Raw genomic sequence first — 57671 nt, 5'->3', positions numbered from 1 at the left:
TCGTGTTGTGTGCCGCCTATCTGGAGGCCAGGCGATTGCGAGTTGAGGAAGTTCATCGCGCTTTCCTCTTGTTCGCTTATGTCGCGCTAGCAGTTAGTGCAATTAACGGGATGGTGCAGCTCTTCGGTGGTTCACTGGAGCCCGTATATTCCGGTGAGAAGACTCGCGGGCTCGGAGAACTGGTCCGGATTACTGGCACTCTGTACAATCCTAACTTATTTGCCTGGGTCGTCTTGCAGGTTTCAATGATTGTACTCGCGTTTGAGCGTCGTAGAGTTGTTAAGTTTGCAGCGCTGGCGATAGGCGTTGTACTCGTCGTTCTTGCCGGGTCGAGGACGGTACTGGTCGCCTTTCCTTTTGCTCTGGCCTTGACGACACTCCTGCTCGATGTGAGAATTGGTCGTTCCGTCACATCCCGGCGGCTATGGAAATCTGTAGTCTTGATCGGGAGTTCTGGACTCTTCTTCCTGGCCATTATCAAGCTCTTCGGCCATCGGCTTCCGTATTTGAATCAACTCTTAACCATTATTGAAACCGGAGACCTTACGAGCGTAAATTCGTTCGCGGCCCGCGTGGCGAACTGGGGTGGTGCTATTGAGCGGCTGAACGCGCGGCCCCTCCATTGGTACTTCGGGTTCGGTCCAGGTTCGGCCGATGTCTTAGACAACGATCTACTTTATGCCATTTCGAATTTTGGACTGCTCGGTGCAGTTGCGAGCCTGGTTCTATTCAGTGCCATACTTGTTGTCTTGTTTCGTTCCCCAATTGCGAGTCTCCGGGCTGTAGGAGTTCAGTATGTTGTCATGTCCGCCGGTCTAGGCCTGCTGTTTGAGACTCTTAACGGTTGGAACTTTCCTATCCTGTTGATGGTACTTACTGGCGCGGCTCTCGTACATCGCCAAGACCAGGGGGTGGGCGGAAGTCGAGCGCACTCAGACAGTGAGTTTCAGGAGGTAACAGATCGGAATTGGACCTCGTCTAAATGGTTCATGGCAGTTACCGCGGGTCGGCCCGCGCGCAGACGCGAGCAGAAGATTCCGGTCGCTTAAGGCCTCGTGCGTCGAGGCCAGGCGCGTGATAGTCCGCAGCCGGGCATAGACGGCGTACACCGCATCGCAGTCGTATATGGCCGTCCAGACTTGCCGGGATGGCGCTTCTCCTTATGCGCCGCAGCGCACTGCTCGGTGCCGACGCCGGCATGGCGCGGGCGTGCCCAGCCCCGGGGCCAGCGGATCCCATTGCAGCCGGTTCCAGAAGGCTCTTCCGTCCCGACGAGCCATCCGCTACAGTTTCCATAAGCTCAGTTTCGAACGAGAGTTGAATCCGAGCAGCTCAGTGGCCCAGAGAGATTCTCTGTCCCTTATATCAGCCCACTTTGACTGATGGTCGGCCAGCCCCACGATTAGGGCTTGTCTGCAGAATCGTGTCACGCCCAGAACCCCGCAAAGGCTGTACAACTTGATGGGCGCCATCGCGCCGAGTTGCGAGCACAAGGACGGCCGAAAGTACGAACCAGCCGGATGGGATAGCGAGCATCGGTTCTGTAACAGAGCAAACCAGCAGGCCCGGAAGCAGAACGGCCGCCGCGACCGAGTCGCGGGACTTGAGGCCCTTCGTCCGCCACACGGCGTAAGCGACGGCTGTCAGGGCGAGAACGATCCCGATCAAGCCGACTTGCGGGAGCAGGTCGACAAGGGAATTGTGGCCGTGGGTACGGGGACTGCCTGAGATGGTCTCGATCTCGTCCTTGACGGGGTTGGGCGGTGCTTGTAGCCACGTATAGAACCACACTGTGCCGAACCCGTGACCGCCTATGAGTGCGGTTGAGCTCGCCTCGATTGTCGCCTCCCAGATCGGCAATCGGCCGCTCAACGTCGAGTTCCGTCCCAACCAGGTGAGGAGGTCGTCGAACTTTATCGGGACGAGCGCACCCATTGTCAGAGCACTCAGCGCCGTGGCACGGTGCAGCCGCACGCGGCCGTATGTGCCGAGACGACGGTGCAGGACGACCCAGGCCGCTGTTATGAGGATCGCTGCTAGCGCGATAATCCCGGTGCTCGAGCCGGTAGTGAGAATGATGGCTGTGAACAAGCCCACGCCCAACCACGTCAGCAAGCGGAAGGGCGCGAAGATGGCGTAGACCAGGGTTCCAGCCAGCGTCAGTGTAAAAGTGTACGAGACGATGTTCCGGTTGCCGTGGACGCCCTCAAAGGCTGCACCCAAGCCCTCGGTCGCCCAGACCGGCACCTGCATCCACAGGGTTGTTGCGGCGAGGAGTAGACCAGCCCACGTGATTCCGCGTGCGAGCGCGAGCGTGGTGCCGTTGCTGACGACCAGGCAGGCGACCGCGCTGATGATCCCGTAGAAGGAGACAGCCTTCCAGGTCATGGAGGGATTCTGTGACCACAGCGACGAGGCTGCGCAGAACAGTAGAAAACCGGCTAGCGGCCATGGCACTAAGGGAAGTCGAAGTCTTCGCATATCCACAAGGGCAACCACTGCAACGGCAAGAATGAGCCAACCGAGCGTCGTGGTCATAGACGGCAGCCACGACGAAGGGTTTGAGACGATTACGAATGCGAAACAGGTGAGCCCCGACCAAAGAAGACCGCGCCATCTGCCGACAGGCAGATCATGTCTACGTCCACGGCTCGCGTCGATAGCTTTTGGGGGTCGAGCATGACGAGGAGTCGAGAACGACACCAGCGTTCGCGGCCAGCTGCCCGTGGCGTGGCGTGGCGGGCGTACCTTGTCGGATTTCATTCGCCGTGTGACGGAATAAGTGCTGGTCAGCGGCATTTCACGGGCTCTGGAGATCAGACGGGGTGAGATTGCCTTCAGCGAGCCGCTGAAAGAAGTCGCGCGCGTCGTCGGCGAGGAGCACGGTGGAGCCGACACCGCCCGGTCGGTAGTTGAAGTCCGCGATCGGCGGGGTGCCAACGATTCCCTCCGGGCCGGTGGCATTACGGAAGGCCAGCGCCATCCGTGACAGGTCCAGCATCCCGGTCTCGGTGTCCGTCACAAGGGCGTCAGTGGCCGCCTCCACCAGCTGCGCGTGGTTTACCGGATTGAGCAGGGTTCCGGGCGTGGCCACTTCGCTCACGACGGCGCTGACCACCTGACGCTGGCGATCCGTCCGGCCGATGTCACCAGTGGGGTCCGCGTAACGCATCCGGGCGAAGGCTAGCGCGGTCTGCCCGTCAACCTCGTGGCAGCCCGCCTTCCACTGCAGGCCGCTGAGATCGTCGCTGACGTCGCGGTCGAGGCACAACTCCACTCCGCCCACGGCGTCGACCACGCCCTGCACCCCGCCCATGCCGATCTGCACATAGTGGTCGACGGTCAGGCCGGTCAGGTTCTCGACGGTCTCCACCAGCAGCGGTGCTCCACCAGCGGAGAACGCAGCGTTCAGCTTGTTCGGACCGTGGCCAGGGATCTCGACAAAGGTGTCGCGCGGAAGGGAGATCAGTGCCGACCGCCCGGACTCGGGGACGTGCATGACCATGATCGTGTCCGACCGCTGTCCTTCGGTGGGATCTGTGACTGCCCCGTCGGCGCGGGAGTCGGAGCCGGCAAGCAGGTAGGTCGTGCCGGGCGTTCCGGTCGCGCCGGAGAGCGCCTCGGTGTGCTGGATCTTGCCGTTTGCCCAAATCGTCAGCCCCACGGGCCAGGCGACGACGAGTACTAGGAGGACGGCGAGGATCCACAGGACTGGGCGATGCCGACGACGCCGTCGTCGAGACGGTCGGGTCGAGGTAGGCGAGGGGCGCGTTTGATGCCGGATGCTGTCAGCGGGGGTGCGATTGCCCGAGTCGTGCGCCCCTGGCGGTGTGCCGACGCTACGTCGTGATGCAGGCGCGAACGACGGTAGTTGTGTGGTGTCGTCCCCGTCGGTCCGGATCGTACGGCGGACCACAGGCTGATCTGCCGTTCGCCGGGCCTGCTCGGAGGCAAGCGCATCCTGAGCCGGACGGGCCATACGGCGAGGGCGGGCCGGGCGGTTGGCATCCGGGCCGACCGGCCGGGCGCCGCGCGCGTCGGGGCGCCGTCCGGTCACGCCGGGACGAAAGGTCGGAGGGAGCGGCTCGCGCTCGTCGTTGCTCATCCCTCGCACCTTTCCTCTGCGGTCCCGACTGACCTTACGACGGTCGACGCGCTGGCCAGCGTAGGCCACGGGGCGGAGCCACGGAGAAGGGCGCGCCCTACTTCGTGCACACCGGGATCGTGGGCTCGGGTGAGGCTGAGACGACGCCGTCGTCTGGGGCATCGTCCTCGACGACGGGCGGTTCGGTTGGGGTGACCTCGCCGGCATCCGGTGTGCCGGTACTGGTGGGTTCGGTCGTGGATTTGTTGGTGGGGGGCTCGCCGGTGCCGGTCAGGGTTGCCTGGATCGGCTCATCCGCGCCCAATGCCGCCCAGAGCGCGTCGGCATCGGGGGACGGACGGACCCTGGGTCCGGCCCAGTCGAACGGCATGGTCACGAAGCTGATGCTCTCGGCGTCGAGGCCACGCAGCGAGTTCGCCAGGCCGGCCATGGTGGTGAGGCCGCCAATGTAGGGACCCGTGGTCAGCGTCGAGGTGCTGGCGTCCAAGAACTGGTACAGCGCTGGCGCGTCTGTGAGGAGGTTCTTGCTCAACGCCTCGCGGGCGATGGCAGCGACCAACTCCTGCTGCCGGCCGATGCGAGAGATGTCGGACCCGTCCCCGAGGGACTTACGGGCACGGGCGAAACCCAGGGCGTCGGTACCGTCGAGCACCTGACAACCCTGTTCGAGGTGAAGGTTGGCGAACGAGTCGTTCACGGCCTCTGGGACATACATCGGCACTCCGCCGAGGGCGTCGACCATATTTGTGAAGCCCGCGAAGTCGACGACGACGAAGTCGTCGATGTAGACGTCCGTGAGTTGCTCGACGGTACGGATGGTGCACGCCGCCGCCGCACCGACGTCACCGGTCTGACCTCCCGTCTGGAAGGCCGAGTTGAACATGGCGTCGTACTGCGGGGCCGTCTCCCTGCCGTCCGGGAGCCGGCAGGAGGGGATGTCGACCAGCGTGTCGCGCGGGATCGAGACGATCTCGACCCTGGACCGGTTCGCCGAGATATGGGCGATCATCGTTGTGTCCGAGCGCATGCCGGCGACGAGGCCCGCCGCGCCCGCCCCGTCGACGTCGCTCTCACCCTCACGCACGTCGGAACCCATGACGAGGATGTTGATCGGCTGCCCGGACTTGGAGTCGATCGGGGGCGGGGGGGAGGTCCCATCCCCTACGTCGGGTCGCGAGCCGAGGAGGTCGTTGATGTCGTGGCGGGTGACGTTGCCCTGAATCTCGGAATAGGCGAAGGCCGCGCCTGAGCCGACGAACATCACGAGCGCTAGGGCTGCCATCCCCAGACGGCGGACGATCGTATGGCCGTTCCGGAAGAGGGCGTGCCGAGGCGGCGTCGAGACTTGTCTGTCCGACGCGGCTGAGCGGCCCCGGGGGGCGGCATGTCGCGGCACGATGTCTGATCCTACGTGGCGTGCGTCGTGCGGTGTGCCTGCTCGGAAGCCTCGGTACCGTGGTGAGGTCTTAGGCCAGCGTGATCCTAGGCACGGCTTGTCCAATGACCACGGATGCTCCGATACCCTGCACGGTGTTCCGGTATCGATCGCATTCCCTCATCCGACCCCATGTGGAGGACAGCCGCGTGATCTACAGCCCCACCGCCCGGCGTGCCGGACTGGCCGCCTGGGACGTGATGTGCTGGGTGGTGGGGGCGATTTTTGTTATTGGCGCAAGGTATGACTTCCGTCTTAGCGACGTGCAGTGGAACTCGATAGTCGCTTATGTCACGGTCGGCGCTGCCCTCCTTGTACTGGCCGGGTTCCTGACGAAGTTCTACCGCGGGCGTCACCGCGTCGGGTCCTTCGACGAGGCAGCTACCCTCGGTGCCCTGTACGCCGGCGTCGGCGTGATTGCATATGTGATCTTCATCGTGCTGATCCCCGGTCTGCCCCGCGGGATTGCGCTACTGGTGCCTCCTGTCGCCGTCCTCGGCTCCGCGGCCGGACGGTGGCTATACCGGCTCCTGCGGACGCGGGCTGTCGGGGACCGTGAGACTCCGACGAAGAACATTGTGATCTACGGTGCCGGCGATGCCGGTTACCAACTACTCCGCCTGATCGCCACCGACCGTAAGTCTGAGTACCGCGTGGTCGGGTTCATCGACGACAACCCAGGCAAGCGCAACCTGCGACTCCTCGGGGTTCGAGTGATCGGCGACCGCGCAAGCCTGCCGGACGCCGTCATCGACGCCGGCGCCCAGACGGTGGTGCTGGCGATCACGTCCGCACACGGCGACTTCATCGGAGATGTCCAGGACGTCATCGAGGGAGCGGGCCTGGAGTTCCTAACACTTCCGCCGGTGACCGAGATGATCGGCGGGCGCGTGAAGATCGGCGATATCCGGCCCGTCGACATCGCCGACATCCTCGGCCGTCGGCAGGTCAAGACCGACCTCGGCGCGATCGCTGACTACCTGGGCGGCAAGCGGGTGCTCATCACCGGTGCCGGTGGCTCGATCGGTTCCGAGCTTGCCCGCCAGGTCCACCGGTTCGGTCCGGAAGAGCTCATCCTTCTGGACCGGGACGAGTCCGCGCTGCACGCCGTTCAGCTGTCGATCTACGGCAAGGGTCTGCTGGACACCCCGGACATGGCTCTGTCGGACATCCGCGACGCCGATGCGCTCCGTCGCATCTTCGAGCAGCACAGGCCCGAGATAGTCTTCCATGCCGCCGCGCTGAAGCACCTGCCGATGCTGGAGATGTACCCCGAGGAGGGGTGGAAGACCAACGTCCTGGGCTCTCTCAACGTGCTCACCCTTGCCGCCGAGTTCGACGTCCAGGTCTTCGTCAACGTCTCCACCGACAAGGCGGCCGACCCGACGAGCGTGCTCGGACGCACGAAGCGCCTGGCCGAGCAGCTCACCGCATGGCAAGCGGAGCACGCCAACGGGCGGTACATGTCCGTCCGTTTCGGCAACGTCCTTGGCTCGCGCGGCTCGATGCTGCAGACGTTCAATTCCCAGATCGACGCCGGCGGACCGGTGACTGTGACGCACCCGGACATCACCCGGTACTTCATGACGATCCCAGAGGCGTGCGAGCTGGTCATGCAGGCCGGGGCGATCGGCGGCCCAGGCGAGGTGCTCGTCCTCGACATGGGCACGCCGGTCAAGATCCTGGATGTGGCGCAGCGCCTCATCGCTCGGTCCGGCAAGAACATCGAGATCGTGTTTACCGGCCTGCGCCACGGCGAGAAGATGCACGAGGACCTGTTCGGCGAGGCCGAGTCGGGAAAGAGGTCGTCACACCCGCTGATCTCGCACGTGACCGCCCCAGCACTCGCTCCCGAGGAGCTCAACGCAATGCACACCTCGAGGACCGGGCGATGAGCGAACGGATCTACCTGTCCTCGCCGGACATCACCCAGGCCGAGGAGGACGGTGTCGTCGCTGCGATCCGGTCGGGATGGGTTGCTCCTCTCGGTCCCGAGGTCGACGCCTTCGAGCAGGAACTCGCCTCCTACACCCGTCGCAAGCACGCCGTAGCCCTGTCGTCCGGTAGCGCCGCGCTGCATCTCGCGCTGCTCGGCGTTGGCGCCCGTCCGGGCACGGTCGTCGTGACGTCCACGATGACATTCGCCGCCACCGCCAACAGCGTGACCTACACCGGCGCTGAGCCGGTCTTCATCGACGCCGACGATTCGGGGAACATGGACCCCGACCTCCTCGCCCACGCCGTCAGCGACCTGCAGGGCAAGGGTGTTGAGGTAGCCGCCGTGCTTCCCGTAGATCTGCTGGGCAAGATCGCGGATTACAACCGCATCGAACAGGTTCTCGCGAAGACCGGGATCCCTCTGGTCGCTGACGCCGCCGAGTCGCTCGGCGCGGTCAGGGACGGACAGGCCGCGGGCGCTTCCGGCATCGCCTCCGCGGTTTCCTTCAACGGCAACAAGATCATGACGACGTCGGGCGGCGGGATGCTCCTGACCGACGATGCGGCCACGGCCGACCGTGCCCGCTACCTTGCCACCCAGGCTCGCCAGCCCGTCGTGCACTATGAGCACGAGGACATCGGCTACAACTACCGACTTTCCAACCTGTTGGCCGGGTTGGGGCGCGCGCAGCTCCGCCGGCTGCCCGCCATGATCGAACGTCGCCGTGGGTGGCGCCTTCGGTACAGGGAGCTCTTCGGCCGGTTCGAAGGCACGTCGATCTTCGGGGGCGCGGACGGAGCTGACGGCGGGGTTGACCACGACAACTTCTGGCTGACCTCCGTGCTGGTCGACGAGTCAGTGTCCGGCTGGTCTGCGACCGGACTGCGCGAGCACCTCGCGGCTGCGAACATCGAGGCCCGGCCGTTGTGGAAGCCCATGCACCTCCAGCCGGTGTTCCGCGAGTCGACGAGCTATCTCAACGGGACGAGCGAGCGGTTCTTCGCCCAAGGCATCTCCCTGCCCAGCGGTTCCGCACTTCGCGACGACCAGTTCGATGTCATCTGCAGAACAATCGCCGACTACGTCGAGGGCGCCCGAGCATGAGGCGTCGGCCGCCCTACGACGTAGTCAAGCGTGCGATCGACGTCGTCGTGGGCGGCGCGGCCCTGGTCGTCTCCGCACCAGTGCAAGGCGTCATCGCGGCCCTGGTCGCCCGCAACCTCGGGCGGCCCGTCCTCTTTCGCCAGCAGCGTCCCGGGCTCGACGGCAAGCTGTTCGGCCTCGTGAAGTTCCGCACGATGCGGGACGTCGACCAGGCGAGCGGCCTCGTCACCGACGCGGACCGTCTCACCCCGTTCGGAACCGCGCTCCGCCGGACCAGCCTCGACGAGCTGCCAACGCTCTGGAACGTGGTGAAGGGGGATATGAGTCTGGTGGGACCGCGGCCCCTCTTGTCCGCGTACCTGCCTCTCTACACCTCGGAGCAGGCGCGCCGTCACGAGGTCCGACCTGGGGTCACCGGCTATGCACAGACCTCGGGACGCAACTCACTGTCCTGGGAGGAGAGGTTCCGACTCGATGTCGAGTACGTCGACCGCCGCTCGCTCGTGATGGACGTGCGCATCGCAATCGCGACGGTCCGGACCGTCCTGCGCCGGGAAGGCATCTCGGCCGCCGGGCACGTGACGATGGCTCCCTTCACGGGCACAGCGGACACGACCGGTAGGGACGACCGGTGACCTCGACGCCGCTAGTGATCGTGGGAATCGGTGGCTTCGGCCGTGAGGTCATCGACGTGGTCGATGCGATGAACGCCAGCGCTACTCGGTTCGAGCTTCTCGGAATGCTCGACGACGCCCCGGCGGAGCAGCACGCCGAACGGCTGAGCGTCCGGGGCGTGCCCTATCTCGGCACCGTGGACCAGTGGCTTGCCAAGGGTGTGACCGCGAGCTACGTCATCGGTATCGCCAACGCCCGGGTGCGGAGGATCATCGACACGAAGTTCACCGCTGCCGGACACGAGCCAGTCGCACTCGTCCATCCCGCAGCGTCGACAGGTTCCAGGGTTGCCCTCGGACCCGGTGCCGTCGTCTGTGCAGGTGCCCGGCTGACGACGAACATCACGATCGGGCGGCACACGCACGTCCACGTCAACGCCACGGTTGGGCACGACACGGTGCTGGAGCCGTTCTCGTCGGCCTACCCGTTGAGTGCGATCTCCGGCGAATGCCACCTTGGTGAGGGCTCCACGGTTGGTGCGCATGCGACAGTGCTGCAGGGCCGACGACTCGGCGCCGATGCCTTCGTCGGTGCCGGTGCAGTGGTCACGCGCGACGTCGCACCGGGAGTGACGGTCACGGGCGTCCCCGCCCGTCCGACTGCCGACGCTGCTCCCGGGACGTCACATGACTGACCCGGTGCAGCGAGTGCGGGTCGTGACCGTGGCGTTCAACCCCGGATATGAGCTCGAGCATTTCGCCCAGAGCCTGGAGACCGCAACCACTGCGGACGTGACGCTGGTGGTCGTGGACAACGGGACTGACCGTGCCGTGGTCGACGACGTCGCCGGGCGGCACGGCGCCGAGGTGGTGCGGCCGGGGAAGAACCTCGGCTACGGCGCAGCAGCCAACCTCGGTGCCACGGCCGGTGACGAGCCGTGGGTCGTCGTCGCCAACCCTGACATCGTCTGGCGGCCCGGGTCGCTCGACGAGCTGCTCGCCGCCGGTCGGCGCAACCGGTCGGCGGGGGTCCTCGGGCCCAAGATCCTCAACACCGACGGCACGGTGTACCCCTCGGCACGCGCCGTCCCGTCGCTGACCCAGGGCGCCGGCCACGCGCTGTTCGTCCGGTTCTGGCCCGGCAACCCGTGGACGCGGGCGTACCAGCGGCGCCAGAAGCAGACGCTGCTCACCGAGCACCCCGTCGGGTGGCTGTCCGGGGCCTGCCTGCTGCTGCGCCGGCAGGCCCTCGAGACCGTCGGCGGCTTCGACGAGCGGTACTTCATGTTCTTCGAGGACGTCGACCTGGGGGAGCGGCTGGGCAAGGCCGGCTGGTCGAACGTCTACGTGCCGACCGCCGAGGTCGTGCACGACCAGGGCGCCAGCTGGCGCGAGCGGCCCGCACCGATGATCCGGGCCCACCACCGCAGCGCCGAGCAGTACCTGCACCGGCGCTACGGCGCCTGGTACCACGCCCCGGTGCGGCTGGCGATCTCCCTCGGGCTGCGCGTACGGGCGGCGTGGGAGACGCGCGGCCGCAGCTGACGATCGAGCCGGCCGGGCCGGGGCGAGCCCCGACCTGGCTCAGCGGATGATGCGTCGGACGCCGAGGGTGTCCTCTCGGTTGCCGTCCCAGTCGCCGACGATGATGTCGTCGTCCGGGCGGCCGTACACGAGGGTCTTGTCCGCGACGCCGGTGGTCATGTCGTTCTTGCGCAGGTACTGGGCGCCGCGGCGGACCGTGAACGTGTCGGTGCCGTTGCCGTCCCAGTCGCCGACGATGACGACGTCGTTCGGCTTGCCGTACGCCACCGTGAGCTCGGCCGGGCCGGAGCGCAGGCTGTTCGCGATGAGGTAGAACTGGCCGCGGCGCACAGCCAGGCTGTCGCCACCGCGGCCGTCCCAGTTGCCCACGAGGACGACGTCGTCCGGCTTGCCGTACGCCAGCAGCCGGTCCGCCGGGCCGGTGCTGATCGTGTCCCGCAGGTGGTACACCTGCCCGCGCCGCACGGCGAGGGTGTCGGTGCCGTTGCCGTCCCAGTCACCCACGAGCACGACGTCGCCGGGCCTGCCGTAGGTGACCACCAGGTCGGGCGTGCTGCTGTTGGGCGTGTTCGAGAAGTAGAAGGTGCTGCCGCGGCGCACGGCGAGGGTGTCGTCGCCGTCGCCGTCCCAGTCGCCGGCGTAGATCTGGTCGCCCTTCTGGCCGAACTCGAACGTGCGGTTCGCGGTGACCGTCCAGCCGTCGTTGAGGTAGAACCAGGACTCCCCGGGGTTCGGGCGCACCGGCGGGGGGCTCGGTGCGACGGGCACGGGCTTGGTCGGCACGGGGTTCGGCGTCGGCTCCTGGTACTCGCCGCCGGTCTCGGTCAGCCCGCGCGGGTAGACGCCGAAGTTCTGCGTGGCGAAAACACAGCCGCGGTCGTTGATCGCCACGCCCACGCCGTGGTGGGTGAAGGACGTGTTGAGCAGGTTGTTGCGGTGGACCGTGGACTTGATCCACAGGTCCATGAACTCGGTGGCCTCGGTGTCGGCGCCCCAGGCGTAGGCCAGGATCTCGCTGGTCCAGGAGAACCCCTCGGGCATGCGCGTGGCGCCGAGCTTCGGCGAGTGGTGCATGCCGTTGACGGCCGCCTGCGTGCGGCTCCACTCACGGGCGACCGCGTCGATGTCGGCGTTGCGGGCGAGCGGGGCCCGACCGTGCTCCACCCGCAGGGCGTTCGTCTGCGTGGCGATTTCGTCCTCGATCTGGCGCAGGCCGTCCGCGTCGATCCGCTGCGCGCCGTTCGCCGGGGCGTTGCAGCCGCCGAGGTAGCTGGTCACCCGGGCGCTCGTGGTCGCGGTCGCGTCGGCCGTGTCCGCGCTCGCGGCAGGGCCCGTGAGGGCGACGCCGGTAGCGGTGAGGATGCCGAGCATGAGTGCCAGGGGACGTCGTCTCCAGACGGGTCGCACCTGGCCGGTCTGGGACGAGCGCAAGGCCGGGTCTCCTTCAGGGTGGTGGGGCTGAAGTGACCATAGTGATTCGGGACGCCACGCGTCCATGGTTTGTGAGGAGCATCGCGTCGGGCGTTCAGGCGGTGGGTGCACGGAGAAGCGACGGCCGGCACGGTGCTGTCACCGTGCCGGCCGTCTCGTCTCGCCAGAGGGTGTTACTGCCCCTGGGCAGCGTACTTCGCCTCGACCTCGGCCTTCTGCGGACGCCACCAGTCCTGGTTCTCCTGGTACCAGCGGATGGTGTCGGCCAGGCCCGTGCGGAAGTCCTCGAACTGCGGCTCCCAGCCGAGCTCCTCACGCAGGCGGGTGTTGTCGATGGCGTAGCGCAGGTCGTGGCCGGGACGGTCGGCCACGTGCTCGTAGTCCTCGGGGTCGTGGCCCATCAGCTCGAGGACGAGCTCGACGACCTCCTTGTTGTTCTTCTCCCCGTCCGCACCGATGAGGTAGGTCTCGCCGATGCGCCCGGCGTCGATGATCTTCCACACGGCTGTGTTGTGGTCGCGGACGTGGATCCAGTCCCGCACGTTCTGCCCGGCGCCGTAGAGCTTGGGCCGCACGCCGTCGATCAGGTTGGTGATCTGGCGCGGGATGAACTTCTCGATGTGCTGGTAGGGCCCGTAGTTGTTCGAGCAGTTCGAGATCGTCGCCTCGATGCCGAACGAGCGCACCCACGCCCGGACCAGCAGGTCGGAGCCCGCCTTCGTCGACGAGTAGGGCGAGGACGGGTTGTACGGGGTGTGCTCGGTGAACCTTTCCGGGTCGTTGAGCTCGAGGTCGCCGTACACCTCGTCGGTCGAGATGTGGTGGTAGCGGACCTGGTGCCGGCGCACCGCCTCGAGCAGCGTGAAGGTGCCGACGAGGTTGGTGGTCACGAACGGGGACGGGTCGTTCAGGGAGTTGTCGTTGTGCGACTCGGCCGCGAAGTGGACCACCAGGTCGGCGTCCTTGACCAGGGCGTCGACGAGCTCCGGGTCGGCGATGTCACCCTCCACCAGGGTCACCCGCTCGTCGAGACCCGCCAACGACGCCGGGTTGCCGGCGTACGTCAACTTGTCCAGCACCGTGACCGAGGCGTCGGGACGGTCTGCGAGGGTCTGGTGGACGAAGTTGGCGCCGATGAAGCCGGCACCTCCGGTGATGAGCGCGCGCACGACGGCCTCCTTCAGGTCGGATCAGCAGCAGCCAGTATGGGGGATCGGGCGCCGGACCCGAGGATCAGGGCCGGCCGATGCCCGTGTAGGTCCAGCCGGCCTCGCGCCAGGTGGCGGGGTCGAGCGCGTTGCGGCCGTCGATGATCCAGGCGTTGGCGACGGCGTCCTTGAGCCGGGCCGGGTCGAGCTCCTTGAACTGCTTCCACTCGGTGAGCAGCAGCACGACGTCGGCGTCCGCCGAGGCGGCGTAGGCGTCCTCGGCGATCGTCATGTCGGGACGCTGTCGGGCGAGGATCCGGCCCGCGGCGGGGTCGGTGATGGTGACCTCGGCGCCGGCACCGGCGATCGTGTTGGCGATGTCCAGGGCGGGGGAGTTGCGCATGTCGTCGCTGTCCGGCTTGAACGCCGCACCGAGAACGGCGACGCGCTTGCCGGTGAGGTTGCCCCCGACGGCGGTCCGCGCGAGGTGCACGGTGTGTTCGCGGCGGCGGTCGTTGATGGAGTCGACCTCGCGCAGGAACGTCAGGGCCTGGTCGACGCCGAGCTCGCCGGCGCGGGCCATGAAGGCGCGGATGTCCTTGGGCAGGCACCCGCCGCCGAACCCGATGCCGGCGCGCAGGAACTTGCTTCCGATGCGGTCGTCGTGGCCGATGGCCTCGGCGAGCTGGGTGACGTCGGCGCCGGTCGCCTCGCACAGCTCGGCCATGGCGTTGATGAAGGAGATCTTGGTGGCCAGGAACGAGTTCGCCGCGACCTTCACCAGCTCTGCGGTGGCGTAGTCCGTGGTCAGCCGGGGGATCGACTGCTCGTGGATCAGGTGCGTGTACACCTCGTCCAGGACCGTGCGCGACTCCTCGGCCGCGGCGGGGTCCCCGGGCAGGCCGTAGACGATCCGGTCGGGGGAGACGGTGTCCTGCACGGCGAAGCCCTCGCGCAGGAACTCGGGGTTCCAGACCAGGTGCGCACCGGTCGGGGTGACCTTCTCGGCGAGCCTGGCGGCGGTGCCGACCGGCACGGTGGACTTGCCCACCACCAGCACGGGTCCGTCCGGGTGAGGGCCCAGGTGCGGCACGAGGGAGTCGATGGCGGCGTCGACGTAGGTCAGGTCCGCGGCGTAGCCGTTCTCGACCTGCGGGGTGCCGACGCCGATGAAGTGCACCTGGGCGTCGGCGAGGTCGGCGAAGTCGGTCGAGAACCGCAGCCGGCCGGCGTCCACGTTCCGCTCGAGCACCTCGTCGAAGCCCGGCTCGTGGAACGGCGCCACGCCGCGCGAGAGCGAGGCCACCTTCCCGGCGTCGATGTCGATGCCGACCACGTCGTGGCCGAGCTCGGCCATGCACGCCGCGTGAACGGCGCCCAAATACCCGCAACCAATAACAGAGATTCGCATGTGCGCACGGTACCGTCGAGGAGCTGGCACGTGCTGGGCCTTCCGGTCACACGTGCTTCTTCCCACAGTCTGAGTCTCGAGGTTTCCATGCTGGTCCGACGCACGACCGCCACAGCAGCCGTGACAGGCCTCATCCTCGCCACCGTGGCAGCGCTGCCCGCGCAGGCCGAGACGGGCGCGTCCGAGGCGCCGCCCGAGCCCGTCACCGTCATCCCGCTCACGGACGGCGCCGGCACGCGCACCGAGGTCGCGGTCGAGGGCATCGACCGCCTGGGCGACGCAGCGACGCACACCGCTGACGGGTCGGTCGAGGCGGCCGGCCTCCGCGTGATCGGTGGCGGCGCCGGCATCGCCACGGTGCGCGGCATGATGCCGGCGACGGGCGCGCAGGCGGCCGACCTGGACAAGATCGCCGTCCTGACCGAACCGATCGCCACCGCGGAGTTCATGGTCGCCGGGCTGACCTGGGAGAACGGCGAGCACCTGCCGATGGGCTCGCGGGTCTTCCTGCGGGTGCTCGAGGACGGGGGCTGGTCCGACTGGCTCGAGACCGAGACAGAGGCCGGCGCCGACGCCGAGGTCGGAGGAGACGCGGCCCGCGTGGGCACCGACCCCTTCGTGACCGGCGGGGCCGAGGCCGTGCAGATCCAGGTGACCGGCGACGCTGCGGAGCTGCCTGCGAGCCTGGAGGTCAGCCTGATCCCGGCGAACCCGGACGTCTCGGAGCGGGTCGTCGACTCGCCGAGCCAGCCGCGCGAGCTGCCCGAGAGCGAGGCCACCGCCACCACCGAGCCCGCCGCCTTCACCTCGCTCGGGACCTCGAGCCGGCAGGTCGTCACCGTGGGCTACACCACCGCGAGCACGGTCCCGACGGCGACCACGGTAGCGACCAAGGCGAACACGGTCGCGACGGCGAACACGCTCGCGCTGGCACCCACCTCGCTCGCCCGCCGCCCCGCCATCACCAGCCGGAGCGGGTGGGGCGCCGACGAGTCGATCATGACCTGGCCGCGCCAGAACGCCCCGCTGAAGGCGACGGTCGTGCACCACACGGCCGGGACCAACAACTACGGCCCGGCGGAGTCGGCGTCGATCGTGCGCGGGATCTACCGCTACCACACGGTCAGCCGGCAGTGGGGCGACATCGGCTACAACTTCCTCATCGACAAGTGGGGCAACATCTTCGAGGGCCGGTCCGGCTCGCTGGCCGCCCCGGCGGGACAGATGGTCGTCGCGGGCCACGCGCGGCCGTTCAACACCTCGACCATGGGCGTGTCCGTCATGGGCAACTTCGCCCCCGGCAACGGCAACGTCCCCCCGGCGAGGCAGGCGCCGCTGTACGCGATGTCGGAGGTCATCGCCTGGCAGTACAGCCGCGCCGGGATCGACATGGACTCCCCGAGCGGGCTGATCTCGAACGGCACCCCCACACGGCCCGCCGGGCAGAACCTGCCGCGCATCTTCGGCCACAAGGAGGTCTCCGCGACGTCGTGCCCCGGCCTGTTCCAGGGAGACCTGTCCGCCCTGAGCGCCACGGTGGACGCGAAGCTGCCGCAGCTGTTCTACCTCAACAACTCGTTCAGCCCGACCGCCGACGTCTCGTTCCGCTACGGCCCGAAGGGCACCGAGGTGTTCGTGGGCGACTGGGACGGCGACGGCATCGACACGATCGCCGTGCGCAGCGGCACGGTGTTCTCGGTCAATAACTCCAACGCCTTCACCGACACCGCCGACGTGGTCTTCGCCTACGGCAAGCCCGGCGACGTCATCCTCGTCGGTGACTGGGACGGCGACGGCAAGGACACGCTCGCCGTGCGGCGCGGCCGTGAGTACCACGTCCGCAACTCGGTGACCTCCGGCCCGGCCGACAAGATCGTCGCCTACGGCAAACCGGAGGACCAGGTCCTCGTCGGTGACTGGGACGGCGAGGGGCAGGACACGTTCGCCGTCCGGCGCGGCGCGCAGTACTTCGTCAAGAACTCGATCGCCCCGGGCGAGGCCGACCAGACGGTGGTCTACGGGAAGTCGGGCGACACGGTCATGGTCGGCGACTGGAACGGCAACGGGCTCGACACCCTGGCCGTGCGCCGCGGCGCCGAGTACCACATCAAGAACTCGATCGCCCCGGGCAGGGCCGACATCCAGGTCGTCTACGGCCGTCCCGCCGACCTCGTCGTCGTCGGCGACTGGAACGGGGACGACAAGGACACCCTGGGCGTGCGCCGCCCGTAGGCCACCGCCGGCGGCGCGGTCCGGTCCGCCGGTGCCGCGCGGCTCGCGGTGCGCCACGGCCCCGGCCGTGTGCGCCGTTCCACAGGCGTGGGCGCTCTCGCGGCAGGGAGACCCGCACCAGGGTGCCGTAACCTGTCCCGAGCGGTGGGCACGACTGTCCCGGACGCCAGAGGAACGAGGAAGGCCCAGATCTTGTCGATCGTGCAGGACCTGAGGGGCTCGCGCGAGCTCCTGCTCAACCTCACACGCCGTGAGATCAAGGGCAAGTACAAGCGGACCGCGCTCGGTCAGCTGTGGTCCCTGGCGAACCCGCTCGCCGCGATGGCCATCTACACGGTCGTCTTCGCCTTCATCATCCGCGTCCAGCCGGAGCCGGGTGACCCGAGCGGGCTCGACATCTTCGCCCTGTGGCTGCTGTGCGCGCTGCTCCCGTGGAGCTTCTTCACCAACGTCGTCAACGGCGGCATGGGCGCCCTGGTGGGGAACGAGAACCTCATCAAGAAGGTGCACTTCCCCCGGATCGCCCTGCTCGTCGCGAACTCCTTCTCCTGGATGTTCAGCTGGTCCATCGAGATGGTGGTCCTGCTCGTCGCGCTGGTGATCGTCGGCGCGAACGCGCTGCCCTGGGTGCCGCTGGTGCTCGTCTTCATGGCGCTGATGTCCCTGCTCGCCACCGGCGTCGCGCTGATGCTCTCGGTGGCCAACGTCTACTTCCGCGACACGCAGCACTTCGTGGGCATCTTCTTCCAGGTGTGGTTCTACCTCACCCCGATCCTGTACCCGGTCTCGATGGTCGCCGGCGTCTCCGAGGACATCGGGCCGCTGTTCGGCTCCGTCACCGTGCTCGACCTGTACCTGCTCAACCCCATCGGGGAGTTCGCCGAGGCGTTCCGCAACCTGCTGTACGACAACCGGTGGCCCGACCTGGCCACGTCGCTGACCTGCGCGGCCTGGAGCCTGGCGGCCTTCTTCCTCGGCTACTGGATCTTCAAGCGTCACGAGAAGGGGCTGGCTGAGGCACTGTGAGCAACGTGGCCGTCGAGGTGGCGGACGTCTCCAAGAAGTTCCGCGTCTACCACGAGCGCAACCAGACCCTGAAGAGCGCGATCATGCGCCGTCGCCGGTCGGTGTACGAGGACTTCTGGGCGCTCAAGGACGTCTCGTTCGAGATCCCGGAGGCCTCCACCTTCGCCCTGGTCGGGGACAACGGCTCGGGCAAGTCGACGCTGCTCAAGTGCATGGCGCAGATCCTCTACCCGAACTCGGGCACGATCACCGCGCACGGCAAGCTGGCGGCGCTGCTCGAGGTGGGCTCCGGCTTCCACCCCGAGCTCTCCGGGCGCGAGAACGTCTACCTCAACGGCTCGATCCTCGGCATGAGCCGCCCCGAGATCGACCGCAAGTTCGACGAGATCGTCGACTTCTCCGGTGTCGAGGAGTTCATCGACCAGCCGGTGAAGAACTACTCCTCCGGCATGTACGTGCGCCTGGGCTTCTCCGTGGCGATCAACGTGGACCCGGAGATCCTGCTGGTCGACGAGGTGCTCGCCGTCGGCGACTCCGCGTTCCAGGAGAAGTGCGCGGAGAAGTTCGCCCAGTTCCGCCGCGAGGGCCGCACGGTGGTGCTGGTCTCGCACTCGATGCCGCAGCTGCGGGCGATGGCGGACCAGGCCGCCTGGCTCCAGCACGGCGTCCTGCAGGAGGTCGGGCCGGCCAACGGCGTGCTCGAGCGCTACCTCGACTCCACCCGTGACAGCACCCGGGTGGACGAGAGCGGACGCTCGCACTGGGGCACCGGCGAGATGGTGGTCGGTGACGTCGAGGTCCTGGGCCCGGGCGGCGACGGGACGATCCGCACCGGCGACGACGTGACCATCCGCGTCCACTACCGCGCCGAGGAGCCGGTCACCGACCCGGTCATCGGCGTGGGGATCGAGAGCACCGACGGCACCTACCTGTGGGCGTCGAACACCTTCGACGACGGGCCGCGCCTCGGCACCGTGCGCGGCTCCGGCTACGTCGACTGCCACGCACCCGCGGTGGCCTTCGCCCCTGGCGGGTACGTCGTCATCACCTCGCTCACCGACTCGACCACCCAGCACGTGTACGACCAGGTGCGCGACAGCGCCCGGTTCAGCGTCGACAGCGGCGACCAGCGCTGGTGGGGCGGCTACATCCACACCGAGTCCGGCTGGCAGGCGCCCGCCGGCCACGGGCAGGACGCCTGATGGCGCGGATCCTCGTCGTCACGCTCGACACGCTGGCCGAGCGGATGGCGGGCCCGGCGATCCGGGCCTGGGAGATCGCCTCGGCGCTCGCCGTCGAGCACCAGGTGCGCCTGGTGACGTTCGGCTCCTGCGACCGCCCGGGCCAGGGCTTCACCACCCGGCACATCACGGTGGCCGACTTCCGCGAGGAGGTCGACGGCGCCGACGTCGTCATCATTCAGGGCTTCGTGCTGCAGACGTTCCCGTGGCTGCAGACGGCCGAGCCGGTCATCGTGCTCGACCTGTACGACCCGTTCCATCTCGAGTCGCTCGAGGTGGAGAAGTACAAGCCGACCGACGAGCGCCACGCCGCCCTCGCCAACGCGCTGCGCGAGCTCGGCGCGCAGTCCGCCCGCGGCGACCTGTTCCTGTGCGCCTCGGAGAAGCAGCGTGACCTGTGGCTGGGGCAGCTGGCCGCCGCCGGCCGGGTCAACCCCGAGACCTACGACGCCGACCCCTCGCTGCGCAACCTGCTCACCGTGGTGCCCTTCGGGACCTCGCCGACCCCGCCGGCCCGGACCGCCCCGGCCATCAAGGGCGTGGTGCCCGGCATCGGCGAGCAGGACAAGGTCGTGCTGTGGGGCGGCGGCGTCTACAACTGGTTCGACCCCGTCACGGTGGTGCGTGCCGTGGACCGGGTGCGCCAGGACGTCCCCGAGGTCCGGCTGTACTTCCTCGGCATGAAGCACCCCAACCCGGACGTCCCCGAGATGGCGATGGCGACCCGGACCCGTGAGCTCTCCGACGAGCTCGGCCTGACCGGCACGCACGTCTTCTTCAACGAGGACTGGGTGCCCTACGCCCGGCGGGCGGACTACCTGCTGGACGCCGACGTCGGGGTGAGCGCCCACTTCGACCACATCGAGACCGCGTTCAGCTTCCGCACGCGGATCCTGGACTACCTCTGGGCCGACCTGCCGATCGTGACCAGCGCCGGCGACACGTTCGGCGACCTGGTCGCCGCGGAGGACCTCGGCGCCGCCGTCCCCACCGAGGACGTCGACGCGATGGCGCAGGCCCTGACCCGGCTGCTCACCGACGAGGCGGAGCGGGACCGCGTCCGGGCGAACGTGGCCCGGGTGGCCGAGCGATACACCTGGCCGGTGGCCCTGGCCCCGCTCCTGGAGTTCTGCCGCCGGCCCAGCCGGGCGGCCGACGCGCGCCGGATCGGCACGGAGTTCGCCGGGCTGCCGCTGGCGACGCGGGTCCGGCTCGACGTCACGGCCGCCTGGCGCCTCGTGCGGACCTCCGGTCCCCGGCCGGTCGTCGACAAGGTGCGGTGGCGGCTGGCCCGGCGGCGCCGCCGCGGCTGACCCGTATCTGCGCCCGGCCGTTCCGGTCGCCCGAGGTCCGTAGGATGTCGCGGTGCCCTCCGCCTCCCCTGACCTGCCACGCCGTCGCAGCGCCTCGCTGCGGTGGGCGCTGACGGCTCTCGCGGCCGCGCTCGTCACCGTCCTGACGCTCGCCGGCCCGGCCGCCGCCCGCGGCGGCGAGGTGGGCGGCACCGGGACGGCGTACCTGCTGTCCGACACCTTCTCCACCGAGGCGTCCACCTCGTTCGTGTACGGCCGCCGCACGGACCAGATCTACGTCGGCGACTGGGACGGTGACGGCACCGAGACCCTCGCCGTGCGCCGCGGTGCCACGTTCTACCTGCGCAACGCCAACGCGGGCGGCGCCGCCGACCACGTCCAGACCTACGGCCGCCCGGGCGACGTCGTCGTCGTGGGGGACTGGGACGGTGACGGCCGGGACACCTTCGCCGTGCGCAGGGGCGCGCAGTACCACGTCAAGAACTCCCTGTCCGGCGGCCCGGCGGACGCCGTCGTCGTCTACGGCCAGGCCGGGGACGTCGTCGTGGTCGGGGACTGGGACGGCGACGGGCGCGACACCCTGGGTGTGCGGCGCGGCGCGCAGTACCACCTCAAGGACGTGATCGCGCCGGGGCCCGCGGACCGGGTGGTGGTCTACGGCCGGGCGGCCGACGCCACGCTGGTGGGCGACTGGGACGGCGACGGGCGCGACACCCTGGGGGTGCGGCGCGGTGCGCAGTACCACCTCAAGGACGTGATCGCGCCGGGGCCGGCGGACCGGGTGGTGGTCTACGGCCGGGCGGGCGACACCACGCTGGTGGGCGACTGGGACGGCGACGGCGTGGACACGCTCGGTGTGCGGCGCGACCCGGTGCCGCTCGCCGTCGAGGGGCTCCGGGGGAGCGGCGGGCTGACCAGCACCGAGATCCCGACCGCCGCGAGCGGGCGGCTCACGACCGTCGCCGGCGCGGTCCCGGCGCCGCGGAGCGCCGCGCGCGAGGTGACGGTGCGCGTCCAGGTCGAGGCCGGGCTCCCGGTCGACGGCGCCACCTTCGCCGACGTCGCCATGGACACGCTCAACGACCGGCGCGGTTGGGGAGCGGACGGCTCGGTTAGCTTCGCCCGCGGCACCACCGGGCAGATGACGCTCGTCCTGGCCTCACCGGCCACGGTCGACCGGCTCTGCGCCCCGCTGCGGACCAACGGCTACACCTCCTGCCGCACGGGCTCGCAGGTGATCATCAACGCCGCACGCTGGGCCGGCGGGGCCACCGCCTTCAACGCCGCCGGCGGCGACATCGCCGCCTACCGGCAGTACGTGGTCAACCACGAGACGGGCCACTTCCTCGGGCACGGCCACGTGGGCTGCCCGGGCGCCGGTCGGCTCGCCCCGGTCATGCAGCAGCAGACCCTGAGCATGGGCGGCTGCCGGCCCAACGGGTGGCCGCACCCGTAGCCGTCCCCGCCGAGGGAGCCGGCGGCGGGATCAGACGCCGCGGACGTTGACGTACGGGTCCAGGTGCTTGCGGTGGTCCCACCACGCCAGCGCCGCCCGCTCGTCGTCCTCGATCCGCGCCACCCGGCTGCTGGACTCGAAGTGGTGCAGCCGCGCGAACGGGGTGCACACCACCGTCCGCCCCGTCGCGCCGACCTTGAGGCAGAAGTCGACGTCGTTGTAGTTCAGCGGGAGTGACTCGGTGAAGCCGCCGACCTCGGTGAAGACCGCCCGCGGCACGAGCAGGCACGCCCCGGTGATCGCGAGGAAGTCCAGGTCGACGACGGTGGAGCCGAAGTGGCCGGGCCCGTCCTCCTCGAAGATGTGCACGTGGGTCGCCTCGCCGTCGTGGTCGAAGGTGATCCCGGTGTGCTGGATCCGCTCGTCGTCGAAGAGCAGCTTCGCGCCCACGACGCCGACGCCGTCCTCCGAGGCGACGGCGACCATGCGCTCGAGCCACCGGGGCTCGATCACCTCGGTGTCGTCGTTCAGCAGGAGGACCAGCTCGCCGCGGGCGGCCCCGACGCCGGTGTTGACCGAGCGGGAGAAGTTGAACGGGCCGGCCACGGGCGCGAGCCGGAGGCGGTCTCCGAGGATCTCCGCGCACTCCGCCAGGACCTCGGCCGCGGTGTGCTCGCTCGGCACGAGCACCACCTCCCAGGCGGGGTACGTCGTCCGTGCGGCCAGCGAGCGCAGCGCGTTGGTCACCAGCACCGTCTCCGTGCCGCGCACCGCACGGCTGCCGCCCGCGGTGGGGACGACCACCGAGACCAGCGGAGGGTCCTCGACCTGGCGCCAGACGCGGACGAAGCCGGGGGCCTGCCCGTCGTCGTCGCCGGTGAGCTCGACGACCGCCGGGATGCCGAGGCGCTCGTACCGGGCGGCGACCGCACGCCGACCGGCCTCCGCCGCGACCGGGTCGGCGGCCGGCGCATGGGTGCGTGCCACGCCGAGGACCGGCACGTGGGCGACCGCCACGTCGAGCTCGGTGACCCGCAGCGCGAGGTCCCACTCCCGGGCCGGGGCGAAGTCCTCCCGGAACCCGCCGGCCCGCTCGACCAGCTCGGGCCGGACGAAGCACATCCGTCCCAGGTACGGGTAGCCCTCGAGGTAGCGCGGCACCCAGCGGGGCTTGGCGAAGATCCCGGCGGCGCCGTCGGCCGGCCACTGCTCGTCGGTGTAGAGCACGTCCGGCTCCGCGCCGCGCCCGGCCAGGTCGTCGAGCACCCCCCGGACCGCGGCGAGGGCACCGGGCTCGAGCCGGTCGCCGGCCTCGACGACCGCCGCGAACCGGCCCCGCGCGCGGCGCAGGGCGGCATTGAGCCGGTCCGAGACCGGCCCCGCGCCGGTGGTGGTGAGCAGCTCCCAGGGACCCTCGCCCTGCGCGCGGAAGGACTCCTCGGTGGCCCCGGCGGCGTCGTCGTCCACCGCCTGCACGGACCTGGCCACGACGAGCGTCAGGAGGACCGTCATGCGGGCCTACGGAGCCCGGGGACGGCGGAGCGGCCGCGGCGTCCGGCGCGCCCGAGCAGGTCGAACGCGCGCCACCGCTTCGACCGGACGACGCGCAGGTAGTCCGCCTGGGCCTCGGCGAGAGCCTGGTCACGTTCCTCGAGCGCCGCCGACTGCGCGGTCAGCAGGTCTTGGCGGACGTCGATCGCCGCCCGGGCCTGCGTCAGGGCCGCCGCCAGGTCCGCGCAGCGGGCCCGCAGCCCCTCGACCTCCAGCAGCAGCGCACGGTCGGACTCCGCCGCGTGCGCACGGCGGTCCTCGGTGGCCAGCGCGCGCCAGTAGGCGTCGAAGTCGGAGACCGTCGTCGGGTCAGGAGTCATGGCCATACCGTAGGGGACACCGGACGCGGCGGTCCTCGGCGGCCAACTAGCATGCTGGGATGCGCGTCGCCCAGGTCTCGGCACACTTCCCCCCGAACTTCGTCAGCGGCGGCACGCTCGTCCCGCAGCGGATCGCGCAGGCCGTCGCGGCGGCCGGCCACGAGAGCCTGGTCTACGCCGGCTACCTCGACGAGGCACGGACGCCGCTCGAGACATGGACCGACGCCGACGGCGACGTCACCGTGCGGTGGGTCGTGATCACCCCCTGGACCGCGTGGGACGACCCGAGGAACACCCTCAACCCCGACGTCGAGGCCGACTTCCGGCAGTGGCTCGCCGAGGCCCGCCCGGACGTCGTCCACATCCACTCGCTGCAGACGCTCGGCGCCTCGCTGGTGCGTGCGGCCAAGGAGTCGGGGGCACGCGTCGTGGTGACGATGCACGACTTCTGGTGGTTCTGCGCGCGGCAGTTCCTCTCCTCGACGCAGCTGCGTCCGTGCTCGGTCGTCGTCAGCTGTGGGGAGTGCCCCTGCCAGGTGGACCATTCCTGGCTGGAGGAGCGCAACGCCCGCATCGCCCCCTTCCTTGCGGACGCAGACCTCGTGCTTGCGCCGTCGGCGAGCGCCGCGCGGGTGCTCGTCGCCAACGGCGTGCCGCCGGAGAAGGTGGAGGTGGACGAGAACGGGCTGCCCGCGGACACCCTCGCCGACGCCCGGCAGGTGGCCGCGGCCCGCACGGCGGACGGCCGCGCGCTCCTGCGGTTCATGTACGCCGGCGGGCCGGACCCCATGAAGGGCTTCGACGTCCTCCAGGACGCGCTGGCCGCCCTGCCGGACCTGCCCGGCTGGTCCGTCGACCTGTACGGCGCCGAGGGCAGGGCCCGCGACGACCTGCCCCGCGCCGCCCGCCCCAGGCCGGCGTTCCCGCCCCAGGACCTCACGCGGGTGCTGGCCGAGCACGACGTCCTCGTGCTGCCCTCCGTCGTGCGCGAGTCCCACTCGATCCTCACCCGCGAGGCGCTCGCCGCCGGGCTGGCCGTCGTCTGCACCGACACCCTCGGCCCGGAGGAGGCGGTCGCCCACGGCGAGAACGGCCTGGTGGTGCCGGCGTCCGACGCCGCCTCCCTCACGGCGGCGCTGCGCTCCCTCATCGAGGACCCGGACCTGGCCCGCGGCCTCCTCGGGCAGGGCTCGGCCTCGCCGATCCGCTCCTTCGACGACCAGGTGCGCGGCCTCGTCGAGCGCTACGGCGACCTTCGCGCGGCCGACCGGCCGGAGGACGACGGCTCCCTGGTGCGCGGCGCCGAGGAGCAGCTCATGCGGCGGGTGCTGTTCGTCGTCGGCATTCAGGGCGCCCCGCTGCGGTACCGGGCGCACCTGCCCGCGGAGGCGCTGGGCCTCGTCGGCGTCGAGACCGTCGTACGGCACTACCGCAGCCCGGACCTGCCCCGGCTGGTGCGCGAGGTCGACGCCGTCGTGCTGTACCGGGTCCCGGCCACCGTCCAGGTCCGCGACCTCGTCGACGCCGTGCGGGCGCGCACGCGCCCCGTGCCGGTCCTCTTCGACGTCGACGACCTCATCTTCGACCCTGACCTCAAGGACCAGGTCCACGGGCTCGCCGCCCTCTCGGAGGAGGAGGTGGCGCTGTGGTGGCGCGGCATCGCGAGGTACCGCACCACCATGGAGATGGCCGACATGTACATCGGCAGCACCGAGGAGCTGTGCCGCCACGCGGCCGCGGTCACCGGGCTGCCCGCCCGGCGCTTCGCCAACGGCGTCGGCACGCTCCTGGCGCGGGCGAGCGACCGGGCGCTCGTGCGGCCCCGCGCGGACGGGCCGCTGCGGATCGGCTACTTCTCCGGCACGACGACGCACGACGCCGACTGGGCCTACGTCGAGCCGGCCGTCGTCGAGATCATGCACACGCATCCCGACGTCGAGCTCTGGCTCGGTGGCCACCTGCGCACCACCCCGGCGCTCGACGGGCTCGCGCACCGGGTCCGCCGCCTGCCCTTCGTGCCGTGGTACGAGCTCCCGGGCACGCTCCGGGACGTCGACGTCTGCCTCGCCCCGCTGACGGAGGCCAGCCAGTTCAACGAGGCCAAGTCCGCCATCAAGTGGCTGGAGGCCGCCCTGGTCGAGACACCGGTGGTCGCCTCCTCGACCCAGCCCTTCCGCGAGGCGGTCGACGAGGGACGCACCGGGTTCCTCGCCACGACGCCCCAGGAGTGGTCGGCGGCCGTCACCGCGCTGATCGAGGACGCGGCCCTGCGCCGCCGGGTCGGCTCGCAGGCGCGCCGGGAGGCCCTCCTGCGCTGGTCGCCGCACCTCCAGGGCCGGGTCTACCTGGACAACCTGCTCGCCGCCGCCGCGCACGTCAGGTCCCACGGGCCGCGCCGCCCCACGGACTGGTCGCCCGTGCTCGACGACGAGCCCCTCTCGGGCGCCGAGGCGTACGTCGAGGACTACGCGGTGCCGGCGCCCGGCGCCCGGCAGCTGCCGGCGGCGCTGCGGCACGGGCGCATCGGCACCAAGCTCGCGGCCGCCCGCCGGGTCTTCCGGTCCGACGGCGCCCGCGGCGTGGCGGCACGGCTGGTCCGCAAGGCGGGGGAGCGGTCCGCCCGATGAGCCGGCCCCCCGCCCGGGCCAGGCACGCCGTCGGCCGGCGCCGGCCGGCCCTCGGCCAGGTCGTGGCCTGGCTCGCCCCGGTACTCCTCGTGCTGGTCATGCTCGGTCCGTCGCTGCTCGGGGCCAGGCTCTTCGCCGCGGGGAACCTGATCGACTACCAGGGGCCGTGGGAGGAGTCCTCCACGGCCGAGCACGTGACGAACACGTGCGTCTCGGACACCGTGGACGGTGCGCTGCCGACCGCGCTGGTGTACCGCGACCGGATCGCGGCCGGGGACGTGCCGGCCCTGTGGGACAACACCGCCGCCGCCGGCGTGATGCTCGCGTCCGCCCCGCCCGGCGGCGTGAACTCACCGATCTTCATCGCCTCCCTGCCGTTCGGCGACGTCGCGTTCCCGGCGTGGATCAAGCTCTTCGAGATCGGCGTCGCCGTCGCGGGCACCGTGCTGTGGGCCCGAAGGCTCGGGCTGTCCACGCCGGCCGGGCTGGTAGGCGGGCTGCTCTACGTCACCGGCTCGTTCATGGTGCTGTGGACCAACTGGCCGCAGACCCGCACCGCCGCCTTCTTCCCCCTGGTCTTCTGGGCCGTGGAGCGGCTCGTCCAGGACCGCACCGTCCGCTCCGCGCTCCCGCTGCCGCTCGTCGTCGCCGCCATGATCCTGGGCGGGTTCCCGGCGATCGCGGTGCACACCCTCTACTTCGCCGCGGCCTACGCGGTGGTGCGCCTGGTCGTGCTCAACCGGCGCCCGGCCGACGGGGCCGTCGCGGGCGGGCGGGCCGGCCGCTGGCGGCGGTGGGGCCGCGCGCCGGTGCTCGCCGTCGGGGCCGGGGCGGTGACGGTGCTGCTCCTGGCCTTCCAGCTGCTGCCGTGGCTGGACCAGCTGCGGGGCACCGACCTGAGCTACCGCGACGACATCTGGGCCGACACGGTGGGGCTGCGCGAGGCGCTCACCATGGCCTACCCGCAGGCCCTGGGCACGTGCCAGTCCGGCGACGCGCGCTGGGGGAGCATGATCCCGATCGAGGGCGTCTCGTTCGTCGGTGCGGGGGCCCTCGTGCTGTGCCTCGCGGCGCTGGTGAGCAGCCACGGCCCCCGGCTCGGCGGTGTGCGGGCGTTCCTCGTCGTCGGCAGCGGCGTCGTGCTCGCCGCGACCTTCCTGGGCGGGCCGGTCAGCTACGTGCTCCACCTGCTGCCGCTGATGGACAACTCGAGCCTGTACCGGATGCGCGGGGTCGGGTCGCTGCTGCTGGCCATGCTGGCCGCCGTCGGGTTCGAGGCGCTGCGGCGCACGGCCCGTGAGCGGGGCGCGCCGCGCCGGGTGGCGTGGGCTGGCGTCGTCGCCGCGCCGGTGCTGCTCGTGCTGGCCGCGGTGGCCGTGTGGTTCGTCGCCCCGGACGCGGCCGCCTGGGCGCAGGTGCGGGGCTCGGTGCTGCTCGGCCTGGTGTGCGGGCTCCTCGTCGCTGCGGTGTGGGCGGCCGCCCTGGCCGGTCTCGGTGCCCGGCGCACCCTCGTCGCGCTGCTGCCGCTCGTCCTGCTCGTCGAGGGCCTGGCCTTCACTCACGCGTTCTGGCCGCGCACGGACCCCGACCAGCTGTACCGGCCCACGAGCACCGACGCGTACCTGCAGGCCCGGCTGGGCCACGAGCGGATCGTCGGCGTCCAGGGCGCGTACTGGACCGGCGCCAACAAGGTGGCGGGCATCAGGTCGCTGTCCGGGCACGTCTTCGTGCCGCCGGAGTGGCGCGACCTGCTGCTCCAGGCCGACGCGGACATGTTCGTCACGGACACCTACCACACGCTGAGCAGCCTGGGGCCGCTCAGCAGCCCGGTGCTCGACCGGTTCGGCGTGCGGTACGGGGTCGCGGACACCGACGTGGTCCCGCTGGGCTCGTTCCACGGCGACGGCGGGCAGGACCGCACCCGCGACGTCGTCCTGCAGCAGGCCCCCGGGAGCCGGGCGGTGCCGGCCGGCACGGCGCTGCGCGGCGCGGTCGTCGAGCTGGCGAGGCCGGTCGGCGACGTCCGCGAGGCCGACGACCCCGCGCACGTGGTCGTCGAGGCCGTCGGGGCGGACGGCGAGGTCCTCGCGAGCGGGGCCCGCCGCGTGCGGGACCGCGCCGAGGGAACCTTCACCGTTCCGGTCGCCGGCGAGCACCTCGCCGACGCGGGGCCGTACACGGTGGAGGTGCGCGCCGAGGGCGGCGAGCCGGTCTCCGTGCTGCCGGCGACCGGCCAGGACGGGGCGTGGGTCGGGGTGATGACGGCCGAGGACGACGGGCTGGACCTGGTCGAGACCGCCGAGGCGCAGGTCTACGAGCGCCCGGGCGCGCTGCCGCGCTTCCGGTGGGCGGACGATGCCGCGGCCTGCACGTCGGCGGCCTCGTGCGCGGACCTCATGGGAGAGGTGGACGGCTCGACCGTCCTGCTGACGCCGGAGGACCACGCCCGCGTGCGGCTCGAACCCGGCGCGGCAGAGGTCGACGTCGAGGTGGACACCGGGGACCTCCAGCGGGTGCGAGTGGACGCGGAGGCCCCCGGCGTCCTGGTGGTGGCCGACGGCTTCCACGACGACTGGGAGGCGACCGTGGACGGCGAGACGGTCCCGCTCCTGCGGGCCGACCACGCGATGCGCGGCGTCGAGGTGCCCGCCGGCGAGCACGTCGTCGAGCTCGCCTACCGGCCGGTCGGCTGGGGCGTGCTCCCGTGGGTGTCCCTGACGACCGTGCTCGCCCTGGCCGGCACCTGGGCGGTCCTGGCCCGGCGGGAGCGCGGACCGCTCAGAAGATCCCCGCGAAGCTGAGCGCCATCGCGAGGTACCCGACCACGGCGACGGCCGCCGCCGCCACGCGGAACCCCTTCTCGTGGGCGACCAGCACGAGCGCGGCGATCGTGAGGGGGACCAGGGTGACGCCGTACCGGCTGGAGACGTGCGGGAAGTAGCCGCCGCCGAGCAGCTCGTTGCCCTGGACGAGCAGCGGGACGGCCGCCGCACCGACCAGCGCCGCCCAGCCGACCCAGCGCTCGGGCCGCAGCCGGTCGAAGGCCACGAGCGCCATGAACGGCGCGGCCGTGAACAGCACCCCGAGGATGCCGATCCAGCCGACGACGGCCGTGCTGGTCAGCGTGCCCTGGAGGAAGTAGTCCTCGACCAGCCCGAACACGGTGGCCAGCGTCGGGGCCCACTCGTCGAACGGCGCCCCGATGATCGGCACGGTGTTCACACCGGTGATCGGGCTGCTCCAGCCGGGCTCCGCACGGCCGGCCTGGAAGAGCGACCAGGCGACGGCGCTCGCCCCGATCGCCACGACCGGCACCACCGCCACCCCGAGGCGGCGCAGCACCTCGCGCCGGTCGCCGCGCCGCCACGCACCCACCGCCGACAGCGCCACCAGGCCGAGCACGGTCAGCACGGCCACGGTGCTCATGAGCTTCGTCGACGCCGCGAGCAGCGCCACCACCGTGGGGGCGACGAGCCCGAGGCGGCCCTGGAGGAAGACACGGGTCAGGAGCCACAGCGCCCCGACGCCGATCAGGGCGGCCGGCGCGTCGTTCGTCACCGTGGAGGAGGCATGGGCCAGCGACGGGACGCCGAGCATCGTCGCCGCGGCCGCCGCGGACAGCCAGCGCGGCAGCCGCCACATCCGCACCACCGCGTACATCCCCACCAGCGCCGCCACGAGCCACAGCCCACCGGTGAGCCGCGCGGCGGTGGTGAAGGTCAGGCCGAGGGGGAGCGCGGTGGCGAGCTCGGCGAGGACCGCCGTCACCGCGTAGTAGCCCGGCGGGTGCCAGTAGTTGTAGTTCTCGCCCTCCGCCGGGTAGTCGGCGGCGTCGGCGTCGTCCGCCTGCGCGCACTCCGGCAGCGCGTCGGGGATGTTCTCCTGCCCGCGGCAGGACCACTCCTCCAGGGTGAGGTCGGACAGCTCCGAGCCGGCGCGGGGCAGCTCACCCTGCGCGACCTTCCACGCGTAGTCCAGGTGCGTGTGCTCGTCCAGGGCGGACAGGCCGGGCCCGTTCACCACCCCCAGCGTCGCCAGGCCCATGCCGAGGACCGCCAGCAGCAGGCACCACAGCACGTCCGCGCGGCGGCCGGCGCGGTCCGGCGCGCGCCGGGTGGGCGGCGCCGGGTCAGCGACCTCTGTCATGTCTCTCCTCGTGTGCGACGCGGGCGCGCACGCCGCTGCGAGGCCGACGCGCACGCCGGTGCCGAGGCCGAGCCGGCGAGGTGCGGCAGCCGCGGCACCGTGCGGGTGTGAGTGATGCCACCAGCCCCGGACGGGGCACTCGGCTACGCTACATTGTCAGCGCGTGCGTCCATTGCGCTGAGTGCTGCGGGCCATGCCGACGGTCGCAGCGACACGCCCGCCCTCACGCCGACCGAGGAAATCATGAAGTTGTTCGTCCAGGTTCCCTGCCTCAACGAGGAGGAGACGCTCCCGCTCGTGCTGGCGAGCATCCCGCGGGAGATCCCGGGCATCGACGAGATCACCATCCTCGTCGTCGACGACGGCTCCACCGACCGGACGGTCGAGGTCGCCCGCGAGCACGGCGTGCGCCACTTCGTGCGGCACGCCCGCAACATGGGGCTGGCCAGGTCCTTCCGGGACGGCGTCGACTACGCCCTCGCGCACGGGGCAGACATCGTCGTCAACACCGACGGCGACAACCAGTACCCGCAGGACCGCATCGGCGACCTCGTCCAGCCGCTGGTCCGCGGCGAGGCCGACGTCGTGATCGCCGACCGCCAGACCGCGACGATCGAGCACTTCTCCCCGTTCAAGAAGGCGATGCAGAAGGTCGGCTCGGAGGTCGTCAACAGGGCTGCCGGCACGGACCTGCCCGACGCGGCCAGCGGCTTCCGCGCCTACTCCAAGGCCGCGCTCATCCGCCTCAACGTCGTCACGCAGTTCTCCTACTGCATGGAGACGATCATCCAGGCCGGCAACAAGCGGCTGAGGATCGCGTCCCTGCCGATCACGACCAACCCCAAGACGCGCGAGTCGCGGCTCTTCAAGAACATCTGGCACCACATGTTCAAGTCGGGCAGCGCGATCACCCGCTCGTACCTGATGTTCAAGCCGCACGTGCTGCTCGGCGCCATCGGCGGCGTCATGCTCGTGGCCGCGCTGATCCCGTTCGTGCGGTTCCTCGTGTTCTGGCTGATGGGCGACTCCGCCGGTCACGTCCAGTCGCTGATCTTCGGCACCGCGATGCTCGTCGGTGCGCTCGTGTGCTTCGCGCTGCTCATCATCGCCGATCTTCAGCGCACCAACCGCGTCCTGCTCGAGGAGACGCTGGAGCGGATGAAGACGCTCCAGTACGACCCGGCGGGGCCGGCGGCCTCGATCGACCGCCCCGCCCTGCCCGAGCTGCTCGAGCACGACGGCGACGGCGCGTTCGCGTCCGGGGCTGACCCGCTGCGGGCGAGCCTGCGCACCGAGGACGCGGTGCGGGCGAACCGGCGCACCGACGACCCGGTGGGGGACGGACTTCGCACCGACGACCCGGACGAGGTGGAGTGGGTCGGCTCGGTCGAGCCCGAGCCCGTCGATGACGTGAGACTCAGCAAGTCGTGAGGATCGCCGTCGTCGGCCCCACCCACCCGTACAAGGGCGGCATCGCTCAGCACACCACCCGGTTGGCGCACGAGCTCAGCCGGGAGGGCCACGACGTCTACGTCGAGTCCTGGCGGCGCCAGTACCCCGCGCTGCTGTACCCCGGCGAGCTCACGGTGCCCGACGACGAGCCGGAGATCCCCGTCTTCCCCCGGGTGCTGCGGCGCCTCTCGTGGAACCGGCCGTGGACCTGGTGGGAGGCCGGGCGCCGCCTGCGCCGCGCCGACGTCGTCATCCTCGTGGTCGCGAGCACCGTGCAGATCCTGCCGTACCTGCCCGTCGTGGGGATGCTGCGCGGCCGGGTCCGCACCGTCGCGCTCATGCACAACGTGCTGCCCCACGAGGGCCGGCTGGGCGACCGCACGCTCGTCTCGGCGTTGCTCGGCGCGGTCGACGACGTCCTGGTGCACTCGCCCGAGCAGCACGACCTCGCCCGCCGGCTCACCGACACACCGCTGACCACCGCCGTCCTGCCCTCGAACCTGGGGGACCTGGAGGCGGCGGCACCGCGGCCACGGCGGTCGCTCGACGAGCCGCTGCGGGTGCTGTCCTTCGGGCTGGTCCGCCCGTACAAGGGCGTCGACCTGCTGGTGGAGGCCGCGGGCCAGGTCCCCCAGGTCCACCTCACCGTCGCCGGCGAGTTCTGGTCGCCGGAGGCCGATCTCTGGGACGTCGCCCGGCGCGCCGGCGCCGCGGACCGCCTGACCGTCCGGAACGGCTACGTGCCGACGGGCGAGCTGCACGAGCTGTTCGCGGAGTCGGACATCGTGGCCCTGACCTACCGCTCGGTGACCGGCTCGGGCAACATCAAGCTCGCGTTCGAGCTGGGCCGGCCCGTGATCGCCACCCAGGTCGGCGCGCTGGCGGAGGAGATCCGCGGCCGCTACGGCGTGGTGGCCGAGCGCCCCGCCGTCCCCGAGATCGTGGCGGCGCTGCGGCAGGCGTGCGAGCCGGACGTGTACAACTCGATGGCCGAGGCGATCGGGAGCTACCCGCGCGGGGACTACCTGCGGGAGTGGTCCGAGTACGTCCGGGTCATCGGCTCGATGCTGGACGGGGACCGGGCGCGATGAGCGCGGACACGGGCGAGCAGGGGGCCGTGCGCACCCGCGGCGCCGCGGTCAAGGTCGCCGTGCGGTGGCTGTTGATCGCCGTCGCCGTCTTCTTCCTCGGCCGGGCGCTGTACCTCCAGTGGCCGGCTGTCTCGGACGCGCTCGCCGAGATCCCGCTCGGCGCGGCGGTCGCCTCGGTGGTGGCCGCGGCCCTGGCGGTGTCGATCTCCGGCCAGCAGCAGCGCAGCATCCTGGCCGCGCTGGGGCACCGGCTGCCGCTGCGGCCGTGGATGCGGGTGTTCTACCTCGCGCAGCTCGGCAAGTACGTCCCGGGGACCGCGTGGGCCTACGTCGCGCAGATGGAGCTCGGCCGGAAGAAGGGCATCGACCGGGCGTCGTCGGTCCTGGCCATCCTGCTCGGCGCCGGGCTGACGGTGCTCCTCGCGCTCGTGGCGGGTCTCCTCGTCCTCGGTGCGCCGTCGCTCTCGTGGCTGCCGGTGGCAGCCCAGGTCGCCGTCGTGGTCCTGGCCGCGGCGGCCGTGCTGGTGCTCGCGGTGCGGCCCGGCGTCGTCGGCGCCGTGACGCGGCGGGTACCCGCCCTGGCGTCCCGGCTCGGGGAGGTGTTCCCGGCCGCCGGGTCGCTGCGGCCGGCGATCGGCTGGTCCGCCGCCGCCTGGGGCGCGTACGGCGTGCACCTGTGGCTGCTGGCGGCGCCGACCGGGCTGACCGGGGCGGACGGCCTGCGGCTCGCCGTCGGCGGGTTCGCCATCGCCTGGGTCTGCGGGTTCCTCGCCGTCCTCGTCCCGGCGGGCGTGGGGGTGCGCGAGGCGGTGCTCGTCGGGCTGCTCGCGGGCAGCATCGGGAGCGGGCCGGCGCTCGCGGTCGCCGTCCTCTCCCGCTTCCTCATCATCGCCGCGGAGGTCGGGCTCCTGGCGCTCGTCCCGTTCCTGCCCTCCGCCGTCGGCGGGCGGAGCGGCGCGGCTACGGTGGTGGAACCATGAGGGTGCTCTCGTTCGGGACCTACGACGCCGAGGTGCACCCCCGGATCCGCGTGCTGATCGAGGGGCTGCGGACCAACGGCGTCCACGTCGTGGAGTGCAACGCGCCGCTGGGCCTGTCGACGGCGCGACGGGTCGACACGCTCAAGAAGCCCTGGCTGGTGCCGGCGATGATGGCTCGGATCGTCTCGCGCTGGGTGCGGCTGACGCGCGACGCGCGGCGCTACCGTGGCCGGCACCGCCCGGACGCCGTCCTGGTCGGCTACATGGGCCACTTCGACGTGCTCCTCGCGCGGCTGCTCTTCCCGCGCGTGCCGATCTTCCTCGACCACCTCATCTCCGGCGCGACGACGGCGGCCGACCGCGGCGTCGACGGCGGCCTGCGGTCCGTGGTGCTGCGACAGCTGGACCAGGCGGCCGTGCGTGCGGCCGACGTGGTCATCGTCGACACCGAGGAGCACCGCTCCCTCGTGCCGGAGGACAGGCGGGACGCGGCCGTCGTGGTGCCCGTCGGCGCCCCGCGGACCTGGTTCGCGGCCCGCCCGGCGGACTTGGCGGCCCGCCCGGCGGACGCGGCGGCGCGCCCGGCGGACGCGGCGCGCCGGACGGATGCGACCGCGCGCACGGCCGACGCGCCGTTGTCGGTGATCTTCTTCGGCCTGTTCACCCCGCTGCAGGGCACGCCGGTGATCGGCGAGGCGATCCGGATCCTGCACCGCCGCGGTGCCCCGGTCCGCTTCACGCTCGTGGGCAGCGGCCAGGACGCCGAGACGGTGCACGAGCTGGTGGACGGCCTCGACACCGTGAGCTGGACGGACTGGGTGCGCGGCGCGGAGCTGCCGGCGCTGGTCGCCGAGCACGACGTCAGCCTGGGGATCTTCGCCACCACCCCGAAGGCGCTGCGGGTGATCCCGAACAAGGTGTACCAGGGCGCGGCCGCCGGGACCGCGGTGGTCACGAGCGACACCGCGCCCCAGCGCCGGGTCCTCCACGAGGCGGCGATCCTCGTCCCGCCCGGTGACCCGGTGGCCCTCGCCGACGCCCTGGAGCGGCTCGCCGACGACGGCGGTCGGCTGCGGCACCACCGCGCGCTCACGGCCGACCTCGCCGACGCGGCCTTCACCCCCGCGTCGGTGGTCCGGCCGATCCTGGCGCGGCTGAGGACGCCGTGATCGGTCGGTTGCTGGCCGTCCTGCGCGCTCCCGCGGTACGTGCCGGGTTCGTCGTGCTCGCTCTCGGCGCCTGCGTGTGGGCGCTGGTCAGCCAGTGGGACGACGTCACGGACGCCGTCTCCACCATCCCGGGCGGCACGCTGCTCGGCGCGACCGGGCTCAGCCTCGTCTACGTGTCGCTGACCATGCTCAGCTGGCGAGCGGTCCTCGCCGACCTCGGCTCGCGGCTGCCGCTGCGCACGGCGTCGTCCGTCTTCTTCGTCTCGCAGGTCGGTAAGTACCTGCCGGGCGGGATCTGGAACGTGCTCGCCGCCGCCGAGATGGGGGCCGACCACCAGATCCCGCGACGGCGTTCGGTCTCCGTCATGGTGGTCTCGATCCTCGTCTCCATCGTCACCGGGCTCGCCCTGGCGGTGCTGGCCGTCGCCCTCGCGCCCGGCGCGGTCGCGGACCGGTACGGGTGGGTGGCCTGGGCGCTGCCCGTGGTCCTCGTGGTGCTGCTCCCGCCGGTGCTCAACCGGCTGCTCGGCGTCGCGCTCCGGGTGACCCGGCGGCCCGCGCTCGAGGAGCCGATGACCGCCCGCGGCATCGCGACGGCTGCCGTCTGGGCCCTGCTGGCCTGGTTGGTGGCCGGCGCCCAGGTATGGCTGCTGGCCACCGCCGTCGGGATGGACGAGACCTTCGCCTCGTTCGCGCTCGCCGTCGGCGGCTACGCGCTGGCCTGGACGGTGGGCTTCCTGGTCGTCGTCGTCCCGGCCGGCGTCGGGGCCCGCGAGGCGGTCCTCGCCGTGGTGCTCGCCGGCCAGCTCGACGCCGGCGGTGTCGTCGTGGTGGTGCTGCTGAGCCGGGTGCTGCTGACCGTCGCCGACGTCGGGCTCGGCTCGGGCGGCCTGCTGCTGGCTCGCACCTCGGCGCGCCGCCTCCGCGAGCGACCCCGCAGCGACCAGGTGGGCAGCTGACTCCTCCGTCCGAGGGTTCGGCGAAGTGGTCCGGCAGACGGATCCGAGCATTTGGCGGAGAGGTCCAGCCGAACCAGCTCGCGGAGCCGTCGGGCCGACCGGTCCGCAGAGGCGCCGGGCCTCCTAGGCGGCAGACGCGTCGTCGTCCGGCGGGTCTCTCATCCTGTTCTCATGGCGCTCCGGCATCCTGGTCAGATGCCGCCGCTCGACGTCCTGCCGCCCCGCCGGTCCCTCGCCCGCCTGCTGCTGGTGCTGCTGCTGGTCGCGGACGTGGTGCTGATCGTCCTGCACGTCGGCTTCAGGGTGAACGGCACGTCGAGCTGGTACTTCGACCTCAGTGCCGAGCGCGGCTGGGGCGAGGCCTTCCAGTACCTCAAGCAGCTGTGGTCGGTGATCCTGCTCGCGGCGGCCTGGTGGACGTCGCGCAGCCCCGTCATCGTGGCCTGGGCCCTGGTCACGGCCTACTTCCTGGCCGACGACGCCGGCGGGATCCACGAGGGGGTCGGGCGGTGGGTGATCAACAACTACCTCTTCGCCCCCGGCTTCGGCGACCAGCGGACCCAGCTCGTCGAGGTGCTGTGGATGGCCGGGGTCGGAGCCCTGCTGGCCCTGACCGTCCTGCTCACGCACCGCCGCAGCGCGGCGGCCGAGCGCGCCGTCTCCTGGCGGCTCGTCGTGCTCTTCGGCCTCCTGATCTTCTTCGGCGTCATCGTCGACGGCCTCGCCCTGGCCTTCGACGACGGCGGTACGGTCGACCAGATCCTCGTGGTCGTCGAGGACGGCGGGGAGCTGCTCGTGCTGTCGGTGGTCATCGCGTACCTGCTCGGCCTGGCCGAGAACCGGCCAGACCGTCGCGCGGTCGAGGCGACCGGCGCTGCAGAGCGGGTCGACTGACCTGTCCGGCGGTGACGAGCGGGTCGACTGACCCGTCCGGCGGTGCCGAGCGGGCCGACCGACCCACGCGGCGCTGCCCCTTGAAAGCGGCCCTTGGACGCCGCCCTTGGAAGCGCCCTCGGAAGCGTCGCCATTCCGTTCCGCGCCGGTTTTGGCAGTCCTATGCTTGCGCCAGGCACAGCACCTCGACGGGGAGGTCGCCATGAAGAAGATCCGCGCGGTCGATGCCTCCGTGCTGGCCACCACCCTCTTGGCCGCCACCGTGCTGCTGGCCCCCGCCGCGTCGGCGAAGGGCAGCGAGGTCGACGGGATCGGTGCGCGCTACCACCTCTCCCTGGACGCGACGTCGGGCATCGCCTTCGCCTACGGCCGGGACGCGGACGAGGCCTTCGTCGGTGACTGGGACGGCGACGGCACGGACACCGTCGGGGTGCGCCGTGGCGCCACCTTCCATCTCAGGAACGCCGCGACCGACGGGCCGGCCCACGTGACACTCACCTACGGGCGTGCCGGGGACGAGGTGCTGGTGGGGGACTGGGACGGCGACGGCGTCGACACCCTGGCCGTGCGCCGGGGCGCCGTCTACCACATCAGCAACTCCCTGACGTCGGGGCCGGCGCAGACGGTGTTCGCGTACGGCAACGACTCGGACGACGTGCTGGTCGGCGACTGGGACGGTGACGGCGCCGACTCCCTCGCCGTGCGCCGCGGCGCTCTCTACTACTTCCGGAACTCGCTCACCCCCGGTGCTGCCGAGTTCTCGCTCGGTTACGGTCGCGAGCTGGACGAGGTGCTGGTGGGCGACTGGGACGGTGACGGGGACGACTCCCTCGCCGTGCGTCGAGGACGCGAGTACTTCCTCAAGCACGAGCTGGGCTCGGGGGACGCCGACGTTCGCCTGATCTACGGACGGCCCACCGACGGCGCGATGGCGGGGGACTGGGACGGCGGAGGAGTCACCACGATCGGCGTGCGACGCAGCGAGGTGGCGCGGCCGGTCGCCGAGCGGGCGGTGGCGGCGGTGGCCGCGGGTGACGGCATCGGGCTGCGCCGGTGGGCCACACCCGAGGCGGCCGACTGGATGGAACGGATGTGGGACATATTCACCATCACCGGCCCGTTCTCCGTCGACTTCTGCGCCGCCGAGGACTCCATGACGATCGCCTGCACCGTGCTGTCCGCGGACTTCCCGCTGCGCCCAGTCGGCGCGATCTGGATCGGCCAGAGCGCGCCGCAGGCCTGGACCGTGACGGCCTTCGAGGCGTTCTTCGACTGAAGCCGCTCGCCCGTTGGCGCCGGGACGCCCGTCGTGCACCGTAGGCTCGTCCTCGACCGTGCGGTGCGACGACGATCGGGGGACCGGGCAACGATGAGGCTCAGACGAGCGGTGACTGCCGTCGCGACTGCGACGCTGCTGGCAACCGGGGCGACCGCGGTGCCCGCGATGGCGAAGGGCGGGGAGGTCGGCGGCTCCGGCAGCACGTACTACCTCTCCGACACCTTCTCGACGGAGGCCAACACGGTCTTCACCTACGGCGGGCCGACGGACCAGGTCTACGTCGGCGACTGGGACGGCGACGGCACCGACACCCTCGCGGTGCGTCGCGGCGCGACCTTCCACGTGCGCAACGCGAACTCCTCCGGACCCGAGAGCCACCGCTTCACCTACGGCAGGCCGGGTGACGTGGTCCTCGTCGGCGACTGGGACGGCGACGGCACGGACACGCTCGCGGTCCGCCGGGGCGCCGTCTACCACGTGAAGAACGACCTCGCCGGCGGCCCGGCCGACCAGCAGGTCGTCTACGGCCGCGCGTCCGACGTCGTCCTCGTGGGCGACTGGGACGGCGACGGCGACGACACCTTCGCGGTACGGCGCGGCGCCGAGTACCACGTGAAGAACTCCATCGCCCCCGGCCGGGCGGACCAGGTGGCCGTCTACGGCCGCGCGGGCGACCAGGTCTACGTCGGGGACTTCGACGGCGACGGCGACGACACCCTCACCGTGCGGCGCGGGCCGCAGTACTTCATCGCCAACGCCATCCGCGCCGGGGCGGCCGACCGCACGGTGGTCTACGGCCGCGGCACGGACACCACGATGGTGGGGGACTGGAACGGCGACGGCACCGACTCCCTCGGCGTGCGCCGCGACGCGCGGGTGGCCGGGGCGCAGGACGGCTACGACCGCCGGATGTTCGAGCTGATCAACGACTACCGGGCGCAGAACGGAGTGCCGCCCCTGCGGTACTGGGACGGCCTGCGCACCGGGGCGCTGAGCCACTCGGCGTGGATGGACCGCAACGACCGGTCGGCACCGGACGAGCCTCCTACGTCGTTCGAGCACGCCAGCGCGGCGGTCCTCCGGGCGGACACCAGGGCCGCCGGCTGCGGGACGGGGTACGCCGAGAACATCTTCTGGTCGAGCTACGAGAGCACGCCCGACCTCGCGATGACCGAGTACATGAACTCACCGGGTCACCGGGCGAACATCCTGAACCGCGACCTCGGGTTCGTCGCGACGGGCACGATCCTCGTCGACGGCGAGATCTTCAACACCCAGCGGTTCGCCTTCTCCTGCGGCTGACCGCCGGACCGACGCGGCGAGGCCCGCACCCCGGGTTCGGGGTGCGGGCCTCGCCCATTGCTGGGTGGTGCACTGCGTCGCCGGTCAGGGCAGGCGGCGCACCCCGAGGGTGTCGAAGCCGTCGCCGTCCCAGTCGCCGACGTAGACCTCGTCACCGGCGCGGCCGTACACCAGGACGGTGTCGGCCTCGCCGGCGGCGATCGTGTTCTTCACGAAGTACTGGGCGCCACGGCGGACGGCGAAGGTGTCCTTGCCGTCGGCGTCCCAGTCGCCCGCCAGGGTGATGTCCCCGGCCCGGCCGTAGACGACGACCTGGTCGGCCTGACCGGCGGCGATGGTGTTCTTGACGAAGTACTGGGCACCGCGCCTGACGGCGAAGGTGTCCAGCTCGTCGCCGTCCCAGTCGCCGACGACGACCTGGTCGCCGGAGCGGCCGTAGACCACGACCTGGTCGGCGGGGCCGCCGGCCAGGTTGTTCTTCACGTGGTACTCGGCGCCGCGACGAACCGCGAGGGTGTCGATCCCGTCACCGTCCCAGTCACCCACCACGACGGTGTCGCCGGGCCGGCCGTAGACGTAGACGTGCTCGGCCTCCCCGCCACGGGGCGCGTTGGAGACGTAGAAGACGTTGCCCCGGCGGACGGTGATCGAGTCGGTGCCGTCACCGTCCCAGTCACCGATGAGGACCTCGTCGGAGAACCGGCCGTAGTGGAAGACATGGTTGGCCTTCGTCGTCCAGGAGTCGTTGAGGAAGAACCCGTAGGGGATCTCCGCCGGCGGCTCCTGCGGCTCACCGGGCTCCTCGAGGGGCTCGGTGATGAGCGCCCAGTTCTGCACGAAGAAGTCGTCCGGGTTGATCTCGCCCTCGTTGCCGGCCCAGTCGATGAGCAGCTGACGGATCTCCAGCAGCTCGTCGTAGACCACCGGCGCGTCGGCGATGTGCGGGAAGCCGCCGCCGCCGCTCTGCCGGTAGTTGTTCACCGCCATGACGAACACGTCGTCGTCGGCCACCGGCGTCCCGTCCGGGTGCGACAGGCCGACGATGCGGCTGCCCACCGGCTGGGAGATGTCGATGGCGTACTCGAGGCCCGAGATGACGTCGTAGTTGTAGTCCGGGACGCCGTCGGGGCGGTCCGGATAGGTCGCGTTCGTCCCCGTCTCGGGGTCGAACTCGGCTCCCTGCTCCACCTGGTTGAAGTAGCGGGCGGAGTACTCGAGGTAGTCCTTGAGCTGGGCACCGGTCAGCTCGGCGCCGCGCAGGGTGTTCTCGTAGATGTACAGACCGGCGATGTCCCGGATCGTCACCTCGCCCTCGGGGAAGACGGCGGTGCGGGAGAACGGCGACGCCTGGGAGATGACGGTCTTGTCCGCGTGCTCCGTGCCTGCCAGGGCCTGGCGGACGGTCTCCTCCTGGACGTGGTTGATGAAGTCGATGATCGCCGTGTCCTCGTAGCGCGAGGTCGACGCGGGCAGCTCGGTGACGGAATCCGCCACCGGGGTGTTGACGTAGTCGACAGTCGTCTGGTGCTCCTCGGCGAGCAGCTCCTTCAGCTCGGCGTCCTCGGCGACGTCCTGGCCGTAGTGCGCCACGGCCGCCGGGGCGTTCTCCCCGGTCCAGTCGACCTGCCAGCCCTCGCCGTCGGGCACGAGGTTGAGCGTGACCTCGGTGCTGCTGCGCGCCCAGTAGTAGGGCTGGGTCATGAGGACCTTGCCGCCCTCGACGTTCTCGTAGACCTTGCCGGGGTTGTCCTGGTGGGAGTGCCCGGCGACGAGCACGTCGATGCCCGGGACCTGGTAGCCGATGTTGTTGATGACGTCCTCGTGGAGGAGCGACTGGTCGTAGCCCTCGTCGGGCACGTTGCCCTCGCCGGTGTGGGCGATGACGACGACCACGTCGGCCAGCGCCTCGACCTCCGGCACCCACTTCTTCGCGGCGGCGACCATGTCCTGGAACTCGAGGACGCCCTCGACGTGCTGCTTGTCCCAGACCCGCACGCCCGGCGTGACGAGGCCGATGACCCCGACCGTGACGTCCTGGTCGTCGATGGTGCGCTCGATCAGGGTGTAGGGCTCGTGGTACGGCAGGCCCTTGTTCGGGCCCTCCGCGTGCACGACGTTCGCCCCGAGCAGCGGCGCGTTCAAGTCTTCGTCGTACGCCGAGAGGAGGTCCAGGCCGTAGTTGTACTCGTGGTTGCCGACCACCTGGGCGTCGTAGCCGATCTCGTTGAACGCGGTGGCCATCGGGTGGACCATCTCGTCGGCGAGCACCGCGGGGGCGCCCTCGCCCATACCGTAGTAGTAGGTGAGCGGTGTGCCCTGGATGGCGTCGCCGTTGTCGAGGACGACGACGGACTCCTCGCCCTTGGCGGCGCGGATCTGATCGACGGTTGTCGAGACACGGGTGAGACCGAGGGTGTCGTCGCCGGTGTACTCGGCGCCGGCGAAATAGTCCCAGTTGTACACGTGCCCGTGCACGTCCGTCGTCGAGACCAGCGTGAGCTCGAGCTGATCCGGCGGCGCCGTCGCCGCCAGTGCCGGTGCTGCGAGGGTGATGCTCAGGCAGGCGACGGCGATGCCGCCTGCGGCGTGTCGTACGCGCATGTCTTCCTCTCGTGGGGTGTGTGCCGTGGATCACACGGCGTCCCCAGAAGGTAGCGGGCACGTATGACGTTTGGTAGGCCGTTCGGTGACGTCGGCATGACCTCGGGCCGGCAGCGCAGGGGCGAGGCCCGCACCCCGTGGGTCGGGGTGCGGGCCTCGCTCGTGCTCCTGGGTCGTGCCTGGTCGGCGGTGGTCAGGGCAGGCGGCGGACCCCGAGGGTGTCCATGCCGTCGCCGTTCCAGTCACCGACGTAGACCTCGTCGTCGGCCCGGCCGTAGACCAGGACGCGGTCGGCGTCGCCGGGGGCGATGCTGTCCTTGACGAAGTACTGGGCGCCACGGCGGACGGCGAAGGTGTCCTTGCCGTCGCCGTCCCAGTCGCCGGCGAGGGTGATGTCCCCGGCCCGGCCGTACACGACGACCCTGTCGGCGTCGCCGGGGGCGATGCTGTCCTTGACGAAGTACTGGGCACCGCGCCTGACGGCGAAGGTGTCCAGCTCGTCGCCGTCCCAGTCGCCGACGACGACCTGGTCGCCGGAGCGGCCGTAGACCACGACCTGGTCGGCGGGGCCGCCGGCCAGGTTGTTCTTCACGTGGTACTCGGCGCCGCGCCGCACGGCCAGGGTGTCCTTGCCGTCGCCGTCCCAGTCGCCCACGAGGACGGTGTCACCGGGGCGGCCGTAGACGTAGACGTGCTCGGCCTCACCGGGACGGGGCTCGTTGTTCACGTAGAACACGTTCCCGCGGCGGACCGTGATCGAGTCGGTGCCGTCACCGTCCCAGTCCCCGATCAGCACGCCGTCCGTGACCTTGCCGTACATGAAGACGTGGTTGGCCTTCGTCGTCCAGGAGTCGTTGAGGAAGAACCCGAACGGGATGTCCGCCGGCACGCCCGGCTCGGTGGGCTCCTCCGGCTCCGGGGTCTCCTCGTAGGTCAGGCCGTGGCCGTACTCGAAGAGCGCCCCGTCGGCGGTCTCGTCGTACCCGGGACGGTCGGTGTCCTGCTCCACGATGGCCTCGGGAGTGCCGGCGAGCGCGAACGGCAGCCGGCCCTGGGGGGCGAACTCGCCCGAGAGCACGTCGAGCAGCGCCGTGGAGGTGTTGCCGAAGTTCGCGAGGATGGCTCCGGCGTCGCGCAGGCCGCTGGCCTCGTCGAGGACGTAGGGCTGGCGGAAGTAGATGTCGAGGACGACGTTGTCGTCACCGACTTCGTCCATCACGGCCTGGATGGTCTCCAGGGACGGGGTGATCTCCCAGGACTCCGAGCCGGACATGCCGGTGAAGTCAAGGATGCTCGACTCCCAAGGGAGCGATCCGCCGAAGCGCAGGCCGTTGTCTGTGCATTCCTCCGCGCCACCGGTGATGACGCAGATGTCGGCGGCACCGTAGGGGCTGTTGCCGTCCAGCCCGGCGAAGCCCTCGATCACGCTGGTGTTGGTGTGCTCGGGGTTCATGCCGCTGGTCGGGTCGTCGCTCACGTAGGTGCTGGTGTTGACGTTGCTGACGGTCACCGAGATGACGGCGGCGTCGCTGCCCTCGGCGCTCGGCCGGGTCTCGCCCTCGTCGACGTTGCCGTCCGTGACGTCGTAGCCGTAGGCGGTGGCGGCGTCGGCACCGATGTTGCCGAGGACGTACAGGTCGGAGCCGGCCTCCAGCGGGAGGACCGACTCGCCGTCGGCGCCGGCGTCGTTCTGCAGCAGGACCGCGGACTTGCGCTGCAGGTCCAGGGCGACCGCACGGTTCGCGTCGCTGCCGACGGTGGCGGTTGCGTGCTCCGGGTCGACGTAGGGGTTCTCGAAGAGCCCCATCTCGAACATCGGCGCGAGCAGCCGCTCGGCTGCCTCCGTCACACGGTCCGCCGAGACGAGGCCGTCGTCGACCAGGTCGGTGATCGTCGCGACGTTGTTGAAGCCGGAGAGGGTGTCGGTGCCGCTGTTGATGGCAGCGGCGACCCGCTCGGGGATGGTCGCGTCCTCGAGGCCCCAGGCACGGTCGTTGATGATGCCGGTGTCGGAGTTGACGTAGCCCTCGAAGCCCATCTGGCCGCGGAGGAGACCGTTGACGACCTGGTCGGAGAAGGCCATGCCGACCTCCTCGTAGTCGACGCCCTCGTAGGTCACGTCCACCGGCACGCCGTAGTACGGCATGATCGCGGCGACGCCGGCGTCGATGGCCGCCTCGAACGGCTTGAGGTGGTAGCCGAAGAGGTCGCCCGGGTAGACCTGGGCCTTGCCGAACGCGTAGTGCGGGTCCAGGCCCAGCTCCTGAGGGCCACCTCCGGGGAAGTGCTTCATCGTCAGCGCGACCGAGGTCTCAGGGCTGAGGGAGTTCCCGTCCTCGCCGACCGGCCCCTGGAGGGTCTCGACGAGCTCGCCCATGATGTTGGCGCCCAGGTCGGCGTCCTCGGTGAACGTCTCGTGCGTGCGGTACCAGCGCGGCTCGGTGGACAGGTCGGCCATGTAGCCGTACATGCCGCGCAGGCCGATGGACTTCCACTCGTCGGCCATGACGCCCGCGAAGTCCTCCACCACGGACATGTCTCCGTCGGTGGCCTCGCCGGTGCTCTTGGCCTGCTCGCCCAGGGCGGCAGCAGCGATGCCGGCCTCCTTGGGGAAGGCCGAGAACGCGCCCGCGGACTCGTTGATGCCGGCCCGCGCCTGCGGGTCGATGTGGTTGCGGGCGTTCGACTTGTACAGCACCGGGATGCCCAGGGGAGTGGCCTCGGCGAGCTCCTGGACACGGTTCATGAAGGTGGCCGCGTCGGCCGGGGTCAGCTCGGTGGAGGCCCGGAAGCCACCGCCGGGCTCGCCGCACACGGGCTCGTCGGAGACGACGTTGCGGAAGATCAGCCGGTGCATGTGCTGCTCGCCGATGTAGGCCTTGCCGGTGTCCGAGACCGAGGCGACGTCGCCGTCGATGCACTCGGCGTTGAGGGTGTCGATGAGCATGAGGCCGGCCTGCTGGTGCAGCGACATCTGGCTGATGAGGTCCTGGACGCGCTCCTCGGTCGGCAGGCGCCAGTCCTCGTACGGGTCCAGGTAGCCGCTGCCGTTGAGGTCGCGGAACTGCTCGCCGTCGATCTCGAGGAGCTCCTTGCCCTCGACCCGCATGTCGTCGACGACCGGGGCGCCGTCGTCCGTCTGGGCAGCCGCCGGGGCGGCGACCGTGAATCCGGTCAGTGCCATCGCGAGCGGGAGCGATGCGCCGAGCAGCGCCGCCCCCCGCCTGCGAGCACCACTGTGTTCGGGTGTCATGAAGGGTGTTCTCCTTTGAACTGGGCGGTGACGGCGTCCGTGACCGGACGTCGTCGTCCATCCGTCGCCGGGACGTGGCCCGGCGCTGGCACGTCACGGCCCTCCTCGGACGTGACCTTGCTCACTCTCCCGGGAGCCCGAGCGGAACTGCCAACGGTTGCCAGATGTTGCATTGCGCGTCCGTGACGCCTTCGAGGGGGAGCTGAGCACGAGTCTTGGAGCAGCCGATGAGGCCCGAACCCGGTACTCGGGTGCGGGCCTCATCGGTGGAGCGGGCGTGCTGCGGTGTCCTGCAACAGGTCCCCGCACCGGTGCTACCGGGTCACGGAACCCTGCGGACGCCGAGGGTGTCCTGGCCGTCGCCGTTCCAGTCGCCGACGTAGACCTCGTCGTTCGCACGGCCGTAGACGAGGACCTTGTCGGCCTCGCCGGGGGCGATGGAGTTCTTGACGAAGTAGGTCGCCCCACGCCGTACGGCGAAGGTGTCCTTGTCGTCGCCGTCCCAGTCACCGGCGAGTGTGACGTCGTTCGCACGGCCGTAGACGACGACCTGGTCGGCCTCGCCCGCGGCGATGGAGTCCTTCACGAAGTACTGCGCACCTCGGCGCACTGCGAAGGTGTCCTCGCTGTCGCCGTCCCAGTCGCCGACGACGACCTGGTCGCCGGAGCGTCCGTAGACCACGACCTGGTCGGCAGGGCCGCCGGCCAGGTTGTTCTTGACGTGGTACTCGGCGCCGCGTCGCACGGCGAGGGTGTCCTTGCCGTCGCCGTCCCAGTCGCCCACGAGGACGGTGTCGCCGGGGCGGCCGTAGACGTAGACGTGCTCGGCCGCCCCACCGCGGGGGGCGTTGGAGACGTAGAAGACGTTCCCGCGACGCACGGTGATGGAGTCGGTGCCGTCGCCGTCCCAGTCCCCGATCAGGACCTCGTCGGTGAGCTTGCCGTACATGAACACGTGGTTCGCCTTCGCGGTCCACGAGTCGTTCAGGAAGAACCCGAACGGCTGTTCCGCCGGCTCCCCGGGCTGACCCGGCTCCTCCGGCTCACCCGGCTCCTCCGGCTCACCCGGCTCCTCCGGCTCACCCGGCTCCTCGCCCGGCTCCCCGGACTCGATGCGGTCCAGGAGCAGGTTCGCCACGGCGTAGAGGTAGTCCGCGCCGTACTCGGTGAGATACCCGGCCTCGATCTGGCCGTCGTCGAACGCCGACATCTGCTCGAGGTAGGCCTCGCGGGTGCCGTACGTCGTGGTGAACTCCTCGGCGGACATCAGGTCCATGGACCCCGCGACCGCGCCCGGTGCCGAGGCGCCGAGGTACTGGCCGAGCGGGTGCTCGATGAGGCCGTAGCGGACCCCGCCGGTCACGTTCCCGGCCTCGTCACGGACGAGCTCGCCCGCGGCCTGGTCGAACCACTGCGAGGCCGGGAGCTCGGCGCCGTCCTGGGCGGAGGCGATGAGGGCCTCGGCGGCGGCGATGATCGCCGGCTCCAGAGGGTAGAGGTTGAGGCCGTCCACGAACGCCTCGTCGTGCACGTTGAGGTTCGGCAGCCGGCCCGCCTGGTAGATCTCCTCGTCCGCCGGGATCACCGGGGACAGCAGGTCGGTGTGCGGGGTGCCGGGCACCTGCCAGTGCCGCCGGGACTCGGGAAGCTCCTTCTCGGCGAGCGTGGCGGCCCCGAACAGGCCGGCGTCCCCCTCAGAGGTCACGGTGACGAACGGGACGTCGAGCGCCACCTCCGCACCAGGGAGGGTGGCAAAGCCGTCCTCGGTGCCTTGTGCCAGCGGTCGCTCGATCACCGCCCCCACCGTGTTGAGGTAGCCGTCCCACACGGAGCCGTAGTTGGCTTCCGCCTGCAGCTCGTGGAAGTGGGTGGCGTAGGTGTTCAGGTAGACCCCGGACTGGGACTGACCCATGAGCAGGGTCGTCTCCGCGGTCTGCCCACCCAGGACGGAGCCTGCCTCGTCGCCGTCGAGCAGGGTGCCGAGCTGGGTGATGATGTCCCAGACAAGGCCCTCCTCCGCGTCCTCGAGCACCATGAAGGGGTCGAAGCTGCTCGGGTCCTCGGGGTCCGCGATGATCGGCTCGCGCCCGACGTCGTCGCCGTCGTCGAGGTCCCAGGTCAGGTCCGCGTAGCGCTCGGGGTCGTAGTTCTGCAGCGCGTCGACCTGGATCGGCTTGGAGGTCAGGCCGATGACGGTGTGGCCCTCCTCCATCGCCCACTGCCACATCCGCCGCCAGTGGTCCTCGCCGGGGAACCCGTTGGAGGCGTTGAGGATGTCGACCAGCACGACGCCGGAGGAGTCGGCCGCGGCGGCGGGACGGCGCACCAGGATGTTGTTGACGTACGGGACGTCCTCCTGCGTGACCGTCAGCTCGTCGTCGGTGCTGTCGTAGACGTTGGCGGTGCCGGAGAGGAAGTACTCCTCCTCGACGTACCCGAAGTCGGCGACGTCGAACGGCAGTCGAGCGCGCTCCATGCTGGACCACATGTGGCTGTCGGCGGTCTCGGGGACCGGCTGGACGTCGGGGACGGCGATCAGGGACTCCGTGATCGGGTCCGGGGCCGCGGACGCCGGTGCCGCGGCGACGCTGATGACGACCGCGCCCACACAGGCGGCCGTCAGGGCCGTCCTGGCTGGGCGAGGGATGAAGGGCCTGCTCATGAGGTGCCTCTCCTGGATGGGGTGACGTCGTCGTCGTCGGTGGACGTCGTCAGGCCGGCGTCGGCGCCGGCTCGCGGCCATCGTGGTGCGGCGGAGGTGGCATTGGCCACCGGTTGTCAGATGTTGCCCGGGGCCGAAGCCACATCAACGACCTCGGCGGGTGCGCCCGCGACCCCGGTGAGCGACACGAACCGCACCGTTCTGCCGCGGCAGACCCGTGCAGTGCGTGTCAGTCGGCGGTGGGGGCGGACAGTGGCGGCGGTCGGGGGAGGCGGTTCGGTCAGCGCAGCGGGCCGACCCGTCCGCGGAGCCCGTCGCGCAGGCCGCGGACCATGAGGGGGATGCGCCGTCGTCGCGGCGCCGCGAGGAGCGAGTTGAACGCGACGTACTTCGCCAGCCAGACGACGTAGCCGACGGACCAGGCACGGCTCATGAGGCCGGAGCGGATCAGCAGCACGGTGTTGCGGGTGAGGTAGTAGGTGCGCACGGGGGAGTGGACGTGGACCTCCTGCGCGCGGCCTGGGAGCTTGGTGAGCCGGTCGCCGAGCTCGTGGTCGAGGTGCGCGTCGGTGACGGCGTAGAGGCCGTAGCCCGCCCGGCGTGCGCGCAGCCCCCACTCCAGGTCGACGTGGTCGATGAACCAGTCGGCGTTCATCCCGCCGACCTCGTCCAGGGCGGCGGCCTCGATCAGGCAGCCCGAGGCGATGAGGAACGCCGCGTCGACCAGGCCGTCGTGCACCTCGTCCGGGCGGGCCCGCCGCGGCCCCCACCGACGGCTGACGTAGACCATCTGCTCGGTGCTGGAGCGGGTGTCGGAGGACACCGGCCCCACGGCGGCCACCCGGTCGCCCCGTGCGGTCGCCCGGCGCGCACCGGCGAGCAGCTGCTCGACCATGTCCGCGGCCGGGAGCGAGTCCTGGTCGGAGAGCAGGACCCAGTCCGCGTCGAGCTCGCGCGCCCGCGCGATGCCGACGTTCTGGGCGTGCGCGATGCCCTCGTTGCTGGCCAGCGCCACGACGTCGACGCCGAGGCGGGCGCCGCTCGCCCGCAGGTCGGCCACCGCCTGCGCCGACGAGCCGTTGTCCACCACGACGACGTGCGCGCACTGTGCGGCGAGCGCCTCCAGCAGCGGGGTGACCAGCTCGGGGCGCGGCCGGTGCGTCACCACGACGGCGACGACCGTCGGTTCGTCGGTCATGCTCAGGCGCGCAGCGAGGCGAGGAGCTCCTGGACCTCGTCGTAGCGGGGGAGGAGCCCCTGCTCCTTCGCCTCGAGCAGGCCGGGTGCAGCGGTGTCCTTGTCCGAGAGGAGCAGCTCCAGCGGGGCGCCGTCACGGCCGGTGGTGGGCCACTCGATGCCGACGTCCGCGTCCAGCGGGTGCACCCCGTGCTCACGGCCCGGGGCGTAGGGAGCCGAGCACAGGTAGACGACCGTGGAGTCGTCCTCGAGGGAGCAGAAGGCGTGCCCGAGACCCTCGGAGATGTAGATCGCGCGACGGTCGACGTCGTCGAGGAGCACGCTGTCCCACCGGCCGAAGGTGGGGGAGCCGACCCGGATATCCACGACGAAGTCGAGCACCGCCCCGCGCGGGCACATGACGTACTTGGCCTGGGACGGCGGCACGTCGGCGAAGTGGACGCCGCGCACCACGCCGGCGGCCGAGACGGAGGAGTTGGCTTGCCTGAGGTTCAGGGGGTGCCCGACCGCCTCGACGAACGCCTCCTCCTTGAACGCCTCGAGGAACACGCCGCGCGGGTCGCCGAACAGCCTGGGTGTGATCTCCCACGAACCCGGCACGCTCAGCTCACGGAACTCCATCGGCACATCCCTTCGATCGCCCGGGCACGGTGCCCGGCGGCCCCACAGTACCGACGTGCCCGCGGCCTGGCCGAACGCGGTGCCCAGCGTCCGGCCCCGCGGTCGCGCAAAGGGACGACCGCGGGTCCGGCTCGGACCCGACCGGCGCCGTGCGGCGCGACCGGGCCGGCGTCGGACGCGCGCGGCCGGCCGCGTGGCGCCGGTGCGTCAGGGGGTGCGGTGCACGCCGAGCGTGTCGGTGCCGTCGCCGTTCCAGTCGCCGACGATGACCTTGTCGCCAGGGCGGCCGTAGGCCAGGACGAGGTCGGCCTTGCCTCCGCTCATCGAGTTCTTGATGTGGTACTCACGGCCCCGCCGGACGGCGAGGGTGTCGCGACTGTCGCCGTTCCAGTCACCGACCATGACGACGTCGGCCGCCTTGCCGTAGGGCACGACCTGGTCGGCGTTCCCGGCCGAGATGGAGTTCTTGATGTGGTAGACCATCCCGCGTCGCACGGCGAGGGTGTCGCTGCCGTTGCCGTCCCAGTCGCCCACGACGACGGCGTCACCGGAGCGGCCGTAGACGACTACCTGGTCCGCCCTGCCCGGGGCGACGGAGTTCTTGATGTGGTATTCCGGCCCGCGGCGCACGGCCAGGGTGTCGACGCCGTCGCCGTTCCAGTCGCCGACGAGGACGACGTCGCCCGGCTTGCCGTAGACGAAGACCCGGTCGGCCGCGCCGCCGCTGTTGGAGTTGCGCACGTGGAACTCGGCGCCGCGGCGGATGGCGATGGTGTCGATCCCGTCGCCGTCCCAGTCGCCGATGTAGACCTCGTCGTCGGGCTTGCCGTACTGGAAGACCGTGTTGGCGGTCGCGGTCCAGGAGTCGTTGAGGAAGAAGCCGTACGGCGGCTCGACGGGGCGCCACCAGCTCGAGTACATCCCGAACGCGGGACGGCTCAGGGTGACGTTCCCGGTGGAGCACTCCAGGCGCGCCTGCACGATCCGGCCGCCGAGCTCGCCGTTGCCGTCGCGGGTGATGACCATGGTCCGCAGGGAGCCGTCGTCGGGGCACTGCTGGGCGACGGTGCTGACGGCGAGGCGGTCGGTCCACCGGGTGCGCGCGTCACCGGTGCCGGTGCCGGTCCACGGGTCTGCCTTCGCCGGCAGGTAGGGGACCTCGGCGCCGTACGCCCGGCCCTGACGGGAGAAGCCGCCGTTGTTGGCGGAGAACTGGGTGAAGGCGACCTTGCCGGCGTACCAGCGGACCTGGCCGGCGGTGGCGCTGATCGCTGCGTCGGTGCTTGCTGCCTCGTTGGAGCGGACACCGAAGGCCACGCCGTCGGCGACGACCTCCGCGCGCCCGCCGTAGACCTGGCACTGCGTCGTGTCACAGGTGTCGAAGTGCGCCGCCTTCTTCTCGGTCAGCGCGTAGCTGCGGGCCGCGACGGCCTGGGCCTTCAGAGCCTCGGCAGGCCAGGCGGACGGGGACTCGCGGGGGACCACGCCGCGGAGGTAGTCCTCGAGCCGGAGGTGGTTGACGACGTCGAAGGCGCCGGCGACGCCCGCGCTGCCCACCAGTCGGAGCGTGCCGCGGTACCAGGTGCCGTCGGTCTCCCGCTGCACGGGGAACACGGCGACGCCGTCACCGGTGGAGAACTCGATCTCCGAGGAGGCGGACTCGTAGGTCGCCCGCACCCCACGGTCGGCGTCCGCCTCGTTGACGTCGATCCGGTCGCGGCGCTCGATGGTGAAGCCGTCACTGTCGCGGGTCACCGTGAACCGCCCGGCCACGCCGGAGACGATGGCGTTCCCGGCTGCGTCCTTGATCGTCATCCGCTGCCCCGTGGGGACGCCGAGGGTGACCGTGTCCGTCGGGGTGTAGTCGTCCTGGCTCAGCGCGACCCGGATGTTCGAGTTGGGAACGGTGTTCCTCGTGGTGCCGGGGTAGTAGAAGTCGAGGATCTGGGTGTACGACTGGCCCTGCTCGGCCGCACCCAGAGCGCCCCACTGGGACATGCCGATGCCGTGGCCCCAGCCGCGCCCGTTGACGTCCCAGTAGCCGCTGGCCGGCGCCGGGTAGCGCTCCTCGGCGGCGGCCGCCGGCTGCGAGATCGCGACGAGGCCGGCCAGGACCAGCATGCTCGTCACGGTCGTGCTGATGAAGAGCCGGAGCCTGTCCATGCTGTGCGTCCTTCGGTTCGGGGAAGTGGTGCCGCGCGCGTGCCAGCTCCCGCATGGTGCCCGCCGGCCCGGAACGCACCTGCACGTCCGGACACTGTGACCCACGATACCTGGGCGGTAGGCGTCCGGAACAGTGCCTCGCGTCGTCGTTAGGCTGCGGTGAGACGTCGACGAAGGGACATACGCGATGCGCTGGTTGGTGGCAGGAGCCACGGGCATGCTCGGCACGGACCTGGTGGAGCGGCTGGGCGGGACGCACGACGTGCGCGCGGCCGGCCGGGCCGAGCTCGACGTCACCGACGCCCGCTCGGTCGCCGCGGCGGTGCGCGACGTCGACGTCGTCGTCAACTGCGCGGCGTGGACCGCCGTCGACGACGCCGAGTCCGACGAGGCCGGCGCGTTCCGGCTCAACGCCGTCGGGCCACAGCTGCTCGCCCGCGCCGCGCACGGCGCCGGGGCCCGCATGGTGCAGGTCTCGACCGACTACGTCTTCGACGGTTCGGCCACGCAGCCGTACGCGGAGGACGCGGCGCTGGCTCCGGCGTCGGCCTACGGGCGCACGAAGGCGGCCGGGGAGTGGGCCGTGCGGGCCGAGGCGCCGGACCACCTCATCGTGCGGACCGCCTGGCTCTACGGCGCGCACGGCGGCTGCTTCCCGAAGACCATGGCCCGGCTTGCCGCCGAGCGCGACGAGCTGTCTGTGGTGGCGGACCAGGTCGGCCAGCCCACCTGGACGGTCGACCTGGCGGACCTGATCGTGCGGCTGGTCGAGGCCGGGGCGCCGGCCGGCACGTACCACGGCACGTCGTCGGGACAGGTGTCCTGGCACGGGTTCACCCAGGAGATCGTCGCCGGGCTGGGCAAGGACCCCGCGATGGTCGGCGAGACGACGTCGGAGGCGTTCGTGCGCCCGGCGCCGCGCCCGGCGTACTCCGTCCTCGGGCACGACGCCCTGCGGCGCGTCGGAGTCGAGCCGATCGGCGACTGGGCCGAGCGGTGGCGCGCCGCCGCCGGGGCGGTCCTCGCAGCGCGCTGAGCGCGAGCTCGCAGCGCCCCGGTGTCTCTTGCGACGCGGCGCCGGCGCTCAGCGGCTGAGCACCGCCCTCAGTGACGCGACCGCGCTCGTCTCGGCCTCGTGGATCGCGGCGAGCTGTGCGCTCATCGCCGTGCGGATGGAGGCCAGCCGCTCCTCGTCCAGCGGCGACGCGTCCGCGTGCTCGGCCCGCAGCCGCCACAGCTGCTCGGCGGCCGCCGTGCGCTCCGCAGCTCCGGCGTCCCCCTCGGCGACGGCGCCGGTCACCGTCGCGGTCAGCTCGCGGATCTCGGCGATGGCCGGGACGTCGTCCGGCAGCGCGGTCTCGGCGAGGAGATGCCAGCGCTGCCCGATCTCCTGCCACCGCTGCGCCTCGGCCGCCAGAGCCGGCTCCTCAAGGACGGCGGCGGCCTGCGTGAGCCCGTCGGCGAACAGGCCGCGCAGGTGCCCGCCGTCCATCCCGGCGGGCTCGACCCCCTCCCACACCCCGGCCAGCGCCCGCAGCATCCCGCGCCGGTCGGCGAACACCGTCGGCCAGCCCTTCGCCGCACGCTGGTCGACCAGGAGCCGCGACCACTTGCGCCACGCGGGCAGGGCGAACGACGTCGACGAGCCGGCCAGGTGGTCGACCATCGCCTGCAGCCCGTCCCGCACCGCGGCACGCAGCCGGTCGGCCGGCACCACCTCGTCCGAGGACCGGACGACCAGCATCGTGTTCTTGTAGCTGCCCACCCGGGCTCGCGCCCGGTCGACCGCGGCGACGGGCACGGTCAGCGGGCCCAGCGTGCGGTCGTCGACGTGCACCTGGTCGCCCCCACCGGCGTAGGCGACGACTGGGTGGCCGCCGTGTCCGTCGAGGTGCTCGGGCAGGTTCCAGTAACCGACGTGGTAGCGGTCCGGCCAGACGATGGCAGGGTCGCCGGCGGCCAGCGTCGAGGCCAGCGCCCGCGCCGCGGCGCCGGAGCCGCCGGTGCGCGACCACGCAACGTCCAGCCCGAGCCGGTCGACCGTCGTCGCCAGCCGGCGGTCGAAGTACTGCCACGAGTGCGTGAACCCGAGGGTGACCACGCGACTGTCGTCGTGCGCGAACTCCCACAGGATGTAGCCGGCACCGAGGCCGCCGCCGACGACGAGCAACAGCGGCTCGGTCAGCGGCCAGTCCGGCCCGGTGACCCCGCGGTGCTCGAGCACGTTGGCCAGCGCGGCGGTGTCCGGGTCAGTGCCGCCGCGCAGCGTCCACCCGGCATCGACGACGGGTCCAGCCCCGCCGCTCGCACCCAGCACGTGCGCCCGGGCCACGGCGTACCGCTCGCCGGTGCGGGCCATCCGCGCGCGTACGCGCGCCTTCAGCTGCTTGCCACTGGTCATGTCGGACCTTCCGGCTGCGCGCGCGACGGTCGGCTCCACGCCCCGTCCGCCGCCGCAGCCGTGCCGTCCGTTGGTGGAAGCATGGTTCGCGCGGCGCCTCGAGGCTCTCGAAGTCCCCTTTGCCCCGCGATGCCGGCCCGCGTGGAGAACCGGTCTGGGGTTGGGCGTTGAGGCGCGCCGGCTGCCAGTCTAGGTGGACGCACGGCTGCAGCGGAAGCGGGCGTCACGGCGCTCAGCGGCCCGAGTCATCAGCCGACCGCGGAGACCGAAGGGTTCGTACCGGATACCGGTACGAACCGTTCGGTCTGTTCTCGCGGCCATGACGGGCCGGCTGGGGCGCCGGGGTGCTCAGGCGCGTCAGATGCGGTGCGCGAGGAGGTTGAGGAGGTACTCGCCGTACCCGGACTTGCGCAGCGGCTCGGCGCGCTCGGCCAGCTCGTCGTCGGTGAGGAACCCACGACGCCAGGCGACCTCCTCCGGGCAGCCGATCTTCAGCCCCTGCCGGGCCTCGACCGTGCGCACGAAGGACGTGGCGTCGGCGAGCGAGTCGAACGTCCCGGTGTCCAGCCAGGCGGTGCCGCGGGGGAGGACCTCGACCTGCAGCCGCCCCTGCTCGAGGTAGGCGCGGTTGACGTCGGTGATCTCGTACTCCCCGCGCGCCGAGGGCTCGAGGTTCTTGGCGATCTCGACGACGTCGTTGTCGTAGAAGTACAGGCCGGGCACCGCGTACGAGCTCTTCGGCCGGGCCGGCTTCTCCTCCAGCGACAGGGCCTTGAAGTTCTCGTCGAACTCCACGACGCCGTAGGCCGTCGGGTCGGACACGTGGTAGGCGAAGACCGCGCCGCCCTCGATGTCGCCGAAGCGGCTCAGGGTCGTGCCCATGCCGGGGCCGTAGAAGATGTTGTCGCCGAGGACCAGGGCGGCGGCGTCGTCCCCGACGAAGTCCGCGCCGAGCACGAACGCCTGCGCGAGCCCGTTGGGCACGTCCTGGACGGTGTAGGAGATGCTGATGCCGAACTGCGACCCGTCCCCGAGCAGCCGGTGGAACGACTCGGCGTCGTGCGGCGTGGTGATCACGAGCACGTCGCGGATCCCGGCGAGCATCAGGGTGGTCAGCGGGTAGTACACCATCGGCTTGTCGTAGACCGGCACGAGCTGCTTGCTCACGCCCTGGGTGATGGGGTGCAACCGTGTGCCGGACCCGCCGGCCAGAATGATTCCTCGCATCCGCCCAGTCTGGCCCATGCCGGACGCTAACGTGGCAGCGAACCTCGACCGAAGGGCAGACGTGCACAGACTGACCGGGGCGGCCCGCGACTACGCGTGGGGATCGAAGACCGCCATCCCGTCCCTCCTGGGGGTCCGGTCGGACGGCGGTCCGGTGGCCGAGATGTGGTTCGGCGCCCACCCGGGCGGACCTGCCCGCACCGACGTCGGCACGGACCTGCGGAGCCTCCTCGCCCAGGACCCGGAGGCGGCCCTCGGTGCGGACGTGGTCTCCCGCTTCGGCCCGGAGCTGCCGTACCTGCTCAAGGTGATCGCGCCCGCCCGCCCGCTCTCGCTGCAGGTCCACCCGAGCCTCGAGCGGGCCCGCGAGCGGTTCGCCGCCGAGGAGGCCGCCGGCATCGCCCGCGACGCCCCCGAACGCAGCTACCGGGACGCGAACCACAAGCCGGAGCTCGTCTTCGCCCTCACCACCTTCGAGGCCGTGTGCGGCTTCCGGGCCCCCCGCCGGGCCGCCGAGCTCTTCGCCGACCTCAAGGTCCCGCTCGCGAGGGAGCTGCACGACCTCCTGCGGCACGAACCGTCAGCGGCCGGGATGCGGCGGGCGTTCACCGCGCTGCTCGAGGGCCGGTCCCGGCCGAGTGCCGAGGCGGTGCAGCAGTTCGCCGACGCCTGCGCCCGCCGCCTCGAGAACGGGTCGCCCTCGCCGCGCGCCGACGGCACGGTGGTCATGCTCGCCGAGGCCTACCCCGGTGACCCGGGCGTCGTCGCCTCGATGCTGCTCAATCCCGTCACGCTCCAGCCGGGCGAGGCGCTGTTCGTCCCGGCCGGCGGTGTCCACGCCTATCTCTCCGGGCTCGGCGTGGAGGTCATGGCGTCCTCGGACAACGTCCTGCGCGCCGGGCTCACGGCCAAGCACGTCGACGTCGAGGAGATGCTGGAGTGCGTCGACTACGTCGCCGCGCCCCCGATCCGGCCGGCCCCCGAGGTCTTCCACGGCTCGACCCGCGTCTACTACGCCCCGGTCGACGACTTCGAGCTCTCGGTGACCGACGTGGCCGACGGCGGCGAGCACCCGCTGCCCGGCCGCGGCCCGCGGATCCTGCTGTGCCTGGCCGGCCAGGTCAGCGCGCGCAGCGATCTCGGTGCCCTCACCCTCGACCGCGGTCAGGCCGCCTTCGTGCGCGCCGACGAGGGGCCGGTCACGGTCCGGGGCACGGGCACGCTCGTCCAGGCGGACGTGCCGTAGCCGGGAGATCGCCCCGGGGGCGTCACGCGAAGGTCTGTGCGGGGTACCGAGACCTGACGTGCTGGTCGGTCACTGCGGCGACCCGGCCCAGGCGCTGAGGAGCCTCGTGGCAGGGCTGCCGCGCCGGTGGTCACACGCGAGCGCACGTCACCAGCGCAGGTCCACCCGCTCGTCCTGGGCGATGCGCTCGAGCCTCGCCTCGTCCGTGCCCGGCTCGGCCAGCACGAGCGAGCCGCCGGCGCGCCAGACCGAGAGCGCCTGCTCGACGAGCCCGTCGAGGTCGGCGGGCGAGACGAGCGCCCGCACCGGCGTCGTGTCGTCGTCGGTGTCCCGGGCGGGCCGGCCGAGCTCGCGGCTGCCGCGCGCCCAGGTCGTCAGCTCGCCGAACGTGGCCTCGAGGTCCGCACCGAGGAGGGCGACGTCGTCCTCCGCCGGTTCGCTGACGTAGCCGAGCACGTCGGGGTAGGTCATGAGGGCCGCCGCGGCATCGACCGCGCCGCCGGTCAGCTCGGGACCGGTCCAGCGCATCG

The 57671-nt window shown here is 71.2% G+C and carries 41 protein-coding genes (2 of these 41 only partly in view); 23 read left to right on the top strand and 18 right to left on the bottom strand.

Features of this window, described 5'->3' with window-relative positions:
- On the top strand, nucleotides 1-1049 hold the 3' portion of the coding sequence (locus tag GD748_RS17170) for a hypothetical protein (protein ID WP_152196440.1). 307 nt of this gene lie to the left of the window's left edge; 1049 of the gene's 1356 nt are visible here — the last part of the coding sequence; its start codon lies off the left edge, out of view; the stop codon is at nucleotides 1047-1049.
- Between the two features lie 316 nt (nucleotides 1050-1365).
- On the opposite strand, the gene GD748_RS17165 is transcribed toward GD748_RS17170, so the two are convergent.
- The 3 genes from GD748_RS17165 to GD748_RS17155 form a co-directional block, all read right to left on the bottom strand.
- The gene (locus GD748_RS17165) at nucleotides 1366-2388 is read right to left on the bottom strand and encodes an O-antigen ligase family protein (protein ID WP_193312999.1); all 1023 of its coding nucleotides are present in this window, start codon (nucleotides 2386-2388) and stop codon (nucleotides 1366-1368) included.
- A gap of 412 nt (nucleotides 2389-2800) precedes the next feature.
- Nucleotides 2801-4105, bottom strand: coding sequence for an LCP family protein (locus GD748_RS17160; RefSeq protein ID WP_152196438.1), 1305 nt, complete (start codon nucleotides 4103-4105; stop codon nucleotides 2801-2803).
- Nucleotides 4106-4202: 97 nt separating this feature from the next.
- Complete coding sequence (locus tag GD748_RS17155; protein WP_152196437.1) at nucleotides 4203-5387, bottom strand: LCP family protein; 1185 nt, start codon at nucleotides 5385-5387, stop codon at nucleotides 4203-4205.
- Between the two features lie 194 nt (nucleotides 5388-5581).
- Here GD748_RS17155 and GD748_RS17150 point away from each other — a divergent pair, with 194 nt between their 5' ends.
- From GD748_RS17150 to GD748_RS17130, 5 genes are read left to right on the top strand one after another with little or no spacing between them, the layout of a single operon-like run.
- Nucleotides 5582-7435 carry a polysaccharide biosynthesis protein gene (locus tag GD748_RS17150; RefSeq protein WP_152196436.1) on the top strand — a complete coding sequence of 618 codons (1854 nt, stop codon included), beginning with the start codon at nucleotides 5582-5584 and terminating at the stop codon, nucleotides 7433-7435.
- Entirely contained in the window at nucleotides 7432-8583 is a 1152-nt protein-coding gene (locus GD748_RS17145; protein ID WP_152196435.1) for a DegT/DnrJ/EryC1/StrS family aminotransferase, read from the top strand. The genes GD748_RS17150 and GD748_RS17145 overlap by 4 nt, the downstream gene beginning before the upstream one ends.
- Nucleotides 8580-9218, top strand: a complete 639-nt coding sequence (locus GD748_RS17140; RefSeq protein WP_152196434.1) for a sugar transferase — start codon at nucleotides 8580-8582, stop codon at nucleotides 9216-9218. The genes GD748_RS17145 and GD748_RS17140 overlap by 4 nt, the downstream gene beginning before the upstream one ends.
- Nucleotides 9215-9892 (top strand): acetyltransferase, encoded by a 678-nt coding sequence (locus tag GD748_RS17135; RefSeq protein ID WP_152196433.1) that lies wholly within the window; start codon nucleotides 9215-9217, stop codon nucleotides 9890-9892. The genes GD748_RS17140 and GD748_RS17135 overlap by 4 nt, the downstream gene beginning before the upstream one ends.
- Nucleotides 9885-10742 carry a glycosyltransferase family 2 protein gene (locus tag GD748_RS17130; RefSeq protein WP_152196432.1) on the top strand — a complete coding sequence of 286 codons (858 nt, stop codon included), beginning with the start codon at nucleotides 9885-9887 and terminating at the stop codon, nucleotides 10740-10742. Before GD748_RS17135 ends, GD748_RS17130 begins: the two co-directional genes overlap by 8 nt.
- Nucleotides 10743-10781: 39 nt before the next feature.
- Here GD748_RS17130 and GD748_RS17125 read toward each other — a convergent pair whose 3' ends face one another.
- From GD748_RS17125 to GD748_RS17115, 3 genes are all read right to left on the bottom strand, one after another.
- A complete protein-coding gene (locus GD748_RS17125; RefSeq protein ID WP_193721614.1) occupies nucleotides 10782-12113 on the bottom strand; it encodes a CAP domain-containing protein in 1332 nt (443 codons plus the stop codon).
- Nucleotides 12114-12346: 233 nt separating this feature from the next.
- Nucleotides 12347-13342 (bottom strand): dTDP-glucose 4,6-dehydratase, encoded by a 996-nt coding sequence (gene rfbB / locus GD748_RS17120; protein WP_152196430.1) that lies wholly within the window; start codon nucleotides 13340-13342, stop codon nucleotides 12347-12349.
- Nucleotides 13343-13406: 64 nt separating this feature from the next.
- Nucleotides 13407-14732 carry a UDP-glucose dehydrogenase family protein gene (locus tag GD748_RS17115; protein ID WP_152196429.1) on the bottom strand — a complete coding sequence of 442 codons (1326 nt, stop codon included), beginning with the start codon at nucleotides 14730-14732 and terminating at the stop codon, nucleotides 13407-13409.
- Between the two features lie 87 nt (nucleotides 14733-14819).
- Here GD748_RS17115 and GD748_RS17110 point away from each other — a divergent pair, with 87 nt between their 5' ends.
- The 5 genes from GD748_RS17110 (at nucleotide 14820) to GD748_RS20060 (ending at nucleotide 22000) form a co-directional block, all read left to right on the top strand.
- Nucleotides 14820-16964: an N-acetylmuramoyl-L-alanine amidase gene (locus GD748_RS17110; RefSeq protein WP_152815768.1), complete on the top strand. Its 2145-nt coding sequence runs from the start codon at nucleotides 14820-14822 to the stop codon at nucleotides 16962-16964.
- Nucleotides 16965-17108: 144 nt separating this feature from the next.
- Nucleotides 17109-17990: an ABC transporter permease gene (locus tag GD748_RS17105; protein WP_226921530.1), complete on the top strand. Its 882-nt coding sequence runs from the start codon at nucleotides 17109-17111 to the stop codon at nucleotides 17988-17990.
- Complete coding sequence (locus GD748_RS17100) at nucleotides 17987-19192, top strand: ABC transporter ATP-binding protein (RefSeq protein ID WP_152196427.1); 1206 nt, start codon at nucleotides 17987-17989, stop codon at nucleotides 19190-19192. The genes GD748_RS17105 and GD748_RS17100 overlap by 4 nt, the downstream gene beginning before the upstream one ends.
- Nucleotides 19192-20544 (top strand): glycosyltransferase family 4 protein, encoded by a 1353-nt coding sequence (locus GD748_RS17095; RefSeq protein WP_152196426.1) that lies wholly within the window; start codon nucleotides 19192-19194, stop codon nucleotides 20542-20544. The genes GD748_RS17100 and GD748_RS17095 overlap by 1 nt, the downstream gene beginning before the upstream one ends.
- A gap of 52 nt (nucleotides 20545-20596) precedes the next feature.
- Entirely contained in the window at nucleotides 20597-22000 is a 1404-nt protein-coding gene (locus tag GD748_RS20060) for a DUF3152 domain-containing protein (protein ID WP_226921528.1), read from the top strand.
- A 30-nt stretch (nucleotides 22001-22030) separates the two neighbouring features.
- Here GD748_RS20060 and GD748_RS17085 read toward each other — a convergent pair whose 3' ends face one another.
- Together GD748_RS17085 and GD748_RS17080 are read right to left on the bottom strand one after the other, a co-directional pair.
- A complete protein-coding gene (locus tag GD748_RS17085) occupies nucleotides 22031-23512 on the bottom strand; it encodes a glycosyltransferase family 2 protein (RefSeq protein ID WP_152196425.1) in 1482 nt (493 codons plus the stop codon).
- Nucleotides 23509-23871 (bottom strand): hypothetical protein, encoded by a 363-nt coding sequence (locus GD748_RS17080; RefSeq protein WP_152196424.1) that lies wholly within the window; start codon nucleotides 23869-23871, stop codon nucleotides 23509-23511. Before GD748_RS17080 ends, GD748_RS17085 begins: the two co-directional genes overlap by 4 nt.
- 59 nt (nucleotides 23872-23930) lie before the next feature.
- On the opposite strand from GD748_RS17080, the gene GD748_RS17075 reads away from it, so the two are divergent.
- Together GD748_RS17075 and GD748_RS17070 are read left to right on the top strand one after the other, a co-directional pair.
- The gene (locus GD748_RS17075) at nucleotides 23931-26498 is read left to right on the top strand and encodes a glycosyltransferase (RefSeq protein WP_152196423.1); all 2568 of its coding nucleotides are present in this window, start codon (nucleotides 23931-23933) and stop codon (nucleotides 26496-26498) included.
- The gene (locus GD748_RS17070) at nucleotides 26495-29299 is read left to right on the top strand and encodes a glycosyltransferase family protein (protein ID WP_152196422.1); all 2805 of its coding nucleotides are present in this window, start codon (nucleotides 26495-26497) and stop codon (nucleotides 29297-29299) included. The genes GD748_RS17075 and GD748_RS17070 overlap by 4 nt, the downstream gene beginning before the upstream one ends.
- Here the strand turns inward: GD748_RS17070 and GD748_RS17065 are convergent.
- The gene (locus GD748_RS17065; RefSeq protein ID WP_152196421.1) at nucleotides 29277-30644 is read right to left on the bottom strand and encodes a hypothetical protein; all 1368 of its coding nucleotides are present in this window, start codon (nucleotides 30642-30644) and stop codon (nucleotides 29277-29279) included. The genes GD748_RS17070 and GD748_RS17065 overlap by 23 nt on opposite strands.
- 243 nt (nucleotides 30645-30887) lie before the next feature.
- Between GD748_RS17065 and GD748_RS17060 the strand changes: the two genes are divergently transcribed.
- The 8 genes from GD748_RS17060 (at nucleotide 30888) to GD748_RS19650 (ending at nucleotide 39770) form a co-directional block, all read left to right on the top strand.
- Complete coding sequence (locus GD748_RS17060) at nucleotides 30888-32075, top strand: glycosyltransferase (RefSeq protein WP_226921526.1); 1188 nt, start codon at nucleotides 30888-30890, stop codon at nucleotides 32073-32075.
- Nucleotides 32072-33187, top strand: coding sequence for a glycosyltransferase (locus GD748_RS17055; RefSeq protein ID WP_152196420.1), 1116 nt, complete (start codon nucleotides 32072-32074; stop codon nucleotides 33185-33187). Before GD748_RS17060 ends, GD748_RS17055 begins: the two co-directional genes overlap by 4 nt.
- Nucleotides 33184-34167 carry a lysylphosphatidylglycerol synthase domain-containing protein gene (locus tag GD748_RS17050; protein ID WP_152196419.1) on the top strand — a complete coding sequence of 328 codons (984 nt, stop codon included), beginning with the start codon at nucleotides 33184-33186 and terminating at the stop codon, nucleotides 34165-34167. The genes GD748_RS17055 and GD748_RS17050 overlap by 4 nt, the downstream gene beginning before the upstream one ends.
- Nucleotides 34164-35336, top strand: a complete 1173-nt coding sequence (locus GD748_RS17045) for a glycosyltransferase (protein ID WP_152196418.1) — start codon at nucleotides 34164-34166, stop codon at nucleotides 35334-35336. The genes GD748_RS17050 and GD748_RS17045 overlap by 4 nt, the downstream gene beginning before the upstream one ends.
- Complete coding sequence (locus GD748_RS17040) at nucleotides 35333-36295, top strand: lysylphosphatidylglycerol synthase domain-containing protein (RefSeq protein ID WP_226921524.1); 963 nt, start codon at nucleotides 35333-35335, stop codon at nucleotides 36293-36295. The genes GD748_RS17045 and GD748_RS17040 overlap by 4 nt, the downstream gene beginning before the upstream one ends.
- Before the next feature lie 195 nt (nucleotides 36296-36490).
- Complete coding sequence (locus GD748_RS17035; protein WP_152196417.1) at nucleotides 36491-37189, top strand: hypothetical protein; 699 nt, start codon at nucleotides 36491-36493, stop codon at nucleotides 37187-37189.
- A gap of 202 nt (nucleotides 37190-37391) precedes the next feature.
- Nucleotides 37392-38465, top strand: coding sequence for a hypothetical protein (locus tag GD748_RS17030; RefSeq protein ID WP_152196416.1), 1074 nt, complete (start codon nucleotides 37392-37394; stop codon nucleotides 38463-38465).
- Between the two features lie 111 nt (nucleotides 38466-38576).
- Nucleotides 38577-39770, top strand: coding sequence for a CAP domain-containing protein (locus GD748_RS19650; RefSeq protein ID WP_193312996.1), 1194 nt, complete (start codon nucleotides 38577-38579; stop codon nucleotides 39768-39770).
- An 84-nt stretch (nucleotides 39771-39854) separates the two neighbouring features.
- Here the strand turns inward: GD748_RS19650 and GD748_RS17020 are convergent, their stop codons facing one another.
- From GD748_RS17020 to GD748_RS16990, 6 genes are all read right to left on the bottom strand, one after another.
- Nucleotides 39855-42371 (bottom strand): bifunctional metallophosphatase/5'-nucleotidase, encoded by a 2517-nt coding sequence (locus GD748_RS17020; protein WP_152196415.1) that lies wholly within the window; start codon nucleotides 42369-42371, stop codon nucleotides 39855-39857.
- A gap of 193 nt (nucleotides 42372-42564) precedes the next feature.
- Complete coding sequence (locus GD748_RS17010; protein WP_226921522.1) at nucleotides 42565-45624, bottom strand: glycoside hydrolase family 3 protein; 3060 nt, start codon at nucleotides 45622-45624, stop codon at nucleotides 42565-42567.
- Between the two features lie 322 nt (nucleotides 45625-45946).
- Entirely contained in the window at nucleotides 45947-48286 is a 2340-nt protein-coding gene (locus tag GD748_RS19645) for an alpha/beta hydrolase domain-containing protein (protein WP_193312995.1), read from the bottom strand.
- A 280-nt stretch (nucleotides 48287-48566) separates the two neighbouring features.
- Nucleotides 48567-49484: a glycosyltransferase family 2 protein gene (locus GD748_RS17000; RefSeq protein ID WP_152196413.1), complete on the bottom strand. Its 918-nt coding sequence runs from the start codon at nucleotides 49482-49484 to the stop codon at nucleotides 48567-48569.
- Between the two features lie 2 nt (nucleotides 49485-49486).
- The gene (locus GD748_RS16995; RefSeq protein WP_152196412.1) at nucleotides 49487-50104 is read right to left on the bottom strand and encodes a dTDP-4-dehydrorhamnose 3,5-epimerase family protein; all 618 of its coding nucleotides are present in this window, start codon (nucleotides 50102-50104) and stop codon (nucleotides 49487-49489) included.
- A 207-nt stretch (nucleotides 50105-50311) separates the two neighbouring features.
- Nucleotides 50312-52267 (bottom strand): SpoIID/LytB domain-containing protein, encoded by a 1956-nt coding sequence (locus GD748_RS16990; protein ID WP_152196411.1) that lies wholly within the window; start codon nucleotides 52265-52267, stop codon nucleotides 50312-50314.
- Nucleotides 52268-52454: 187 nt separating this feature from the next.
- Between GD748_RS16990 and rfbD the strand changes: the two genes are divergently transcribed.
- Entirely contained in the window at nucleotides 52455-53303 is an 849-nt protein-coding gene (gene rfbD / locus GD748_RS16985) for a dTDP-4-dehydrorhamnose reductase (protein ID WP_152196410.1), read from the top strand.
- A gap of 48 nt (nucleotides 53304-53351) precedes the next feature.
- On the opposite strand, the gene GD748_RS16980 is transcribed toward rfbD, so the two are convergent.
- Both GD748_RS16980 and rfbA read right to left on the bottom strand, forming a co-directional pair.
- Complete coding sequence (locus GD748_RS16980) at nucleotides 53352-54668, bottom strand: BtrH N-terminal domain-containing protein (RefSeq protein WP_226921521.1); 1317 nt, start codon at nucleotides 54666-54668, stop codon at nucleotides 53352-53354.
- 357 nt (nucleotides 54669-55025) lie between these two features.
- Nucleotides 55026-55895: a glucose-1-phosphate thymidylyltransferase RfbA gene (rfbA, locus tag GD748_RS16975; RefSeq protein ID WP_152196409.1), complete on the bottom strand. Its 870-nt coding sequence runs from the start codon at nucleotides 55893-55895 to the stop codon at nucleotides 55026-55028.
- Between the two features lie 61 nt (nucleotides 55896-55956).
- Here rfbA and manA point away from each other — a divergent pair, with 61 nt between their 5' ends.
- Entirely contained in the window at nucleotides 55957-57141 is a 1185-nt protein-coding gene (gene manA / locus GD748_RS16970) for a mannose-6-phosphate isomerase, class I (RefSeq protein WP_152196408.1), read from the top strand.
- A gap of 147 nt (nucleotides 57142-57288) precedes the next feature.
- On the opposite strand, the gene GD748_RS16965 is transcribed toward manA, so the two are convergent.
- Nucleotides 57289-57671, bottom strand: partial view of a TIGR03089 family protein gene (locus GD748_RS16965; protein ID WP_152196407.1) — the 3' portion only. 379 nt of this gene lie beyond the right edge of the window; the window shows 383 of its 762 coding nt (coding positions 380-762); the start codon falls outside the window, past its right edge; its stop codon occupies nucleotides 57289-57291.

Origin of the sequence: Georgenia subflava, assembly GCF_009193155.1 — a bacterium.
Classification (GTDB): Bacteria; Actinomycetota; Actinomycetes; order Actinomycetales; family Actinomycetaceae; genus Georgenia; species Georgenia subflava.
This window is presented reverse-complemented; position numbering and strand designations above follow the sequence as displayed.

Bases quoted from the DNA above. Each gene is read 5' to 3' on its own strand.
- GD748_RS17130 (WP_152196432.1), top strand. From the start codon at position 9,885: ATGACTGACCCGGTGCAGCGAGTGCGGGTCGTGACCGTGGCGTTCAAC.
- GD748_RS16980 (WP_226921521.1), bottom strand. From the start codon at position 54,668: ATGACCAGTGGCAAGCAGCTGAAGGCGCGCGTACGCGCGCGGATGGCC.
- GD748_RS17160 (WP_152196438.1), bottom strand. From the start codon at position 4,105: ATGAGCAACGACGAGCGCGAGCCGCTCCCTCCGACCTTTCGTCCCGGC.
- rfbD (WP_152196410.1), top strand. From the start codon at position 52,455: ATGCGCTGGTTGGTGGCAGGAGCCACGGGCATGCTCGGCACGGACCTG.
- GD748_RS17045 (WP_152196418.1), top strand. From the start codon at position 34,164: ATGAGGGTGCTCTCGTTCGGGACCTACGACGCCGAGGTGCACCCCCGG.
- GD748_RS17140 (WP_152196434.1), top strand. From the start codon at position 8,580: ATGAGGCGTCGGCCGCCCTACGACGTAGTCAAGCGTGCGATCGACGTC.
- GD748_RS17095 (WP_152196426.1), top strand. From the start codon at position 19,192: ATGGCGCGGATCCTCGTCGTCACGCTCGACACGCTGGCCGAGCGGATG.
- GD748_RS17165 (WP_193312999.1), bottom strand. From the start codon at position 2,388: ATGACCTGGAAGGCTGTCTCCTTCTACGGGATCATCAGCGCGGTCGCC.
- GD748_RS17085 (WP_152196425.1), bottom strand. From the start codon at position 23,512: ATGACGGTCCTCCTGACGCTCGTCGTGGCCAGGTCCGTGCAGGCGGTG.
- GD748_RS17145 (WP_152196435.1), top strand. From the start codon at position 7,432: ATGAGCGAACGGATCTACCTGTCCTCGCCGGACATCACCCAGGCCGAG.
- GD748_RS17155 (WP_152196437.1), bottom strand. From the start codon at position 5,387: ATGGCAGCCCTAGCGCTCGTGATGTTCGTCGGCTCAGGCGCGGCCTTC.
- GD748_RS17115 (WP_152196429.1), bottom strand. From the start codon at position 14,732: ATGCGAATCTCTGTTATTGGTTGCGGGTATTTGGGCGCCGTTCACGCG.
- GD748_RS17065 (WP_152196421.1), bottom strand. From the start codon at position 30,644: ATGACAGAGGTCGCTGACCCGGCGCCGCCCACCCGGCGCGCGCCGGAC.
- GD748_RS17050 (WP_152196419.1), top strand. From the start codon at position 33,184: ATGAGCGCGGACACGGGCGAGCAGGGGGCCGTGCGCACCCGCGGCGCC.
- GD748_RS17070 (WP_152196422.1), top strand. From the start codon at position 26,495: ATGAGCCGGCCCCCCGCCCGGGCCAGGCACGCCGTCGGCCGGCGCCGG.
- GD748_RS19645 (WP_193312995.1), bottom strand. From the start codon at position 48,286: ATGAGCAGGCCCTTCATCCCTCGCCCAGCCAGGACGGCCCTGACGGCC.
- GD748_RS17035 (WP_152196417.1), top strand. From the start codon at position 36,491: ATGCCGCCGCTCGACGTCCTGCCGCCCCGCCGGTCCCTCGCCCGCCTG.
- GD748_RS17075 (WP_152196423.1), top strand. From the start codon at position 23,931: ATGCGCGTCGCCCAGGTCTCGGCACACTTCCCCCCGAACTTCGTCAGC.
- GD748_RS17125 (WP_193721614.1), bottom strand. From the start codon at position 12,113: ATGCTCGGCATCCTCACCGCTACCGGCGTCGCCCTCACGGGCCCTGCC.
- GD748_RS16995 (WP_152196412.1), bottom strand. From the start codon at position 50,104: ATGGAGTTCCGTGAGCTGAGCGTGCCGGGTTCGTGGGAGATCACACCC.
- rfbA (WP_152196409.1), bottom strand. From the start codon at position 55,895: ATGCGAGGAATCATTCTGGCCGGCGGGTCCGGCACACGGTTGCACCCC.
- GD748_RS17030 (WP_152196416.1), top strand. From the start codon at position 37,392: ATGAAGAAGATCCGCGCGGTCGATGCCTCCGTGCTGGCCACCACCCTC.
- GD748_RS17010 (WP_226921522.1), bottom strand. From the start codon at position 45,624: ATGACACCCGAACACAGTGGTGCTCGCAGGCGGGGGGCGGCGCTGCTC.
- GD748_RS17020 (WP_152196415.1), bottom strand. From the start codon at position 42,371: ATGCGCGTACGACACGCCGCAGGCGGCATCGCCGTCGCCTGCCTGAGC.
- GD748_RS17080 (WP_152196424.1), bottom strand. From the start codon at position 23,871: ATGACTCCTGACCCGACGACGGTCTCCGACTTCGACGCCTACTGGCGC.
- GD748_RS17060 (WP_226921526.1), top strand. From the start codon at position 30,888: ATGAAGTTGTTCGTCCAGGTTCCCTGCCTCAACGAGGAGGAGACGCTC.
- GD748_RS17110 (WP_152815768.1), top strand. From the start codon at position 14,820: ATGCTGGTCCGACGCACGACCGCCACAGCAGCCGTGACAGGCCTCATC.
- GD748_RS16990 (WP_152196411.1), bottom strand. From the start codon at position 52,267: ATGGACAGGCTCCGGCTCTTCATCAGCACGACCGTGACGAGCATGCTG.
- GD748_RS17000 (WP_152196413.1), bottom strand. From the start codon at position 49,484: ATGACCGACGAACCGACGGTCGTCGCCGTCGTGGTGACGCACCGGCCG.